Raw genomic sequence first — 40,940 nt, 5'->3', positions numbered from 1 at the left:
TCGGTGTCGTCGGTATCGCCGGAACCGTCTTGCTCGCCGCCCGAACCCGGATCCGTCTGGGCGTTCTGTTCTTCGGCGGACTCGAGCTCGTCCAGCCGTCGAGCCGCGGCGGTGAACGCCGCGTCGATCTCCTCCTCACTCATCCCGGTGGAGTCGAAGGGATCCGTGCGCCGGCGGTGCGGGAGGACGAAACTGGCGACGGCGCGCACGTCGGCCTCGGTGACCTCGTCGCGGCCCTCGAGCACGGCGTGGGCCTTCGCGGCCCGGGCGCTCACGACGTCCGCGCGCAGGCCCTGAACCTCTGTCTCGAGGCACACGAAGGCGATACGGCGGAGCTCGCGGAGCGGGATCCTGGCGCCGTCGAGCGCCGCCCGGGCGCGGGCGATCCGCGCGGCACCGGCGCGCTCGGCATCGGCGAATCCCGCGGCGAATCCGCCCGGATCGGAATCGAAGGCGAGCCTGCGAGTGATTACCTCGACGCGCTCGCCGGCATCGCCCGGCGCCGATACCTCGACCGAGAGGCCGAACCTGTCGAGAAGTTGAGGGCGGAGCTCGCCTTCTTCGGGGTTCATGGTGCCGACGAGAGCGAAGCGGGACTGAGTCGAGGCGGAGATTCCGTCGCGCTCGACGGTCACCCGGCCGGTCGCTGCGGCGTCGAGAAGGACGTCGACGAGGTTGTCGGCGAGGAGGTTGACCTCGTCCACATAGAGGACGCCGCCGTCGGCAGCGGAGACGAGCCCGGGGCGCAGGCTGGCAGCCCCGTCGGCCACGAGGGAGTGCACGTCGATCGAGCCGACGACGCGGTCCTCGGTGGCGCTGAGCGGAAGTTCGACGAACGCGCCGTGCGCGTCGGTGTCGCCGTCGTCGCCCGTCCCTGGCAGTAGCGCGGCGAGACCGCGCACCGCGGTGGTCTTCGCGGTGCCCTTTTCGCCCTGGATCAGGACGCCGCCGAGGCGAGGGTCGACGGCGAGGAGGAGCAGCGCGAGCCGCAGGGACTCCTGGCCGACGATCGCCGAGAACGGGTAGGCGTGGCGTTCGTCGTCACCGGTCCCCGACTCCGTCTGCTGCTGCGCGTGATGCGCTCCCATGCGCTCCTCCTCGATCCGTATCCCTCACCCGCGGCAGGCCCCCGCCGCTCGGCGGGGGCATTGCCGGAGATGTCCCGCGCCGTCGGGCGCCGGATCAGGACTGCAGCTTGAGCGACTTCTCCGAGCGTTCGAACTGCTCGGTGAACAGTGCGGTCTCGTCGCCGAGCTTGCGACCGAAGGACGGCACCATCTCCTTGAGCGAGGAGTCCCACGCCGCCATGCGGTCCGGGAAACAGCGGCCGAGCACGTCGATCATCGCGTCGACGGCGGTCGAGGCGCCGGGCGAGGCGCCGAGCAGGCCGGCGATCGAGCCGTCGGAGGAATTGATCACGGCGGTGCCGAACTCGAGTGTGCCGCCCTTCTTCTTGTTCGGCTTGATCACCTGCACGCGCTGGCCGGCGACGACCTTCTCCCAGTCGCCGCTCTGCGCGGTGGGCATGAACTCGCGGAGGGACTCCACTCGCGCCTCGTGTCCCTTGGCCAGCTCCGTCACGAGGTACTTGACGAGGCCGAGCTCGGAGACCCCGACCCCCGCCATCGACAGGAGGTTGTTCGGGCGGATGGACAGCGGCAGGTCGGTGAACTTGCCCCGCTTGAGGAACTTCGGAGTCCAACCGGCGAACGGGCCGAAGAGCAGGGCGCGCTTGCCGTCGATCACGCGAGTATCGAGGTGCGGAACGGACATCGGCGGGGCGCCGACGGCGGCCTGGCCGTAGACCTTCGCCTGGTGCTGCTCGATGATCTCCTCATTGGTGCAGCGGAGCCATTGCCCGCCGACCGGGAAGCCGCCGATGCCGCGGATCTCGGGGATCCCGGATTTCTGCAGCAGGTGGAGCGCGCCGCCGCCGGCGCCGACGAACACGAACTTCGCGTTGATCGTGTATTCCTCCTCGAGGGCGCGGTTGACGTATCGCACCTTCCAGGAGCCGTCGGTATTGCGCTCGAGGTTGCGCACCTCGGCCTGGTAGCGGACGTCCGTTCCCGTGCGCGCGAGGTAGCCGAGGAGCTGGCGGGTGAGCGCTCCGAAGTTGACGTCGGTGCCCGCCTCGGCGTAGCTCAGGGCGAGTTTCTCGTCCTCGCCGCGGCCCTTGCCGACGAGCGGCACGAGCTTGGTGATCTCCTCGAGATCCTCGGTGTACTGCATGCCGGGGAACAGCGGGTGCTCCGAGAGCTTCTCGTAGCGCTTACGGAGGTACTTCTGGCCCTCGGTACCCGTCACGAAGCTCATGTGCGGGACGGGGCGGATCCACTCGGTCGGGTCGCCGAGCAGGTTGTTCTCGACGGCGAAGGACCAGAACTGGCGGGAGATCTGGAACTTCTCGTTGACGCCGACGGCCTTCGTGATGTCGACGTCGCCGTCCGCGGTCTTCGGGGAGTAGTTGAGCTCGCACAGTGCGGAGTGGCCGGTGCCGGCGTTGTTCCAGGCATCGGATGACTCCTGCGCAGGGCCATTGAGGCGCTCGAGGATCTCGATGGACCAGTCGGGCTGCAGGCGGCGGAGTAGCGCGCCGAGAGTCGCGCTCATCACCCCCGCGCCGATGAGAACAACGTCCGTGCTCGTCTGATTACTGCCCTGTGGGACTGTCACTGCCAGCCATCCTCTTGTCGTGTCCGGGATTCTTTCCGCAAATGCGTCGCGTACCGCGCGTGTACGTCTCGTGCTCTCGCGCCCCCAGGCCGGACAGCGCCGGCGGCGGCGCACACGACTCATAGACTACTCACCGTCTTTACTCGCCGGTACCGTGGTGGCGTGCACATTGCCGAACTGTCCTCCGCCGACGCCCGGAGCAGCGCGCCCGTCGGGCCGTGGCTCCCCGACCGCCTCGGAATGGGCTTCTCTTACGCGAGCATCGAGCTCGGCGAGGATCCGGACGGAGAGGGACGGATCACGGCGACCCTCGTGCGCCACGACGAGTCGGTCCGCGGCGCGGATTCTCCGCCCCGCGCCGCAATCCTCTGGGTCCACGGGTTCTCCGACTATTTCTTCCAGCGCCACCTCGCCGAGCGCCTCGCCGCCGAGGGGATCGCCTTCTACGCCCTCGACCTCCGAAAATCGGGGCGCTCGCTGCGACCGGGGCTCACGCCGCACTACTCCACCGACCTCTCCCAGTACGACGAGGAAATGGACGCCGCGCTCGGGGTCGTCGCGGCGGAGACCGGGAGCAGCCAGACGAGAGCGGAGAGCGCGGGGACCACACCCACCTCCGGTGCCCCGATCATCGTCGCAGGGCACTCGACGGGCGGCCTCGTCGTCTGCGCGTGGCTCGCGCGGCGCGGGGACCGTGGGGCGTCGCCCGAACGGGTGCGGGGCGTCCTCCTCGATGGCCCATGGCTCGGATTCGACGCGCATGCCTACCTCGGGACGCACTCCCGAATCGCCGCGAAGGCACTCGACGGCCTCATCGCCGCCCTCGCCCGGATTGCGCCGAAATGGGTGCTTCCGGCTCCTGCGAACGAGCTCTACGGAAGCTCGCTTGCCGCGGACCGGGGCGGCGAGTTCGAATACGAGCGCGCGCTCAAGCCGCTCGGCGGGGTGGGGATCCGGCCCGGTTGGCTCGCCGCGGTCCGCCGCGAGCAACGCCGCATCGAGCGCGGCCCGGGCTTCGGGCTCTCCATCCCCGTGCTCCTCATCCGTTCCTCTCGCTCCAGCCGCACGGACGTCGACATGGATCTCATCCTCGACGTGCGGACGATGGCCAGGCTCGCCCCGAAGATCTCCTCCAACGTCCGGGACCGGCCACTCGACGGCGCACGGCACGACGCGTTCGTCTCCGCCCCGGCCGTGCGCGAGCAGGTGATGGCGGAGGTACTCGAATGGATGGCGGACAAAGGCATCGTGGCCTCCGTATCGCCGGACTCCTCACCGCCTGGACCCCAGCCGTCACAGCCGCAGTAGCCGGGCCGGGCCGGGGAATACTCGCTTACCCGGAGCCGTTCCACCCACGCACGCGATAGCCACAAGCCACGACCCTCTACAGGAGTCTCTACATATGTCGCAACCGCAGGTCGACGAGCACTTCGACATCATCATCATCGGAACCGGCTCGGGAAACTCCCTGCCGGGAGACGAAATCGACGACAAGAAAATCGCCATCTGTGAGGAGTGGACCTTCGGCGGGACCTGCCTCAACCGCGGCTGCATCCCCACCAAGATGTTCGTTTTCGCCGCCGATCAGGCGGAGAACGCGGCCACCAACGCGCGCCTCGGTATCGACACGAGCTACCAGGGAGTGCGCTGGTCGGACATCGTTTCGCGCGTCTTTGACGACCGCGTCGACCTCATCGCCGCCGGCGGGGAGGCCTACCGGCGCAACGAGTGCGAGAACATCACGGTCTTCGACGGCCACGCACGCTTCGTCGGCCCCCGCACGATAGACACCGGCACGGGCAAGATCATCTCCGCCGACCAGATCCTCCTCGCGGCCGGCGCCCGCGCGTCTGTCCCCGACGCCGTCCGCGAATCGGGTGTGCCGTTCCACACGAGCGACGACATCATGCGGATCGCCGAACCTCCGGAATCGATCGTCATCCTCGGCTCGGGCTACATCGCCACCGAGTTCGCCCACATCTTCTCCGCCTTCGGCACGCGCGTGACCGTCATCGGCCGCTCCCCCGTCCTGCTCAAGCACCTCGACAGCACCATCTCCGAGGCATTCACCGACGCCGCACGGGAGAAGTGGGACGTGCGGCTCGGCCAGGCGACGACAGGCTTCTCCTCATCTGACGACGGACGCCACATCCACGTGGACTTCGCCGACGGAAGCACCGCAGACGGGGACATGCTGCTCGTGGCCACGGGCCGCGTCCCCAACGGCGACCTCATGGACCTCGGCGAAGGGGGCATCGAGATCGACTCGACGACCGGGTCCGTGCGCACCGACGAGTACGGCCGGACCTCGGCGGAGGGCGTGTGGGCGATTGGCGACATCTCCTCGCCGTACCAGCTCAAGCACGTCGCGAACCACGAGCTCCGGGTCGTGCGCCACAACATGCTCCACCCGGAGGACCTCGCCGCGTTCAACCATGGAGTCGTGCCCTACGCCGTGTTCTCCTCGCCGCAGGTGGCGGCGGCCGGGCTCACCGAGGACGAGGCACTCGAGGCGGGGTACGACGTCACCGTCAAGGTCCAGGAGTACGGCGATGTCGCCTACGGCTGGGCGATGGTCGATCCGGTCGGCGTGGTCAAGCTCGTCGCCGACAAGGACTCGGGGCGCCTCCTCGGCGCGCACATCGTCGGCCACGAGGCGTCGATCATCATCCAGCCGCTCGTCCAGGCCATGACCTTCGGCCTCGGCGTCCAGGAGATGGCGCGCGGCCAGTACTGGATCCACCCGGCGCTCACGGAGGTCGTCGAGAACGCGCTCCTCGGCCTCGGTTTCCCCGACCGGGGTTTCTAAACCGAGGGTTCTATCCCGGCGAGGCGCGGGCCGGGGCCGAAATCCGGGACGCGCCCTGCGAGCTCGAGCAGTGCATCGAGGTCGAGCGCCGATTCGACTGCGTCGGCGAGCACGTCGAGCATGCGGGCCCGTTCCGCTGCCACGACGGTGTCCTCCGAGGGAGCGAAGCCCGGAACGGACTGCGCCAACTCGGCTAGAAAAGCCCGCCGCGCCTCGTCCTCGGCGAACAGCCCGTGTAGGTGGGTGCCGTACACCCGTCCCGCGCGGGCGCCCTCGCCCGCTTCGTGCGGACCGCCGGGCCCTCCGATCTCGAGGAACGGGTCCCCGTATCGCCTCGCGACCCGGCCGTGGTGGATCTCGTACCCCGACACCGCCGCCGGCCGTCCGGCGACCGAGCCGAGCCCCGACACCTCGCGGACGATCTTCGCCGCCCCGAACTCGATGTCCACCGGGAGCAGCCCGAGCCCGGGGACGCGGCCGCCAGGCGGTGGGGCTTCTACGTCGTCATCGATCGATTCGGCGAGCATCTGGAATCCGCCACAGATCCCGAGCACGCTCGCCCCGCGCGCCTCAGCCTCGCGGACGGCGTCGTCGAGGCCGCGCTCGCGCATCCAGCCTAGGTCGGCGACCGTGGATTTCGATCCGGGCAGCAGCACGAGTTCGGCCTCGGCGAGCTCGGCCGGCTCTGTTACCCAGCGGACGCGCACCCCGGGCTCGAGGGAGAGGGCGTCGACGTCCGTGGAGTTGGACACGCGCGGAAAGCGGATCGCGGCCACGGAGATGCCGCGTTCGCCGAGCGGTGGGCGCGGCGAGCCGACGAGACCGCCGGCGACGACCCCGAGCCCGTCCTCGGTATCGATCCACAAGTCAGGAAGGAATGGCACGACCCCGAAAACCGGGCGCCCCGTGGTCTCGGCGACCCAGTCGAGGCCGGGCCGGAGCAGGCCCTGGTCTCCCCGGAATTTGTTGACGACGAACCCCGCGATCCGTCGCCTGTCCGCCTCGTCGAGAGCGGCGATCGTGCCGAGGAAATGGGCGAGCACCCCGCCCCTGTCGATGTCCCCGACCACAATGGTCGGGAGCTCGGCGAGCTCGGCGAGACCCATGTTCGCGATATCACCGGCGCGGAGGTTGACCTCGGCCGCCGAGCCCGCGCCTTCGCACACGACGAGATCGAACTTGGCGCGAAGCCTGCCCAGCGAGTCCCCGACTACTCCGCGTAGAGCCTCGCGGCGGCCCACGTAGTCCGCGGCACCGATGTGCCCGTCGGCGCGGCCGCGAACGATGACCTGCGAGCGGCGGTCCGAACCCGGCTTGAGCAGGACCGGATTGAAATCGGTTCGAGGGCGCAGCCCGCAGGCCTCGGCCTGCAGCGCCTGCGCCCGGCCGATCTCCCCGCCGTCGACCGCGACCGCCGAATTGTTCGACATGTTCTGCGCCTTGAACGGCGCGACCCGGATACCGCGGCGCGCGTAGGCGCGGCACAGCCCGGCGACGATCAATGATTTGCCGGCATCGGACGTGGTGCCTGCGACGAGCAACGCGGGAGCCGGTGCCGGGGATGGAGGCGGGGTAGGGATCCGCGCCGTCTCAGGAGCTGCAGCCGGCCGATCCGCGGTGCCCGGCACGCTCAGAGCTTCGGGCCGAAGGCCTCGATGCCGGCCGAGGGCACGGTGAGGATCTCGTACCCGGAATCGGTGACCACGACGGTGTGCTCGAACTGCGCGGTCCACTTTTTGTCGTGCGTGGACACCGTCCAGTCGTCCTCCCATACGTCGTACTCGAGGCCGCCGAGGTTGATCATGGGCTCGACCGTGAGGGTCATCCCCGGCTCGAGCACGGTGTGGTTGTCGGTGGTGTCGTAGTGCAGCACGATGAGCCCGTTGTGGAACGTCGGCCCGACCCCGTGCCCTGTGAAGTCGCGCACTACCGAGTAGCCGAAGCGCTTCGCGTACGACTCGATGACCCGTCCGATGACGTTGACCTCGCGCCCCGGGCGGATCACCTTGATCCCGCGCATCGTGGCCTCGAGGGTCCGCGCGACGAGGTCGCGGTGCTCCTGGCTCACGTCCCCGGCGAAGAACGTGGCATTGGTATCGCCATGCACGCCGTTTTTGAACGCGGTGACATCGACGTTGACGATGTCCCCGTCCTCGATCACGGTCGTGTCCGGGATGCCGTGGCAGATGATCTCGTTGAGCGAGACGCAGCACGACTTGGGGAACTCGCGGTAGCCGAGCGTCGACGGGTAGGCGCCGTGGTCGAGAAGGTACTCGTGGACGACCGCGTCGATTTCGTCGGTGGTCGCGCCCGGGCGGACGGCCTCCCCCGCGGCGACCAGTGCATCAGCGGCGATGGTGCTCGCCTCGCGCATCTGCTCGATGACCTCGTCCGACTGCACCCACGGCTCGCCGATGCCCTCCTGGACGGCGTCCTTCCAGGCGTATTCCGGCCGCTCTATCGACGCGGGTACATCGCGGATTGGGGTCGGGCGCCCGGGTACGAGCGGGGATCGGGTGGCGGAAGTGCTGTTCTCACTCATGGCTTCCATCGTATCCCCGCCGGGCTAGAACATGATCGTCGCGTAATCCCCGCACGGGACGAAGCCGGCCCGCGCGTAGACGCGGCGCGCGGAGAGGTTGTACGAGTTGACGACGAGGCTCGGGATCGACCCGCCCTCGAGAAGCTGCCCAGCCAGGGCTGACATCGCGTGGCCGGCGATCCCGCGTCCGCGGAAACGGGGCGCGGTCCACACCCCCTGGATCGTTGCCGAGCCATACTCTCGGCCTACGACATCGGCTTTGAACGCGATCTCGCCCGTGTCCGCCGCCGTACACACCCACGTCTGTCCGTTCTCGAGGTAGCGGTAGACGCGTCGCTGGTACGCAGCGGCGTACGGCGCGGCCATGGGATCGGCGCCGAGTTCCTCGGTGTACATCGCCGCGGCCGCGGGGAGCACGCGTGCGAACTCCGCGGGGCGGGCGAGCCGCAACGGGGAGATACCGGGCAGCGGCGGGTTCACGCCCACGGGCTGCGCCTCGAGGCATTCGAGGAGCAGCTGGTCCGGGCGCTCGTCCTTCGCCGGGCCCCATGCGGGCCGCAGCGCGTCCCAGAGTTCGAGCACGAAATGCGCGGCGCCGTGGATCGAGGCCTTCGTGTATCGGCCCTCGACGAGCATCGCGGCAAAGGGCTCGGCGTCCCCCACCTCCATGCGGAGCGGAACGATCCCGGAGCCCACATAGAGGAGGCTGAGCTCGGGTGCGCTGCACGTGTGGAAGCACGCGAGAGCGCTGCGGACGCCACGGCGCTCGTCGCGCATCGCCGAGACGATCGGGGCCGCCACGGGCGCCTCCGCGGCGAGCACGGGGAACAGCTCGGACTGCTCGACCGGCATGAGGCGCCGCGCCGTGCGCGGCTGCGCGTGGGTGGTCATCTCCCCTAGCCCTCCCTCCCGTTGCGTCCGAACTTGTGGAACCGGCCCGCTTTTCGCGGCCCCGTTCCGCCGGGTCCTCGAATGTTTTCCCAGTCTATTCCCGACGGCAGAGGCCGGAATCGCCTATTCGGCCGGATTGCCGCCTGTTCGTTACCGCGCCCCGACCGGTGGGCGCCCACCGCCCGCGTCGGCTGCTGCCGGTACCGCCACCGCTACATCGGCAGCATCATCGGGTTGACGATATCCGCTGCGATCACGATGAGCGAGACGCACATCAACAACGCGAAGACCGCGATCGTTACGGGCATGAGCTTCTCGTAGTCGGCAGGCCCCGCGGGTGCGAGGCCGCGGAGCCGGCGCAACGCATCGCGGATCTTTTCGTAGATCACGACCGCGATGTGGCCGCCGTCGAACGGCACGATGGGGATGAGGTTGAACCCGCCGAGGAAGAAGTTGAGCGCGCCGAGGAGCAGGAAGAACGTGGCCCACATGCCGTGCTGGACCACCTGCCCGCCGATGTGGCTCGCCCCGACGATGGAGACCGGGCTGTCCTCCTGGCGCTCGGCACCGAAGATCGACTCCGCCACGGCCGGGATCTTCGACGGGAATGTCGCGATGCCCTTGACCGTCTCGATGACGATGCGGCCCGTATAGGTGAACGTCCCGCCGATCGCGGACAGCGGATCGTCGAAGGTGTTGATGGCCTGGTGCGCGGGATCGTCGCGGACGGACTGCGGGATCGCCGACTGGTCGAGGGTGATGCCGAGGATGCCGCGCGAACTGCCGTCGGAGGCCTGGGCGGAGGCGATCTCCGCCGTCATCTCGACGGCCTGTCCCCCACGTTCGACGGTGATGGGCACGCTCTCGCCGCCGAGGCCCGAGACGATCTCGGAGACGTCGCCCCAGTGGGAGACCGGCTTCCCGGCGATCGACTCGATGCGGTCGCCCGGCTCGATGCCGGCATCGCCGGCCGGGCCCTTGCCGGTGCATCCGTCCTGCACGCACTGGGTCTGCCCGACCACGGCGGGAACTTGCGAGGCGTCGACCGGCTGGTAGTTCATGTTCGGCAGGCCCGAGACGAGGGCCACGCCGAAGAAGAGCGCGATGCCGAGCACGAAGTTCATGAACGGCCCGCCGAGGAGCACGACGATGCGCTGCCACGCCGGCTTCGCCCACATCGCGCGCGAGCGGTCCTCGGACGCGAGCTCGTCGGAGGCGGCCATGCCCGCGATATCGCAGAAACCGCCGATGGGGAACGCGGCGACGCCGTATTCCGTCTCGCCGCGGCGCACAGCGAAGACCTTAGGCCCCATGCCGACGTAGAAGCGCCGGACCTTCATCCCGAAGGACCGGGCCGTCGCGAAATGCCCCAATTCGTGCCACATGACCGAGAGCAGGATCCCGATCGCGAACAGCACGATCCCGAAAACAAGCACTGTGTCGAACGTCCTCTTCCTCCGCGCCCGGTTCCGGGCGCGTATTCCTTATTCGATTGTCCACGACCGGAGCCCATTCGTCCGCATCCCGAGCGCGTTTTCGGGGGGTCGAATCCCGTGCGCGCCCACTTCCTATGGGATACTCAGAGTCATCACACGTGCATGAGCCGTAGTGTTCGGCCAGATCATTCGGCCGAATAGTTCGGCCGAGTCATTTGATCGGCATGCACGCGCACGAACCCCTAGAACTTCGGCGGTAGGAGACCACAGCGATGAGTTCCAGCGATTCCGGTCACGGCAAGGAGATCGTCATCAAGGGCGTCAGCTCGCTCGACGAGCCGTCGGTCAAGTGGGGCTGGCACGGCTTTAACCGCAAGACGGCCTCGATCGTGGGCATCGGCTTCGCGGCATTCCTGCTGCTCATGAACATCGGCAACCACATCGGCCACATCGAGGACATCTACCTCACGGCCATTGCCATCGCCATCCTCCTCACCATCGCGCTCACGGCCCGCAAGGCGCCGGCCCGCGATTCGAAGAAGCGCAACACGGTCTTCGAGATCCAGGATCCGATGCACTACGCGTACAAGAACTAGCCGCTAGCCCCGAGGCCACGGAAAGGCCCCTCGCACAAGGGGCCCTCTTCTCTATTTATGACGGCGGAGGCCCGTGTCCCCGGGCAGCCGGAGGCTAGCCCGCGTCGGCCGCGAGCTGGCCGCACGCGGCCGCGATGTCCTGGCCGCGCGTGTCGCGGACCGTGCACGAGACTCCCTGGCGCGCGACGGCATCGACGAACGCGTCCTGCTGTGCCTTGGGGCTCGCGTCCCACTTGCTCCCCGGGGTCGGGTTGAGCGGGATGACGTTGACGTGCGCCATGGGACCGAGGGCATCCCGGAGTTTCTTGCCGAGGAGCTCCCCGCGCCACACGTGGTCGTTGATGTCGCGGATCAGCGCGTACTCGATGGAGACGCGGCGGCCGGAGGTGTCCGCGTAGTACCGCGCCGCATCGAGCACCTCGGACACCGACCACCGGTTGTTCACGGGGACGAGCGTGTCCCGGAGCTCGTCGTCCGGGGTGTGGAGGGACACCGCGAGGGTCACGTGCAGGCCCTCGTCCGCGAGTTTCCGGATAGCGGGAGCGAGGCCGACCGTCGACACCGTCACGTTGCGCTGAGACAGGCCGAAGCCCTCGGGCTCCGGCGCCGTCATCCTGCGAACGGCCGCCACCACGCGCTTGTAGTTGGCGAGAGGCTCGCCCATGCCCATGAACACGACGTTGGAGAGGCGGCCGGGTCCGCCGGGGATCTCGCCGTCGCGCATCGCGGCGGCCGCGATGCGGAACTGCTCGAGGATCTCGGCCGTCGAGAGGTTCCGCTGGAGTCCGCCCTGGCCGGTGGCGCAAAACGGACACGCCATACCGCAACCGGCCTGGCTCGACACGCACAGCGTGGCGCGGTCGGGGTAGCGCATGAGCACGGACTCGACGAGTGAACCGTCGTGGAGCTTCCACAGCGTCTTGCGCGTCGCGCCGCCGTCCGCCTGCTGATCGCGGATGTCGGTGAAAAGCGTGGGGAACAGCGCCTCCCCGACTTCGGCGCGGGAACCCGCGGGAAGGTCGGTCATCGCCTCGGTATCGGCGGAGAGACGGGAGAAATAGTGGTTGGCGACCTGCTTGGAACGGAACGCCGGCAGCCCGAGATCTTTGATGGCCGAGGTGCGCTCCGCATCGCTGAGGTCCGCGAGATGCTTCGGCGGCATGCCCATCCTGGGCTTTGGCGCGTCGAATACGAGGGGCAGTTCTGTGGTCACGTCAGGTGATTGTTCCGCTTTTGGCCGCGAAATGCACACCACCGCCCGCAATGCCGCCCCTGTTCGTAATAGATTCGTGTGCATGAATCCTCGTTCCGACAAGCACACAGAGCCCACCGACGCGACGTCCGCCACGGGCGGGCTTACCGGCGCCGACGATCTCGCCGCGCAGAATCCCGACGCCGAGCTCGCCGTCAACGAGAAGTCGCCCTCGGACCCGGCCTACTCGGTCCCCGAAGGGGCCAAGGTCGATGTCTCCGGCGGCGGCCTCGGCTCCATCTGGGCGCTCGTGGCGCTCGGCGCGGTCCTGCTCATCCTCCTACTCGTGTTCGTCCTCCAGAACCAGGACAACGTCGAGATCGAATTCCTCCCGTGGAGCTTCTCCATGCCCTCGGGCGTGATCATCCTTCTCGCCGCGATCGTCGGCGCACTCGTCATGGCGCTCGCCGCGGCGTTCCGCATCTTCCAGCTCCGCCACCGCGCGCGGCGCTCCGCGAAGGCGCTGCGCATGGGCGGTCGCTCGAAGCGCTGATCTCCGAAGCCCCGGACGGCATCGAAAATGCGCCGGACCCGCGATGCGGGCGCCGGGGCGTTTTCTCGTGCGTGGCCGAAGCGTGGCCGGTGAGAGATCGGTGGCTCAGAGCAGGTTGGGGGCTCAGAGCCAGAAAGTGACGAACAACCAGGCGATGACGGCGACGGGTAGGACCGAGTCGAGCCGGTCCATGAGCCCGCCGTGCCCTGGCAGGAGCGTCCCCATGTCCTTGATGCCGAGGTCGCGCTTGACCTGCGATTCGACGAGGTCGCCCAGGCTCGCCGCGACGACCGCGACCACGCCGAGCGCGATCCCGAGGAACACGTTCTTGTCGAGGAGGAAGAGGAAGATGATCGCGCCACCGACGATCCCGAAGACGATCGAACCGGCGAAGCCCTCCCAGGATTTCTTCGGGCTGATCGCGGGCGCCATGGGGTGCTTACCGAACAGCACTCCGGCGATGTAGCCGCCGACATCGGAACACACGACTAGCGCGATGAGCGTGATGACGTACTTGCCGCCGTTCTCGCCGTTGACGAGCATCGCGCCGCAGGCTCCGGGGATGGCGATCCACGCGAGAGCGAAGATCGACACGGACGTGTCCCGGAGGAAATTGGCCGGCGGCTTGTCGAGCCCGTCGAGGAACAGTCGCCAAATGAACAGCACGACGACGGACACGGCGAACGCCGCGAAGGCACCCCGCGCCCCGAACGGCCACGACAGCCAGACGATCGCCTGCCCGGCGATCGACAGACCGAGGAAGGGCAGCCGGAAATTCGACTGCCGGAAGCGCTTGAACACCTCCCACAGCCCGAGCCCTACCGCCGCGGCGGCCACGACGTACCAGAGGCGGGAATTCCAGGCGACGGACACCGCGACCACGGCCCCGAGGAACACGCCCACGGGGATCGCGCGTGAGAGGTCACGCCCGGCTCGGGACTTCTTCTGTGGTGCACCGGGAGGCCCTTGGGGGGCTTGATCCACAGTGATCACTCTCCGATCCATCGAGGGACGGCCCCGGCGGGGCGCTCGCCGAGAAAGGTACTAGACCTCCAGCAGTTCGTCTTCCTTCTTCTTGACGATCTCGTCGACCTCGCCCACGTACTTTGACGTGGTGGAATCGAGCTCCTTCTCAGCCGTGGTGCCCTCGTCCTCTCCGGCCTCGCCGTCCTTGACGATCCGCTTGAATTCCTCCATGCCCTTGCGGCGCACGTTGCGGATGGCGATGCGGGCGTCCTCGGCCTTGGTCTTGGCCTGTTTGACGAGGTCCCGGCGACGCTCCTCCGTGAGCTGGGGGACGGTGACGCGAAGAACCTGGCCGTCATTCGTGGGGTTGACGCCGAGGTCCGAGTTGCGGATGGCCTGCTCGATGACACCGATCTGGCCGAGCTCGTAGGGCTTGATAAGCAGCATGCGCGGCTCGGGCACCGAGATCGTCGCCATCTGGGTGATGGGCGTGGGCACACCGTAGTACTCGGCTTGCACGCGGTTGAACATGCCCGGGTTCGCGCGGCCCGTGCGGATGGCCGCGAGCTCATCGCGGAGGTGGCCCACGGCCTTCTCCATCTTCTCTTCGGCCTCGAGCATCGCTTCGTCAAACATCGGGAAGTCCTTAATCGATTCGGTATCGGTGGGTCTCGGCGGGTCCGCCCACCGATCCTAGTCGGTGCGGCGGGCCGCCCAGCGCCTAAGAGGCGACGAGCGTGCCGATCGGCTCGCCGGCGACCGCGGCCGCGACGTTGCCCTCTATGAGGAGGTTGAAGAAGTGGATGGGCATGTTGTTGTCCATGCACAGCGCGAACGCGGTGGCGTCGGCGACCTTGAGCTCCTTCTCGATGACCTCGCGGTGCGTGATCCGGTCGTACATCTCCGCGTCCGGGTTGGTCCGCGGATCGTCGGAGTACACGCCGTCGACGGCCTTGGCCATGAGGAGGACCTCGGCCTTGACCTCGAGGGCGCGCTGGGCCGCCGTGGTGTCCGTGGAGAAGTAGGGCATGCCCATGCCGGCGCCGAAGATCACGACTCTCCCCTTCTCCATGTGGCGGATGGCGCGAAGCGGAATGTAGGGCTCGGCGACCTGGCCCATGGTGATCGCCGTCTGCACGCGGGTGTCGACACCCTCCTGCTCGAGGAAGTCCTGTAGCGCGAGGCAGTTCATCACCGTGCCGAGCATGCCCATGTAGTCCGAACGGGCGCGATCGAGCCCACGCTGCTGCAGCTGGGCGCCGCGGAAGAAGTTCCCGCCACCGATGACGATGCAGATCTGCGTGCCGGTCTTGGAGACCTCCGCGATCTGGCGGGCGACGGAGGCGACCACGTCCGGGTCGATACCGACGGCACCACCGCCGAACATCTCTCCGCCGAGCTTGAGCATTACCCGCCCGTAGCCCTTCTTGCCGGTCTCTTCGTGGCCCATTTCGCCCATTTCGATCCTCGCCCCTGGTCCGCCGACCGTCGCTGTCCTTCGTCCATCTTGCCCTACGGGCGCACCCGCTGCGGGCGCCGCCTCGGCACATGGCTCAGGCACCTGACCGGGTGACCGGAGGCAGGTGCCTGAGCATTGGGTGGCTTGCCCGCCACCTGCGGGTTACTAGTCCTGGCCGACCTCGAAACGGGAGAACGCGATGACCTTGACGCCCGCCTCCTCGAGGATGGCGCCGACGGTCTTTTTGTTGTCCGTGACCGAGGGCTGGTCGACGAGGCAGACGTCCTTGAAGAAGCCGTTGAGGCGACCCTCGACGATCTTCGGCAGAGCCTGCTCCGGCTTCCCCTCTTCCTTCGCGGTGGCCTCGGCGATCTCGCGCTCCTTGGCGACGACGTCCTCCGGGACGTCCTCGCGGGAGACGAACTTCGCCTTGAGGGCGGCGACCTGCATCGCGGCGCCGCGCGCGGCCTCGGCAGCAGCATCGCCCTCGCCCGAGTAGGAGACCATGACGCCGACGGCCGGCGGCAGGTCGGAGGAGCGCTTGTGCAGGTACGTGGCGACCGGGCCCTCGTACGAAGCGACGCGGCGGAGCACGAGCTTCTCACCGGTCTTGGCGGAGAAGGCGGTGATGGCATCGGAGACCGGCTGGCCGTCGAGATCGGCGGACTCGAGCGCGCCGAGGTCGGCGACCTTGTTCTCCGCGGCGACCTTGACGATCTTGTCGGCGAGCTCGATGAACTCGGCGGACTTCGCGACGAAGTCGGTCTCCGAGTTGAGCTCGATCATGTAGCCGCCGGAGACGGTTACGAGACCCTCGGCGGTGGAGCGGCCGGCGCGCTTGCCGACGTCCTTCGCGCCCTTGATGCGGAGCACCTCGACGGCCTTGTCGAAGTCGCCGTCGGACTCGGCGAGAGCGTTCTTGCAGTCCATCATTCCCGAGCCGGTGAGCTCGCGGAGACGCTTGACATCGGCAGCGGTGTAGTTCGCCATGGTGGGGCGACCCTCCTTGTATGAGATTCGTCGTTCGTAAGCGGTTATGGCGCCCGAATCGTCTCGCTCGGATCCGTTGCGCGTGCTGTGCAACCCACACCAGGTTAGGGCAAGAGCGCGCACGGAGTGCGAGCAGGCGCGTCGGAACGCGGAATCGGCCGCGCCAGAGGCGACCTCGCGGATCTTTCCGGGGCCCGCGCACACACCGCGGGCCCGGCTCCGGAACACATCCGGTGCCGGGCCCGCCGGTGAGAGTTACCCGAGTGCCTTGGCGGCGGAGGGAACTACTTCTCGCCCTCGGCGGTGCCGGCGGCCTCGGCCGGAGCGTCCGCACCGGTCGCGACACCCTCGGCAGCGGCCTCGGCGGAAGCGGTGACGGCGTCGAGCTGCTCCGTCTCCCACTCGGCGAGCGGCTCGGCAGCCGCGGCGGTCTCCGCCTCGCCTTCCTTGGCGCCCGAGCGGGCCTTGAGGCCCTCTGCAACGGCGGACGCGACGACGCGCGTGAGCACATCGACCGAGCGGATCGCGTCGTCGTTCGCCGGGATCGGGAAGTCGACCAGGTCCGGGTCGCAGTTGGTGTCGAGTATCGCGACGACCGGGATGCCCAGCTTGCGCGCCTCGTCGACCGCGATGTGCTCCTTGTTGGTGTCGACGATCCACACCGCGGAAGGAACCTTGGTCATGTCACGCATGCCGCCGAGCGTGCGCTCGAGCTTGTTCTTCTCACGCGTGAGCATGAGAACTTCCTTCTTGGTGCGACCCTCGAAGCCACCGGTCTGCTCCATGGACTCGAGCTCCTTGAGGCGCAGAAGGCGCTGGTGCACGGTCTGGAAGTTGGTGAGCATGCCACCGAGCCAGCGCTGGTTGACATACGGCATGCCGACCTTCTTGGCCTCCTCGGCGATGGCCTCCTGGGCCTGCTTCTTCGTGCCGACGAAGAGCACCGTGCCACCGTGGGCGACGGTCTCCTTGACGAACTCGTACGCCTGATCGATGTAGGTCAGGGTCTGCTGCAGGTCGATGATGTAGATGCCGTTGCGGTCGGTGAAGATGAAACGACGCATCTTCGGGTTCCAGCGACGGGTCTGGTGGCCAAAGTGGGCACCTGCATCGAGCAGCTGCTTCATGGATACGACTGCCATGTGCTGTTGAGGGTCGAAACGTTGCGCTCGGAAACGGGCGAAACGTCTTGGAGGCCCCTCCTCCTCCTTTTCGTGTGTGTTCGTGGATCTTTTCGGGTTATGTGCCTGGCACCTGCCGCGGGACCATCCGTTCCGCGTGTGAGCCGGACGGACACCTCGGACCCGCGAGCAAAGCAGCAAGGGCGCTCCCCCGGATTCCTTCGAACGGGACTACATGCGGTCGAGCCGCCGTCGAGTCCCGCAGGAGCGGGGACGAACGAGCACCGTTGCCAGGTGCGCGAAGTCAGAACCGTGCACCCAGAGGGCACACGAGACTGCCCGCCCAGAATAACCCGCCTGCGAAAATGCACCAACTCCCCCGCGGGGTTCTCTCCTATCCGCTCCCCCTCTCGTCCGCCCGTGCCCCTACGGCCTTTGCAGCAACGCTCTCGCCACGATCCGGGTCAGGTGTTACTACCGAAGTAGAGGCGCACCCCGCAGCGGTGCCGGGCGGGTCATGCTCCCGGTGTGCCCTCGACGATCGAACCAACTCCGCACACCCAGCACACCCGACAGATCCAGCCCACTCCGCACGTCCAGTCGCCGCGCCGGGCGACGACGCCGTTCGTCCGCGGCCATTCGACCGTGCCGTCCCACCCTGCCGCCGAGCTCGCCCGATTCCAGGAGGTCGGTGCGCCGGTCCCTTCCGCCTCCCGCTTCCGCCCCATTCTCTGGATGACGGCGCTCGTCCTCTTAGCCCTCGCCGCCGGGCCTGCTGCGATCTGCTATTCCCAGCCCCCCGCATTGCTGCGCGAGACGGCGGACCCGCAGGGCGCGGTGGCGGTCGCACGCGCCGAGTATGGGTTCCCCGTCGTTCCGGGCCGGGTGTCGCGCACGTTCGATGGGCCGGCACAACCGTGGCTACCCGGGCACCGGGGCGTCGATCTCGCGGCCTCTACAGGGCAATCGGTGCTCGCCGCGGCGGCGGGTCGGGTCGTTTTCTCCGGGATGGTCGCCGGGAGGCCGGTCGTCTCGATCGAACACCTCGACGGGATCAGGACTACGTACGAGCCTGTGGCCTCCGCCGTCAGAGAGGGGCAGGAAGTCGGCGCGGGCGCCTCGATCGGCCGGGTGTCCGGGATCCACGAGGGCTGCGCGGCGCCGGCCTGCGTGCACTGGGGCGCCCGGGTGGGAGGTGAGGAGGATGCGTACATCGATCCCCTGTCGCTGCTCGGGGCGAGGTTTCGGGCTGTCGTACTCAAGCCGCTGTAGCGATCGACCCAACCGAGGCGACTTGGTTGGGCTTGGGCTTGTGCCCGGCCGTGCCCGCCCGGGCTCAGGCGCGCGGGTGGGCGATGGAATACGCCGAGGCGATCCGCTCGGTGCTGACGTGCGTGTAGAGCTGCGTGGTCGAGAGCGACGAATGGCCGAGTATCTCCTGGACGTGACGCAGGTCGGCCCCGCCTTCTAGGAGATGTGTGGCGGCGCTGTGCCGGAGGCCGTGCGGCGAGAGGGTGGGAACGCCGTCGGCGGCGGAGGTCAGCTCGTTGACCGCCCGGCGGGCCGCACGCACGTCGAGGCGCCCGCCGCGCGCGCCGAGAAGCAGCGCAGCCCCACTCTTCGCCGTGGCGAGGGCGGGGCGCCCGTCGCGCAGCCAAGCATCGAGTGCGCGATCGGCGGGAAGGCCAAAGGGCACTACTCGCTCTTTGTCGCCCTTGCCGAGCACTCGAAGCGAGCGCCGCTCGCGGTCGACAGAGCGCAGGTCCAGCCCGCAGAGTTCCGAGACTCGAATTCCTGTGGAATAGAGCAGCTCGACAACGAGCCGGTCGCGCACGGCCACGGGATGGGTTGCATTCCCGTCCTCCGCGACATCCGCGGATGGCATCTCGGCCGATGCCCGCCTCTCGGCGAGACTCAGGGCGCCTTCGGCCTGAGCCCGGTCGAGCACCTTGGGTAGGCTCCGCTGGGACCGCGGAGCTTCGAGTCGCAGGCCGGGATCGACATCGAGGAGCCCGGCCTTTGTGGCCCAGGCGGTGAATGCGCGGGCGGAAGCCACGCGGCGCGCGACAGTCGACCGCGCTACGCCCGCTCCGACCATCTCGGCGAGCCAGGCGCGGAGCGCCGAGAGATCGATGAGCTCGACGGGAGAGCCCTCGGTGTCCCGTCGGCCGACGAAATCGAGGAGACGGCGAGCGTCGGAGGAGTACGACCGCACCGTGGCCGCCGAGCGCCCACGCGCCCGAAGGTCCGCTGCGAATTCCTCGAGCACGGCGGAGCCACGGTCCCCCGCTCTCCCGGTTCCTGCGCCATCCTCGTTCCGCATGGGTCCACTGTGGTCCTTGTTGCCTGCAGTGGCAAGCGCGACGAGCTCAGAACGTCAGCGACGTCTGCACGGCAGTGGGCTTGGTCCTGCACCTCCTCCACATCCCCTCGCGTCGTTCGACGAGCCCCTCGGCGAACAGCCCGCCGAGCACGGAACGGATGCTGCGAAGTGGCATGCCGCTGTCCGCGACGAGCTCCTCCGGCCTCCGCCACCTCGAGCCCGACATCGCCTCGAAGACCCGGCGCTGGGAATCGTCGAGCCCGTCGAACGGTGTCGGCTGACCAGAACCGGAATACGCGGAGTCCGCCCTGGATACCGGTGCGTCTCGGGTTTCGTGGGGATAGGGCCCGCGATGCGCCGGGATCAGCCCGGTGACCTCCGCGGCGCTGGTGATGGCAATGGCTCTGTGATCGCGGATCAGGGCGTTGCAACCCACCGAGCCACGGGAGTGAATCGACCCAGGCACGGCCGCGATCGGACGCTCCAGTGCGCCCGCCCAGCGCGCGGTGCTCAACGCGCCGCTGCGGGCTGCTGCCTCGACGACGACGGTCGCGCCGGACAGTGCGGCGATGAGCCGATTGCGGTCGAGGAAGCGGTAGCGGGTCACCCCCGTGCCCGGCGGGTATTCGGAGAGCACTCCTGCCGATTCCGCCGCCCGGGAGAGGGTTCCGGCGTTTGCAGAAGGATAGAACTGGTCCACACCGCGCGCGAGAACGGCCGCGGTCTCGCCGCCGGCCGCGAGCGCCGCATTGTGGGCGGCCACGTCGATCCCGAGCGCGCCGCCAGAGAGCACTATCGCATCGACGCCGACCGCTGCCGCCGCGAGTTCCCCCGCGACGCTCCGCCCGTACTGGCTTGCGCTTCTGGTACCGACGATCGCGAGGACCGGCGCCGAGACGAGGGCGAGCTCCGCGGGCCCGCCGCGCACCCAGAGCCCAGTGGGGATAAGGGAGAGCGTCGCGAGCTCGGCGGCGACCTTCTTTCGGCGTCCATTGTCGTCGGAGCCTTCCGAACCGAGGCGGTCGCGGAGGACCCGGGGCCTGTCGAGTGCGGAAAGCGCGTATTCGGGCCAGTCGGGGCGGCCTGGGTGGATGAACCGGGCGCCCGCTTCCGCTGCTCTGTGCAGGAGTTCGCCCGGATCGATGGTCTCGGCGCGCGCTTCCGTCTGTCGATCCAGCACCGGATCGGAGCGGAGGTTGCGGGTGCGGATGCGCTCGACCGCCTCCACCGGTCCATAGGTGTCGATGGCGTCCCACATCGCTGCCGACGGCCGCTCGGCCACGGCATTGAGATACACCCAGGCTCGCTCGAGTACCGCCGGGTCCACGCCGTCGCGCGTCTTTCCGCGCTGTGTCACATGGGTCCCGGTGCGTCGGTCCCACGTCATTCGTCACCCCGCAGGACCATCGCCTCGTGGACATGCTCGACGCCCGGCACGTCCGCCCCGGCAAGGTCGGCGATCGTCCACGCGAGCCGTGTGCAGCGCCGAGCCGAACGCGCGGAGATGCGTCCCGCGGCGAGGGCGCGCTGCAGCGGCTTCGTAGCAGTCCGGGGCAGTTCTACAGTGATGTCGACTCCCGGTCGGCCGTCTCCGCACCTGCTGCCCATGTCGCTGGATTCGCTTGATCCGCGAGTCCCGGCGCATCTCCGCAGGAGCTGCCGCGCATCGCGCTTCTCGCGCGCTGAGAGCACGCGGGCGCGGACATCCTCGGTCCGCTCCGGGTCGTCCTCCGAGAGGAGTCGCAGCCCGACAGGCGCGGTGCGGACGACGATGTCGATGCGGTCGCGCAGAGGGCCCGACAGCCGTGCCATGTACCTGCGGCGGGAGTCCGCGGGGCACTCGCATCGCGCGGCATCGGGCGCACCACATGGGCATTCGTTGGCGGCCATGACGAGCTGGAAGTGCGCGGGGAATTTCGCGATCCCGTCGCGTCGGGCGATGCGCACCACGCCGTCCTCGAGCGGTGTACGCAGGGCGTCGAGCGTCCGGGCGGAGAATTCCGTGGCCTCGTCGAGAAAAAGGACGCCGTTGTGTGCCTGCGAGATCGCCCCGGGCCTGGCCAGGCCGTGCCCACCGCCCACGAGGGCGGACATCGAGGCGGTGTGGTGCGGAGCCACGAACGGAGGGCGCGAGACCAGCGGCGATTGCCCGGGAACGAGCAGGCCGGACACCGAGTGGACGGCGGTCGTGGCGAGTGCCTCGTCTTCGGAGAGATCCGGGAGTAGCCCTGGCAGACGTTGGGCGAGCATGGTCTTTCCCGTCCCGGGTGGGCCAAGGAGCAGGATGTTATGTCTGCCCGCCGCTGCGACCTCGATGGCGCGGCGCGCCTCCTCCTGGCCGCGGACCTCGTCGAGATCGAGGCGGTTGGAATGCGCGCCAGAAGCCCCGGTAGCGGGGACCCCAATCGCTTCGCCGGCTGGCGGCACCGGGTAGTCCGGTAGTTCCTGGCCGAGGCAGAAAGCGTGGAGGTCGGTGAGAGAGTGGAGCCCTACGACCTCGATTCCCGAGACCAGCGTCGCCTCGGCGCGATTCGCGGCGGCCACGATAATGATCTGCAGCCCGGCGGCGCGCGCCGCGAGCGTTGCGGGCAGGATCCCGCGGACGGGGCGGACTCGGCCATCGAGGGCGAGCTCGCCGACGAGCGCCGCTCCCGCGAGACGTGCCGGCGGCAGGGTTCCCCGCGCGGAGAGGGTGGCCGCCGCTATGGCGAGGTCGAAGCCGCTGCCCGTCTTGCGAAGTGATGCAGGGGACAACGAGATGACCGTCTTCCCCGGCGGGTACTCGAAGCCCGAGTTCGCGATGGCCGAGCGCACCCGGTCGCGAGCCTCGTGCAGCGCCGCGTCCCCCGCACCGACGATGTGGGTTGCGGGGAGACCGTGGCGGGCATCGACCTCTACGTCGACCACATGCCCGCCCACCCCGACGAGCGAAACGGCCCGGGCGTATCCGAGTCCCACCTAGACCGCCTCCCAGATCCACGTGATCGAGGCGGCGTCCGGGCCGCTCCTACGCACTGAGACCACGTCGAAGCACAGGCGGCCGTAGAAATTCGGGGGTTGGCCAATCGCAGGGACCTCGGCAGGCGTCGAAGAATGCACCGTTTCCGGAATGCCCGCGCCGCGCACCCGTTCCGCGAGCCACGCGGACGCCAGCCGCCGCAGCCGCGCCGCCTTGGAGCGAGTCACCGATTCCGCCGGACTCCCGAATTCGTCCCCGGAGCGGGTGCGGACCTCGACGAACCGCAGTGTCCCCTCGGGGCCGGCGGCGACCAGGTCGAGTTCGCCGAAGGAACAGCGCCAGTTCCGCGATAGGACCTTGAGCCCGAGATCCTCGGCGAGCCCCGCCGCGAGCTCCTCCCCGAAGCGTCCGACGTCCCCGCGGGACTCGGGCCATGGACTCCCCGACCACGACGAGATATCCACCATCTCGATCTCCAGCGGCTCGGGGCCGAAAGCATGGTCCAGTACCTGTCGCCACGGTGGTGGCGCAGCCGACGATGACGAGATCGACGGGACCTCTTCGGCCGGCAGCGAGCCTCTGCGGGCGCGGGCATCTGACATGGCGGGGACCTCGGGCGGCATGGGACTCCTCGTGTGCGGCCTGTGCCCGCCGCGAATCTCCGCGGCGGTGCGTCGGGACCGAGAATGGCCGCGAAGGACCGGACCTCCGCCGTCATTCCGACAACAACAGCACACCTGTGGACGCACCCACGACCCCTGTGCATTAGCCCATCTACAGCCTCTACCTGTACAAACGCCGCCGCCCGCGCATTGGATGCGCGGGCGGCGGCGAAGAAAAGCGAGTGTCTGGGGACGACCCGAGATCTACTCCGGCAGCGAGAGATCCGGCTGCTCGAGCTCCTCGATATTGACGTCCTTGAACGAGAGCACGCGCACGTACTTCACGAAGCGCGCCGGGCGGTACATGTCCCACACCCAGGCATCGGACATGCGGACATCGAAGTAGACCTCGCCGTCTGCGGAGCGGGGAATGAGCTCGACGGCGTTGGCGAGGTAGAAGCGGCGCTCCGTCTCGACTACGTACGTGAACTGACCGACGACGTCGCGGTACTCCTTGTAGAGAGACAGCTCCATCTCGGTCTCGTAGTTCTCAAGATCCTCGGCGCTCATCGGCTCTCCTTCGGCTCGCGCAGCCGATGGGCCTCGGCGGCGCGCTGGACGTTCGCGTACGACATGCGGTGCTGCGGGCTCGGCCCGAGACGGGCGATCGCCTCCTGGTGGGCCGCGGTGCCGTACCCCTTGTGACCGGCGAAACCATAGCCCGTGCAACGCGTGTCGAGGTCCACCATAAACCGATCGCGCGCGACCTTTGCGAGGACACTCGCGGCGGCGATCGATGGCACCGAGGCATCCCCGCCGACCTCCCCGAGGGAGGGTGCGGCGAAGCCAGGCACCTCGTATCCGTCGGTGAGCACGTACCCCGCTTCGACGCCCAAGCCCGCGACCGCACGGCGCATGCCGTCGATGTTGTGGTGGTGCACGCCCTCAGCGTCGATGTCCGACACCTCGACGAACACGATATTCCAGGCAAGAGCCTCGTACTGGATGACGGCGGACAGTGCTTCCCGCACCGCCGGTCGCAGCTTCTTCGAATCGTCGAGTTTCGCGAGATCGGGCGATACCTCGGGACCGAGGATCACTGACGCCACGACGAGGGGCCCTGCGCAAGCTCCACGGCCGGCCTCGTCGACGCCCGCGACGGGCCCGTGGCCGGAGCGATACAGCTCGGCCTCGAGGTCTGGTGCGAGGTTCTTCCGCCCGATCCGAGCCCGGGCGGGCGCAGCGATAGCCGTGGTGTCGTCGGGCATTTCCGGCACGCGGCTACTTCGGGATCTCGATGCCGGTGCGCGCGTCGAGGTCCGGGGAGTCGACGGAGCCGATGCGGCTCACGGGGAGGATGACCCACCGGACCTTGCCGACGATGTTGTCCACCGGGACAGTGCCCTGGAACTCGTCGCCCATGTGGAACCGCGAGTCGGCCGAGTTTGATCGGTTGTCGCCCATGACCCAGACATTGCCCTCGGGCACGGTGACGGGGCCGAAATTGCAGTTCATCGGGTTGGCTCGGCTCTGATCCGGAGTATTGATGAGGTCGCGATCCTCGATGGGCTTGCCGTCGACCATGACCTCGCCCTCGGGGCCACAGCCACCGACGGTCTGCCCACCGACGGCGATGACCCGTTTGACCAGCGTATTTTCATCGGGCGGCACCACGCCCACGATCGAACCGGCGTTCTGCAGAGTGCGAAGCACTGGATTTTCCGAGCGGATCGAGGAGTAGCCCTCGTTCCACGACTCCGGTCCCTTGAACACGACGACGTCGCCGGGCTTGGGGTCGTTGAACCGGTAGACGATCTTGTCGACGATGATCCGGTCGCCATTGCAGCCTGCGCAGCCGATGAGTGTCGGCTCCATGGACTCGCTGGGAATCCGATAGACGCGCCCGATAAAGGTCTGCACGAGGAAGCTGATGAGCAGCGCGATGATAATGAGCAGCGGGATCTCGATGTACCAGGGCCGCGAACCGTCCGCGTTGCGGAAAACGCTCGACCCGCGAGAGTCGCCGTTGCTCCCGCCGCCCGATTCGTGTCGGCCGGAGTCGAGGTTCTTCGGCATCGAGTGTCGCGGGCCTTCGCCGCGGCCGCTGCCGTCATTCGAATTCGCATGCGTCACTCGGGCGAGCTTACGCGACGAACGGCGCCGATCCTCCAAGGACGACGAGTGTTCGACCAGGTTGGTGGACGGAAGTCGGGAAACTGCCGTAGAAGTAGTCGGGACCGGACGGTGTCTCCGGCGTTCTGGCGGTCGGCTCGGGGAGGTAGGGCGATGGCGTCGAGGCGATTCTTGATCTCTGTCGTGGTTCTGGTGGCGACACTCCTCACGTGCTCGGCGATCATCATTTGGGGGCAGTCCGCAACAGAGGACTCGACGGTAGCCACGACCATCGCGATGCTCGTCCATGCCGCGCTTTCCTTCGTCGCCACCGCGCTACTGTTGCGCTCGTAGAGCCCGAGGTCGGTTCCGCTCGCACGTCTCGTCACCGCGCTCGCAATGCACACCGTCTGCGCCATCGCTCTCGCCGTGGTCGGTGCTCTCGCCATCCGCCTGTGGCCTTCCACGATGTCGACGTACGTCGCAGGCCGCGACAGGCTGTGGACCCAGGAACACCCGGTCTGGAATCCACAAGGCACGGACGCATCCAGCCCACCAACGCTCGCGACGTTTGCCGTCCTCTTCTCCGTGGCGTGGATGGCCGGGATGCTCGGAGTGGCGTTCTCAGCCGTACTTCGCCGGACCGGTCCGACCGGGCTTGCCGGCAGTGTCGCTGCGTCTGTCGGGTGTGCGTACCTGGTGACCGCCGGTATCGATTACCTCGGGATCACTCCCGCTGCACCAGTCCCGGGTGTCTTCTACATCTGTCTGCCCATCGCGATTCTCGCCGCGGCGGTAATGGCGCCCACGGCGACGTCGCGCGGAGACGGGAACCGCCCGAAATGAGAAACGCCCCGCCGGACCTCTCGGTCCCGGCGGGGAGCTGCTGCCGCCAACGGATCGCGGCGGAAGCTCTTAGCGCTTCTCCTTGATGCGGGCGGCCTTGCCGCGGAGCGCACGGAGGTAGTAGAGCTTCGCGCGGCGAACATCGCCGCGGGTGAGCACGTCGATCTTGTCGATGTTCGGGGAGTGCACCGGGAAGGTACGCTCGACGCCGACGCCGAACGAGATCTTACGGACTGTGAACGTCTCGCGGATGCCGCCGCCCTGGCGACGGATGACGACGCCCTTGAAGACCTGGACACGCTCCTTGGTGCCCTCGATGACCTTGACGTGGACCTCGAGGGTGTCACCGGCGCGGAACTCGGGAATGTCCGAGCGGAGCGAGGCCTTGTCGATAAAATCCAGAGTGTTCATGTGATGTGTCCTTGCACGTCAGGGACAGAGGAACCTAGCGGCGTCCGCCGCGGTGGCGGCGTGCTCGTCTGGTTCGTGCCCGGAAATTAGGAGCGCTTCCACCCGGCCGTCCTGCGCCCGCGCACACGCGAGCCGACCTCCCGGGGAGAGGCAACCCTGTTAGTCTGCCAGTCTCGCTGGTCCAGTACCAAATCCTGGACCGGAATCCTCGCCGAAACCTGCCTCGCGGAGAACTGCACGATCGGCCTTGTCCAGCTCGACGCGATCGAGGAGCTCCGGCCTCCGGCGTGCCGTGCGCAGCAGAGACTCGTCACGGCGCCACCGCTCGATCTTGGCGTGGTTACCAGACGTGAGCACCTCCGGCACGCGCCTTCCCTCCCACACCTCGGGGCGCGTGTACGACGGCCCTTCGAGCAGTCCATCCGAGAAGGAGTCCTCCTCGTGGCTGCGCTTGTTGCCGAGAACACCAGGGATCAGCCTGACGGCGGCCTCCGCCATCGCCAGGACTGCCACCTCTCCCCCGATGAGGACATAGTCGCCGATGGACACCTCCGCGACGTCGACGTGCTCGGCCGCAGCGTCGACCACCCGCTGATCGATGCCCTCGTAGCGGCCACACGCGAACACGAGGTGCTCACGGCCCGCGAAGTCGGCTGCCATGGCCTGGGTAAAAGGGGTTCCAGCCGGTGTCGGGACGACGAGGAGGGGCCGGCCTCCGGCGTCAGGGGCGGAGTAGTCCTTCCCGGGCGCTCCCTCGCGATCGCCGGCCTCGACTGCGCCCAGCGTGCTGGTTTCCGTCTCGCCCGGGGGCGGGGGCGTCTCGGGCAGCCCGAGGACCGACGACAGCCCGGCCCACCACACGCCCGGGAGCATGACCATGCCGGGGCCGCCGCCGAAGGGGGTGTCGTCGACGGTGCGGTGGACGTCGTGCGTCCAGTCGCGTAGGTCGTGGACGCCGACGGAGAGGAGGCCCTTGGCCTGGGCGCGGCCGAGGATCGCGGTGTCGAGCGGCGCGAGGTACTCCGGAAAGATCGTGAGGACGTCGAGGCGCACCGCGCTATCCCTCGTCTTCGGCGCGCGCGTCGGTATCGGACTCGCCCTCGGTGTCCAGCTCGAGCAGCCCCGCAGGGGGCGTGATGCGCACGTGGCCGGCGGCTACGTCCACCTCGGGAACGAAGCGCTCAAGGAACGGGACGAGCACGTCTCGCCCTTCGGACGGGCCGTCGTCCTCGGTGGCGATGGAGAGGATCTCCCCTGCCGGCGTGTGGAGCACCTCGGAGACGGTGCCTAGCTCGAACTCCTCGCCATCGCGAGTGGCGAGGACTCGGAGGCCCTCGAGCTCGTGGTCGTAGAACTCATCGTCGGCCTCGAGCGGCTGCAGCGATTCCGAATCCACGACCAGCTCCACACCGCGCAGGGCATCGGCGGCCTCGCGACCCGATACTCCTGCAAAGCGCACGAGAAGCCGCCCGGAATGGTTCCGGGCGGCTTCTACGGTGAGAGTGGGGGCGAGCTGCGCAGGGGCGGCGGCTCCGAAACGAGCCGCGCCCTTGGGGGACTTGCCTGCGGCGTTCGCTGCTGGCGTCCCTGCGGCCTTCGCGGCCGGACGAGCGGCACGCCCCCGGCGACGGGTAGCGAGGACCTCACCCACGGCGAACCGGTCCTCGGGGGAATCGGTGCGGATGTCGACGACGACCTCGCCGCGCACCCCGTGCGACTTGACGATCCTGCCGACGACGAGGTCCATGCCCGCTCCCAGTTCTAGTCGGTGATCTCCACGCGGTAGCCCTTGCCACCGATCGCAGAAACCACGGTGCGCAGCGCAGTGGCGGTGCGCCCACGGCGACCGATGACCCGGCCCTGGTCCGTGGGTGCCACCGACACGCTGACCACGGTGCCGCGGCGGCCGGAGTCAGTGCGCACGGTAACCGCGTCCGGTTCGGACACGATCCCGCGCACCAGATGCTCGACGGCCTCCGCGACATCGTTGCGCATGGGGATTACTCCTCGGTCTTGGTCTCTTCCGCAGCCTCGGCGCCGGCGGCCCCTTCCTCGACCTCGGCCTCGGCGGAAGCAGCCTCGGCGGCAGCCTTCTCCTCGGCCTTCTTGGCCTTGTCGGCCTTGCGCTTGGTGGTGATCGCCTCGGCGGTCGGCTCGTTCGAGGCCTCCTCGAGGGCCTTGTTGAAGAGGTCGAGCTTCGACGGCTTAGGCTCGGCCGTCTTCAGGGTACCCTCGGCGCCCTCGATGCCCTTGAACTTCTGCCAATCGCCGGTGACCTTGAGGATCGCCTCGACGGCCTCGGTCGGCTGGGCGCCCACGCCGAGCCAGTACTGCGCGCGCTCCGAGTCGAGCTCGATGAAGCTCGGGTTCTCCTTCGGCCGATAGAGGCCGAGGGTCTCGATGGCGCGGCCGTCGCGGCGGTTGCGCGCGTCGGCGACGATGATGCGGTACTGCGGGTTACGGATCTTGCCGAGGCGGGTGAGCTTGATCTTGACAGCCATGAAAAAGTCCTTTGCGTTGTAGGCCACGTGGCGATGCAGCGGCGCCCGTCGGTTACGGGGCCCGGTCTCGCCTTTCGGGTGACCGCCGTTCGGCACGAGCACCTGCGCTCCCGGTCCGCTCCCGCGCGTGGCGGGGAAGGTTGTGGGCACGACAGGACTCACCGGTGACGGCGTCCAGCGGTCGAATCTACCGGAGCGGCCCGCGAATCGGTAATCCGACTCACGGGCCGCAGGGCGAGCATGGCACCGGCACGTCGCTTCAGGGCGCGGCGGGCGACTCCCCTACTTCGGGAACGACAGCTTCGAGAGGTCGATGCCCTCGAGGCCCGGGGGAAGCTGGTCGAGCCCGGGCGGGTTCGCCGAGAGATCGGGCGCGCCGGAACCGGCAGACGCCGCCGCGCCGCCGCCCGCTCCCGGCATGTCCATCCCCGGAGGCATCTGCATTCCGGGCGGGAGCTGCATCCCGGGCGGCATGCCCGGCATCTGCATCCTGTTCTTCGGCTGCGTCGGCCCGCGGCCGCCCTTCTTCCCCTTCTTGCCCTTGCCCTTCTTGCGCTTGGTCGCCGACTTGCCGCCGGGCATGCCCATCTGGCCCGCCATGCGGCCCATCATCTTCTTAGCCTCGAAGAAGCGGTCGACGAGCTGGTTGACGTCGGTGACCGTGACACCCGAGCCCGCCGCTATGCGCTTGCGCCGCGAAGCGTTAATGATCTTCGGATTCTCGCGCTCGCCGGGGGTCATGCCGCGGATGATCGCCTGGATCCGGTCGAGGTACTTCTCGTCGATGTCGCCGACGGCCTTCTTCATCTCCTTGCCGCCGGGCAGCATGCCGATGATATTGCCGAGGGGACCCATGCGCCGGATCATGAGCATCTGGTCGAGGAAGTCCTCGAGCGTGAGCTCGCCGCTGCCGATCTTCGCCGCGGCCGCTTCGGCCTGCTTCTGGTCGAAGACCTGCTCTGCCTGCTCGATGAGCGAGAGCACGTCACCCATGCCGAGGATGCGGCTCGCCATCCGATCGGGGTGGAAGACGTCGAAGTCGGAGAGCTTCTCGCCGTTCGAGGCGAACATGATGGGCTGGCCCGTGAGCTCGCGCACCGAGAGCGCGGCACCGCCGCGCGCGTCGCCGTCGAGCTTGGTGAGCACGACGCCGGTGAATCCGACACCGTCGCGGAACGCCTCGGCCGTCGCGACCGCGTCCTGACCGACCATCGCGTCGAGCACGAAGAAGGTCTCGTCCGGCGACACCGCATCGCGGATGCCGCGCGCCTGGGACATCAGCTCTTCGTCGATGCCGAGCCGGCCCGCCGTATCGACGATGACGACGTCGTGCATCTTCGCCCTCGCGTGGGCGATGGCGCGGTTCGCCACGTCGACGGGCTCGGCGACGCCGATGGGGGCGCCGTCCCCGCCCACCGAGGTGCCGGGATGAGGGGCGAACACGGGAACCTCGGCGCGCTCGCCGACGATCTTGAGCTGGTCGACGGCGCCGGGACGCTGGAGGTCGCACGCCACGAGGATCGGGGTGTGCTTCTGGTCCTTGAACCACTTGGCGAGCTTGCCGGCGAGCGTTGTCTTACCCGCGCCCTGGAGGCCGGCGAGCATGATCACCGTCGGTGGCTGCTTGGCGTAGCTGATCGGGCGCGCCTCGCCGCCGAGGATCGCCGTGAGCTCCTCGTTGACGATCTTGACGACCTGCTGCGCGGGGTTGAGAGCCTCGGAGACCTCGGCGCCCTTGGCGCGCTCCTTGATCCGCGATATGAACTCGCGGACGACGGGAAGCGCAACGTCGGCCTCGAGCAGCGCGAGCCGGATCTCGCGTGCCGTGGCGTCGATATCGGCATCCGTGAGCCGGCCCTTGCCGCGCAGGTTTTTCAGCGCACCTGTGAGCCGATCGGAAAGCGATTCGAACACTGTGGGACAACCCCTAACTACAAGCCATGACGACGAACCGCGCCGATCCCGGTCCGGTTCCGTACTGGCCCTCCACCTTAACCGCGAGGGGGCGGCGTTGTCCCCTCGGCCACCTCGGTCGCGTCGGCCGGCCGCCTCGCGTCCTTTACTCCGTCCACCGCGGCAGCGTCCGCCTCGCTGTCCCCGGCGTTGTCCCCGGTGTCGCCCTCGTTCCCGCCTCCCGGCTCACGCGGCGGCGCGGGGAGGATCGCGCGGACGGCCGCTGCGAGCCGATCGCCTGCGCCTTCTCCCCCGGTAAGCCCGTAGACCGCGACCGTGTCGTCGACGATTCCGCCCACCGTTCCCGCGCGCGACCACTCGACGCCTAGGCCTGCGGCCCGGCACGCCGAGATCATTTCCGCGAGGAGGCCGGCGCGGTCCGCGCTGCGCACACGGAGGATCCCCGTTCCTCTCGGACCACCCGGTTCTTCGACGAACCACGCACGGGGCTCGGCGAGCGGGGTGCGCGAATCGCCGGCACGTCGGCGGGCGACGGAGTCGCGCAGGCGCGAGCGGACGCTCGAGCTGCTCAACGCGCGGAGGTCCTGGAGCACCAACGCGGGATCGGCCGGTGGGCCGAAGAGGGTCGAGATATCCGCGCGGACGTGCTGGATCTCCCCCGCCTCGCCGAGGTCCTGGTGTCGGGTCTCGGCGTGGACCACCTCGATGCCGCGGGAGGCGAGCACGAGAAGTATGTCCGCGAGCCCTTCGGTCCCCCCGTCGATGACGGCGTCGAGCACGAACCGCGAGGCGTGCTCGCCCGCGGAGAACGCGATCCGCGAGGTGGTCGGCACCTCGGCGAGCGTCTCGCCCAGGAGCCCGGCGTCGCACCGACCGGCCGCACCTCTCTCGGCTCCGAGAGCGCGCGCCTGCAGGTCGTGGCCATCTCCCCCCGATCCCCGAACCCCTTCGCCCGCCCGCGACTCGAGCTCGGCCCGACACGACTCGACGAGGGTGTCGAGCATCTCGGCCTTCCACGGCGTCCAGACGCCTGGGCCCGTTGCCCGCGAATCGGCCTCGGTGAGCGCGGCGAGCAGCTCGAGGATCTCCCCATCGACCACCCCCGTCGCGCCGGATCCGGCGCCGCCGAGCTCGTCGATCACGCGCCGCGCGGTCTCCGGGCTCCCGGGATCGCTCTTCGCCGCCGTGGCCGCGAGGAGTAGATGATGCCGGACGAGCGTGACGATCGTCGCGGAATCGGCCGGAGCCATCCCCATGCGCTCGCAGATCACCATAGCGAGCTCGGCGCCGAGCTCGCTGTGATCGCGGTCGCGCCCCTTGCCGAGGTCGTGGACAAGGGCGGCGAAGAGGAGCAGGTCGGGCCGGGACACCGCGGTCGTCGCCCGTGCCGCCTCGGCGACGGTCTGCACGAGGTGGCGGTCGACCGTGTAGACGTGCGTTGTCGAGCGGGACGGCAAGTCGCGCACGGCGGACCATTCAGGGAGCACACGGTCCCACAGGCCGGAGCGGTCGAGGGATTCGATCACCGGGATACAGCCCGGGCCGGTGCCGAGCAGCTCGACGAGCGTGTCGAAGAACAGCGTGCCTCGCTCCTGCGAAGCGGCAGGCGAGGACTCGGCGAGGCGCCGCAGCGTGCCTGCGGAGATGGGAACGACGTTCCGCGCCGCCGCCACCGCAATGCGCAACAGGAGCGAGTCATCGCGGTCCGGGCGGGCGCCGCGAGCGAGGACGACCTCTCCGCCCTGCTCGACTACCCCCTCGGCAAGCGGCGTGCGGGCGGGGGCGCGGCGCAGGGCTGCGAGGCCCCGCCGGGGCACCGAGCCCCGCGCGGTGCGGATCCCCAAGTCCGTGGCGAAGGCGATGGTTCGGGAGGCCGCCGAGAGCGCATGGGCGAGCGCGAGCGGGGATCCGTCGTCCCCGAGCCCCAGGGTCGCGGCCACATCGTCCGCGTACTGGGCGTGGAGGATGTCTCGCGCCTTCCCCGCGTGCAGGTGCAGCGCGGTGCGGGCGTTGAGAATCAATTCGCGGGCCTCGGTGACAGAGAGGCCGGGGGCGTTGGGGATGGCCGCGATCGCGTCGTTGGCAACGTGGGCAACGGCGAGAGATCCGAGCACCTGGGCGTCGCGGAGCCCTCCCTCGCCGTATTTGAGGTCGGGCTCGTTGCGGTGCGCGATGGCCCCGGCCCTGCGGCGTCGCGCCTCGATGCTTTCGACGAGCCCGTCGAGCTGCGAGTGGACGGTCTTGCGCCACGTGGACACGGCGCCGTCGCGCACCTTACCGGTGAGTTCGGCGTCCCCGGCGATGTGGCGGATATCGAGGAGCCCGAGGGCGACCTTCGAGTCGTCTGCCGCCAGGCGGAGGGACTGCGCGGGGGTGCGCACGCTGTGGTCGAGCGGGACCCGCGCGTCCCATAGCGGGTACCAGAGCGCATCCGCGACGTCCTGGAGCTCGCCGGCACCTCCGCCGTCATACAGGAGAAGCAGGTCGAGGTCGGAATACGGCAACATCTCGCGGCGGCCGAGACCACCGAAGGCGGCGAGGGCGTATCCGGAACCCGGCGCGACACCGGCATCGTCGGCGAGGCGCAAGAGCAGGAAGTCGTATAGCTCGGTGAACGAGGCGCGCAGCCCCGCCGGCGAGAGTCGGCCGGTGCGGGCGGCGTCGAGGAGGCCCGCCCGGGCGCCGGAGAGTTCGGCCCTCAATTGCCCCGCCGTGTGACCGGTTTCTGGTGCATGGCCCATCGCTGTCCTCAATTCCCCGGCGCCTGCTCCTGAGGCTGCCCCGGAAGAAGCGCGAGGGGTGCGCACGACATCGTGCACACCCCTCTACTTGTGTTGATTTCCTGCAGCGTAACCCACGGGCACGTCCCCTAGACGGCCTCTGCGTCGCGCTCCCCCGTGCGGACTCGGATGACGGAATCGACCGGGGTGACCCAGACCTTCCCGTCGCCGATCTTCCCCGTGCGCGCGGCGTCGACGATCGACTGGACGACCGCCTCGACAACGTCGTCGGAGACCACGGTCTCGATCTTGAGCTTGGGCACGAAGTCGACGCGGTATTCGGAGCCGCGGTAGACCTCGGTGTGCCCCTTCTGGCGTCCGAACCCCTGGACCTCGGAGACGGTGATCCCGTAGACGCCCTGCTGCTCCAGCGCCTCCTTGACCTCGTCGAGGGTGAACGGCTTGATGACGGCGGTGACGAGCTTCATGAGCATTCTTCCTTTCGTCCCTTGTGCGTTGAGGCTAGCCGCGGAGGGCCTGGGCCTGGTTCTCGTAAGCAGTCTCTGCGTGCTCGGCACCATCGATCCCCGCCGACTCGTCGGCCTCGTCGATCCTCCAGCCCAGCGGCTTGAGGATGTAGAAGCAGATGGTGGTCATGATCGCGGTGAACACGAGGGCGCAGGCGCTGATGACGACCTGGACGACGAGCAGCTTCCAGCCCTCGCCGCCGTAGAAGAGGCCCGGCGCGGTGTCAAAGGTGCCGGTCGCGAAGAAGCCGATGGCGATCGTGCCCCAGAGGCCGGCGACGAGGTGGACGCCGACGACGTCGAGGGAATCGTCGAAACCGAAGCGCTGCTTGAGCCCGATGGCGAGGGCACTGAGGCCGCCGGCGACCGCGCCGATGGCGAGCGCGCCGAGTGGGTGCACAGATCCGGCGGCCGGGGTGATGGCAACGAGGCCGGCGACGATTCCCGAGGCCGCGCCGAGCGACGTGGCGTGGCCGTCGCGGATCCGCTCCGTGGCGAGCCAGCCGAGCATCGCCGCTGCGGTCGCGGCAGTGGTGTTGATCCACGCGAGCCCGGCGGAGCCGTTGGCGCCGAAGGCCGAGCCGGCGTTGAAGCCGAACCAGCCGAACCACAGGAGCGCGGCGCCGAGCATGACGAACGGCAGGTTGTGGGGGCGGTAGGCGGTCTTTCCGAAGCCGAGACGCTTGCCGATGAGGATGGCGAGGACGAGTCCGGCCATGCCGGCGTTGATGTGGACGACCGTGCCGCCGGCGAAGTCGACGGGCGCGATGGTGGCCTCGCCGTCGGTGGTGCCGAACAGCGCGGCGGCGATGCTGGACTCGCCGTGGCCGAGCAGGCCGCCGCCCCACACCATGTGGGCGAGCGGGAAGTAGCACAGCGTGACCCAGAGGCCGGTGAACACGAGCCACGTGCCGAAGCGGACGCGCTCGGCGACGGCGCCGGAGATCAGCGCGCAGGTGATGATCGCGAAGGTCACTTGGAATCCGACGTCGATAACCTGCGGGTAGTCGCCCGAGGCGCTTGCGGCCCAGGCACCGGCGTCGCCGATCACGCCCTTGAGGCCGAACATCTCGAAGGGATTGGCGAAGAGCCCGGCGACATCCTGGGAGCCATAGGACATCGACCAGCCCCACAGGACGTACACGACGGTGATGACGCCCATCGCGCCGAACGACATCATCATCATATTGAGCACGGACTTCTGGCGGGACATCCCGCCGTAGAAGAGCGCCAGGCCCGGGGTCATCAGCAACACGAGGGAGGCCGCCATCAGCATCCAGGCGGCATCGCCTGCGCTGAACTCGGGCGCCCCTTGGGCGAGGATCACGGAATTCACGGGAGTTTCCCTTCTCACAACATCGGTTCCGGGCCCGGTCGGCCCGAAAGGATCCGGTGAGTTAAAGAATTCCGGGCGAATGTTTCTCCCGGCCTCCACTTGTGTAACCGGGGTGTGAACGAGGGGGCGGGGCGTGTTACGACTCTGTGTCGTCGCGTCCCGCCATCTACGCGAGAAGCGCGTCGACGAACGCCTCGGGGACGAATGGGGCGAGGTCGTCGGCGCCCTCGCCGAGCCCGACGAGCTTGACCGGCACTCCGAGCTCGTGCTGCACCTGGAAGACGATTCCGCCCTTGGCGGTGCCGTCGAGCTTCGTGAGCACGACGCCCGTGATGTCGACAACTTCGCGGAAGACGCGCGCCTGCTGCAGCCCGTTCTGCCCGGTCGTCGCGTCGATCACAAGGAGGACCTCGTCGACCTTTGCCTTCTTCTCCACGACGCGCTTGACTTTTCCGAGCTGGTCCATGAGCCCGACCTTCGTGTGGAGGCGCCCGGCGGTGTCGACGAGTACCGCGTCGACACCGGCCTCGATTCCGCGGTCGACGGAATCGAAGGCGATCGCGGCGGGGTCGGCCGCTTCCTTGCCGCGCACGGTTTCCGCGCCGACCCGCTCTCCCCAGGTCTGGAGCTGATCGGCGGCCGCAGCGCGGAACGTGTCGGCCGCGCCGAGGAGAATTGTGCGTCCGCTCGCGACGAGCACCCGGGCGAGCTTGCCGGTCGTGGTGGTCTTGCCCGTGCCGTTGACGCCGACGATGAGGATCACCGCGGGCTTCCCCTCCGCCGGCAGCGCGCGCACCGAGCGGTCGAACTCGGGGTGGAGGTTGTCGATGAGCGCCTGGCGCAGGAGCGCGCGCACCTCGGCCTCGGTGCGGACGTGGTTCGTCGCGATGTCCGAGCGCAGGCGCTCGACCACGCGCAGGGTCGTGTCGGTGCCGAGGTCCGCCATGATCAGCGTGTCCTCGATCTCCTCCCACGCCTCTTCGTCGAGGTCGCCTGCGCCGAGCAGGCCGAGGAGACTCTTGCCCACCGTGTTGTTCGAGCGCGAGAGACGTCCGCGCAGGCGGTTCATCCGCCCCTCTGCCGGAGCGATCTCCTCGGTCGGTGCGTCGGGCGCCGGGGCAATGACGGTCTCGCCGGACTCCCCGGCCTGCCCCGACGGCTCGGTGCTCTGTTGTGCCTCGGCCGATTCGGGAGTGACGGCGGACGTACCCTTCTCCCCCGCGGCCGCCTTCTCCTGCGGCCCTTCGTCTGCAGCCCCGGCCGCAGGCTTCCCGCCTTCGGTACCGGGCTTCTCAACGCTCGGCGCCGCGCCGGTGTCCTTCGCGGCCGCGTCGCCCTCGGCCGTTTCCGCCGCGGACGAATCCTCGTCCCCCTTGGGGGCCTTGGAGCCCTTCTCCTCCCCGGCCGCCTTCGCGCCCGCGGCGGCCGCGCCGCCCGCGAGAACGGCACCGCCGGCCGCCGGTGCACCTGCGCCGCGCGGCCTGCCGCTATCCGCCGCCGAGTCCGAACCGGCGGACTTCGCTGCCGTGTCTTTTCCGCCCTGTGCGCCCTCGGGCGGCGTGGATGCGCGGCCTACGCCGCCAGACCCGCCGACCGGCTCGGTCTTCGGTTTCGGCCGCGAGGTGGGCGCCGGGGCCTTTTCGGCGGTGGTGAACGAGAAACCCGCGCCCGCCTGGTAGTTGCCCGAGCGGTCCTGCTGCGTGACCTCCTTGGGCTCCGCCTGCTCCTCTTCCTTGGAGAAGGAAATCGTGTTCTGGGAGCGGCGCCACAGGCCGAACGCGATCGCGATGATCGCGAGGAGGACGATGACGACGACGGCGACAATGATCCAGACGGTGGTATTCACGCCGCCCAGTGTGTCAGATCGTAGAGGTCTCTAGCTGCTCAGGCCGCTCATCTTCTGGGAGATCACCTTCGAGATCCCGTCGCCCTGCATCGAGACGCCGTAGAGCACGTCGGCGACGTCCATCGTGGGCTTCTGGTGCGTGATCACCACGAGCTGGCTGGTCTCGCGGAGGTCCTCGAACAGGCTGATGAGGCGGCGCAGGTTCGTATCGTCGAGCGCGGCCTCGACCTCGTCCATAACGTAGAACGGCGAAGGCCTGGCCTTGAAGATCGCGACGAGCATCGCCACTGCGGTGAGCGACTTCTCTCCACCGGACAGCAGCGAGAGGCGCTTGACCTTCTTCCCTGGTGGGCGCGCCTCGACGTCGATGCCCGTGGCGAGCATGTCGTCGGGATCGGTGAGCACGAGCCGGCCCTCTCCGCCCGGGAAGAGCACCTGGAACACGGACTCGAACTCGCGCTCTACATCTGCATAGGCCTCGGTGAAGATCTGCTCGATACGCACGTCGACGTCGTCGATGACCCCCTCGAGGTCCGAGCGCGCCTTCTTCACGTCGTCGAGCTGGGCGGACAGGAACGAGTGCCGCTCCTCGAGTGCCGAGTACTCCTCAAGCGCGAGCGGGTTGACCTTGCCGAGAGTGGCGAGATCCTTCTCCGCGCGCTTCTTGCGGGCCTCCTGCTCGGCCCGGACGTATGGCGAGCCGGGCGGCCGCTGCACGTCCTCGCCGCGCTCGCGCGCCTCGGAGAACTCGGCGATCTCGTCCGCGGGCGCGGGAATCTCCTGCTCGGGCCCGTACTCGGCGACGAGCGCATCGGGCTCGATGCCCAGGCGCTCGACGACGCTCTCCTCGAGCTCCGAGACCTTGACCTCGAGCTGCGCCCTGGCGATCTCGTCCCTGTGCGCGGAATCGGCCAGCTTGGCGACGGCGGACTCCGCCTCCCCCAGAGCCTTCCGCTTCTCCGAGAGCTGGGCCGCTGCGGCGTCGCGTGCGGCGACGATGGTGTCGCGGAAGCGCGCGGCGTCGGCCGTGACCTGTTCGAGGCGCTCGGCGAGCGCATCGGAGAGCTCGACGACCGTCTCGGCGACCTCGGCGCCCTTGCGGCGGGCGGCCGCTGCCCGCGCGGCCCTGGCGCGATTATCGCGCTCGGCGGCCGCAGCGCGGAGCAGGGACGCCGAGCGACCGCGGCCGGACTGCATGCGCTCTTCCGCGGTGCGCAGGGCGAGGCGCGCCTCGGTCTCCGCGCTGCGCGCCGCACCGACGGCCTCCTGTGCGCGGGCGCGCTCGGCGTCGTTCTCCTCGTTCGCGCCTTCTTCGTCTTCGGGAGAGCTTTCGCGTTCGGCGGCGGAGATCCGCGAGCGGAGATCGTCGCTCTCGGTGTGTGCGGCGTCGAGCTTGTCGCGCGCGCTGCGCCGGGACTGCTCGATGCGCCGTGCTTCGTGCTCCGCCTTGCGCTTGACCACGCCGAGCCGCGCCATCTCCTTGTAGAGGCCCTCGATCCGCTGGTCCGATTCGCTCATCGCCGCGCGGGCGGAATCGAGCGCGGCGGCGGATTCGGCGAGCGAGGACTCGGCCCCGGACAGCGAGGCCCCGGCCTTTTCAGCGAGCGAACTCGCCGCGGCACGTTCCTTCTCCGCCGCCTCGATCGCGGCCGCCACCTCGACGCCGGAGCGACCCGCCTGCCCGCCGCCGACGATCCAGCCGGAGCCGACGAGCTCGCCCGCGCGGGTCACCGCCCGCAGGCGGCGGTCCTCGGCGACCTGGGCGCGCCCCGAGTCGACGTCCTCGACGAGCACGACGTCGGCGAGGAGCGCCGCAAGGACGCCTCGCAGGGCGGGCGGCGCGTCGATCGTGTCGATTGCCCAGCGGGCGCCGCCGACGAGCGTGGACTCGAGGTGCCACACCTCGCCTACGGCAGCCTTTGCCGATTTCTTCCCTGCCCCGCCGTCCTCGCTACCGGCTCCGGCCTCCGAGATGAGCGCGGCGCGGCCGCCCGAGGCCTCGGCGAGTTCGCGCAGCGCGGCTCCCGTGTCGACACCGGCGGGCACCACCCCGGCCTCGGCGAACGCGCCGAGCGCCACGCCGATCGCCTTCTCCGCTCCGGAGTCGATGGTGATGTTCTCGGCGAGCGTGCCCTTCCACGAGTCCCCCAGATGCCCGGCCAGCCAGTCGCTGCCGTCGCCCACGCCGAGAGAAGCACGCAGGGTCTCGATGCGCGAGTCGAGCCCGGCGATGGTCCTGCCGGCCGAGTGCTCGGCCTCGCGGAGCTCGGCGACGCGCTGCGCGGCGGCCTCGTGTCCCCTCTCGGCCTCGTCGAGGGTGCTGTTGAGCGATTCCTCGCCCTCTCCGTGGTCGAGGATCCGCAGTTCCGCAGCCGCCACGTCGTCGTCCGCGGCAGTGACGGCGGCCTCCGCAGCCGCCAACTCGGACGCGTACCCGTCGATCTGTTCGGTGAGACTCTCGATGCGCGCGGCTACCGCCTCGGCCTTGCCGGCCAGGCGCGCGAGGCCCTCGCGCCGGTCGGCAACCGCGCGGACCCTGCGCATGTGCTCGGCCTCGAGCGATTTGGCGTGCTGCTCCTTCTCGGCGAGCGCGGCCGTCGCCGCGGCGAGCGCTGCTCCTGCGGCTTCGACCGCCTCGCCCTGTTCCTTCTCGCGGGCCGCGGCCTTCTCGGCCTGCCGTTCGAGCTCGTCGGGCTCCGGCCCCGTGTGCCGGGGCGCCGCCTCGGCGAGGCTGCGCGCGCGGTCCGCGGCGATCCGCCGCGTCGCCCGGGAGCGCTCCCCCAGCGCCGACAGCGCGAACCAGCGCTGCTGCGCGAGATCGGCGCGCGGAGAGAGCTCGTCGACCCGCCGCGCCGTCGCCTCGACCACGCGGGCGAGCGCGTCGCGGGCGTCGGTCGCCTCGGCGAGCTGGGCGGTGAGGTCCACGCGGGCGCTGTCGATATCGGCGAGCTCGGCGCGGCGCCGCTCGAGGTCGTCGGCGGCGAGGCGGAGCGTGGAATCGCGCAGGTCGGCTTGGACGGTCTGCGCCCGGCGCGCCACCTCGGCCTGCCGGGCGAGCGGGCCGAGCTGGCGCCGGAGCTCCTTGGTGAGGTCCTGGAGCCGGTCGAGGTTGCCCTGCATGCCCGCGAGCTTGCGCTGCGCCTTTTCCTTGCGGCGGCGGTGTTTGAGGATGCCCGCGGCCTCCTCGATGAACGCGCGTCGCTCCTCGGGCCGGGACTCGAGGATCTCCGAGAGCTTGCCCTGTCCGACGATCACGTGCATCTCGCGCCCGATACCCGAGTCCGAGAGCAACTCCTGGACGTCCATGAGCCGCGCGCGGTTGCCGTTGATCTCGTACTCGCCCGCGCCGTCGCGGTACATGCGGCGGGTCACCGAGACCTCGGCGTAGTCGATGGGCAGGGCGCCGTCGGCGTTGTCGATCGTCAGGGTCACCTCGGCGCGGCCGAGCGCGGACCGGCCGGCGGTCCCGGCGAAGATCACGTCCTGCATCTTGCCGCCACGAAGGGTCTTCGCACCCTGCTCGCCCATCACCCACGTGAGGGCATCGACGACATTGGACTTCCCCGAGCCGTTCGGCCCCACCACGGCGCAGATACCCGGCTCGAATCTCAA

At 69.1% G+C, this 40,940-nt stretch carries 37 protein-coding genes; 7 read left to right on the top strand and 30 right to left on the bottom strand.

Going from position 1 to position 40,940, the window contains the following annotated elements; genetic code table 11:
- Positions 1 to 1,088, bottom strand: a 1,088-nt coding sequence (locus V7E05_RS04695; protein ID WP_333618514.1) for an ATP-binding protein, incomplete at its 3' end; no start/stop codon positions are given.
- A gap of 94 nt (positions 1,089 to 1,182) precedes the next feature.
- Positions 1,183 to 2,676, bottom strand: a complete 1,494-nt coding sequence (mqo, locus tag V7E05_RS04690; RefSeq protein WP_333618513.1) for a malate dehydrogenase (quinone) — start codon at positions 2,674 to 2,676, stop codon at positions 1,183 to 1,185.
- A 162-nt stretch (positions 2,677 to 2,838) separates the two neighbouring features.
- Between mqo and V7E05_RS04685 the strand changes: the two genes are divergently transcribed.
- Together V7E05_RS04685 and mtr are read left to right on the top strand one after the other, a co-directional pair.
- The gene (locus tag V7E05_RS04685; protein WP_333618512.1) at positions 2,839 to 3,984 is read left to right on the top strand and encodes an alpha/beta hydrolase; all 1,146 of its coding nucleotides are present in this window, start codon (positions 2,839 to 2,841) and stop codon (positions 3,982 to 3,984) included.
- A 94-nt stretch (positions 3,985 to 4,078) separates the two neighbouring features.
- Positions 4,079 to 5,485, top strand: a complete 1,407-nt coding sequence (mtr, locus tag V7E05_RS04680; protein ID WP_333618511.1) for a mycothione reductase — start codon at positions 4,079 to 4,081, stop codon at positions 5,483 to 5,485.
- On the opposite strand, the gene V7E05_RS04675 is transcribed toward mtr, so the two are convergent.
- The 4 genes from V7E05_RS04675 to V7E05_RS04660 form a co-directional block, all read right to left on the bottom strand.
- Positions 5,482 to 7,026, bottom strand: a complete 1,545-nt coding sequence (locus V7E05_RS04675; RefSeq protein WP_333618510.1) for a cobyric acid synthase — start codon at positions 7,024 to 7,026, stop codon at positions 5,482 to 5,484. The genes mtr and V7E05_RS04675 overlap by 4 nt on opposite strands.
- 89 nt (positions 7,027 to 7,115) lie before the next feature.
- Positions 7,116 to 8,027 carry a type I methionyl aminopeptidase gene (gene map / locus V7E05_RS04670; protein ID WP_333618509.1) on the bottom strand — a complete coding sequence of 304 codons (912 nt, stop codon included), beginning with the start codon at positions 8,025 to 8,027 and terminating at the stop codon, positions 7,116 to 7,118.
- A gap of 24 nt (positions 8,028 to 8,051) precedes the next feature.
- Positions 8,052 to 8,918, bottom strand: coding sequence for a GNAT family N-acetyltransferase (locus V7E05_RS04665; protein ID WP_333618508.1), 867 nt, complete (start codon positions 8,916 to 8,918; stop codon positions 8,052 to 8,054).
- Positions 8,919 to 9,130: 212 nt separating this feature from the next.
- On the bottom strand, positions 9,131 to 10,354 hold the full coding sequence (locus V7E05_RS04660; protein ID WP_333618507.1) for a M50 family metallopeptidase: 1,224 nt from the start codon (positions 10,352 to 10,354) through the stop codon (positions 9,131 to 9,133).
- A 272-nt stretch (positions 10,355 to 10,626) separates the two neighbouring features.
- On the opposite strand from V7E05_RS04660, the gene V7E05_RS04655 reads away from it, so the two are divergent.
- Positions 10,627 to 10,950, top strand: coding sequence for a DUF2631 domain-containing protein (locus V7E05_RS04655; protein ID WP_333618506.1), 324 nt, complete (start codon positions 10,627 to 10,629; stop codon positions 10,948 to 10,950).
- Positions 10,951 to 11,044: 94 nt separating this feature from the next.
- On the opposite strand, the gene rlmN is transcribed toward V7E05_RS04655, so the two are convergent.
- Positions 11,045 to 12,163, bottom strand: a complete 1,119-nt coding sequence (rlmN, locus tag V7E05_RS04650; protein ID WP_333618505.1) for a 23S rRNA (adenine(2503)-C(2))-methyltransferase RlmN — start codon at positions 12,161 to 12,163, stop codon at positions 11,045 to 11,047.
- An 82-nt stretch (positions 12,164 to 12,245) separates the two neighbouring features.
- Here rlmN and V7E05_RS04645 point away from each other — a divergent pair, with 82 nt between their 5' ends.
- A complete protein-coding gene (locus V7E05_RS04645; RefSeq protein ID WP_333618504.1) occupies positions 12,246 to 12,695 on the top strand; it encodes a LapA family protein in 450 nt (149 codons plus the stop codon).
- A 123-nt stretch (positions 12,696 to 12,818) separates the two neighbouring features.
- Here V7E05_RS04645 and V7E05_RS04640 read toward each other — a convergent pair whose 3' ends face one another.
- The 5 genes from V7E05_RS04640 to rpsB form a co-directional block, all read right to left on the bottom strand.
- Positions 12,819 to 13,700 (bottom strand): phosphatidate cytidylyltransferase, encoded by an 882-nt coding sequence (locus V7E05_RS04640; RefSeq protein WP_442891596.1) that lies wholly within the window; start codon positions 13,698 to 13,700, stop codon positions 12,819 to 12,821.
- 39 nt (positions 13,701 to 13,739) lie between these two features.
- A complete protein-coding gene (gene frr / locus V7E05_RS04635) occupies positions 13,740 to 14,297 on the bottom strand; it encodes a ribosome recycling factor (protein WP_333618502.1) in 558 nt (185 codons plus the stop codon).
- Between the two features lie 85 nt (positions 14,298 to 14,382).
- A complete protein-coding gene (pyrH, locus tag V7E05_RS04630; RefSeq protein ID WP_333618501.1) occupies positions 14,383 to 15,120 on the bottom strand; it encodes a UMP kinase in 738 nt (245 codons plus the stop codon).
- 165 nt (positions 15,121 to 15,285) lie between these two features.
- Entirely contained in the window at positions 15,286 to 16,110 is an 825-nt protein-coding gene (gene tsf, locus V7E05_RS04625; protein WP_333618500.1) for a translation elongation factor Ts, read from the bottom strand.
- A 284-nt stretch (positions 16,111 to 16,394) separates the two neighbouring features.
- On the bottom strand, positions 16,395 to 17,252 hold the full coding sequence (rpsB, locus tag V7E05_RS04620) for a 30S ribosomal protein S2 (RefSeq protein ID WP_333618499.1): 858 nt from the start codon (positions 17,250 to 17,252) through the stop codon (positions 16,395 to 16,397).
- Positions 17,253 to 17,759: 507 nt separating this feature from the next.
- Here rpsB and V7E05_RS04615 point away from each other — a divergent pair.
- Positions 17,760 to 18,503, top strand: a complete 744-nt coding sequence (locus tag V7E05_RS04615; protein ID WP_333618498.1) for a M23 family metallopeptidase — start codon at positions 17,760 to 17,762, stop codon at positions 18,501 to 18,503.
- A gap of 64 nt (positions 18,504 to 18,567) precedes the next feature.
- Here V7E05_RS04615 and V7E05_RS04610 read toward each other — a convergent pair whose 3' ends face one another.
- The 7 genes from V7E05_RS04610 to lepB form a co-directional block, all read right to left on the bottom strand.
- Positions 18,568 to 19,554, bottom strand: a complete 987-nt coding sequence (locus V7E05_RS04610; RefSeq protein WP_333618497.1) for a tyrosine recombinase XerC — start codon at positions 19,552 to 19,554, stop codon at positions 18,568 to 18,570.
- 46 nt (positions 19,555 to 19,600) lie between these two features.
- Complete coding sequence (locus tag V7E05_RS04605) at positions 19,601 to 20,911, bottom strand: DNA-processing protein DprA (protein ID WP_333618496.1); 1,311 nt, start codon at positions 20,909 to 20,911, stop codon at positions 19,601 to 19,603.
- 26 nt (positions 20,912 to 20,937) lie between these two features.
- Entirely contained in the window at positions 20,938 to 22,512 is a 1,575-nt protein-coding gene (locus tag V7E05_RS04600; RefSeq protein WP_333618495.1) for a YifB family Mg chelatase-like AAA ATPase, read from the bottom strand.
- Positions 22,513 to 23,136 (bottom strand): YraN family protein, encoded by a 624-nt coding sequence (locus tag V7E05_RS04595; RefSeq protein WP_333618494.1) that lies wholly within the window; start codon positions 23,134 to 23,136, stop codon positions 22,513 to 22,515.
- A gap of 243 nt (positions 23,137 to 23,379) precedes the next feature.
- Positions 23,380 to 23,685 (bottom strand): DUF2469 domain-containing protein, encoded by a 306-nt coding sequence (locus V7E05_RS04590; protein WP_333618493.1) that lies wholly within the window; start codon positions 23,683 to 23,685, stop codon positions 23,380 to 23,382.
- Positions 23,682 to 24,383, bottom strand: a complete 702-nt coding sequence (locus V7E05_RS04585) for a ribonuclease HII (protein WP_333618492.1) — start codon at positions 24,381 to 24,383, stop codon at positions 23,682 to 23,684. Before V7E05_RS04585 ends, V7E05_RS04590 begins: the two co-directional genes overlap by 4 nt.
- A 13-nt stretch (positions 24,384 to 24,396) precedes the next feature.
- Positions 24,397 to 25,191, bottom strand: a complete 795-nt coding sequence (gene lepB, locus V7E05_RS04580) for a signal peptidase I (protein WP_442891597.1) — start codon at positions 25,189 to 25,191, stop codon at positions 24,397 to 24,399.
- A 249-nt stretch (positions 25,192 to 25,440) separates the two neighbouring features.
- Between lepB and V7E05_RS04575 the strand changes: the two genes are divergently transcribed.
- Both V7E05_RS04575 and V7E05_RS04570 read left to right on the top strand, forming a co-directional pair.
- On the top strand, positions 25,441 to 25,581 hold the full coding sequence (locus V7E05_RS04575) for a hypothetical protein (RefSeq protein WP_333618490.1): 141 nt from the start codon (positions 25,441 to 25,443) through the stop codon (positions 25,579 to 25,581).
- A gap of 45 nt (positions 25,582 to 25,626) precedes the next feature.
- Positions 25,627 to 26,073, top strand: coding sequence for a hypothetical protein (locus tag V7E05_RS04570; RefSeq protein ID WP_333618489.1), 447 nt, complete (start codon positions 25,627 to 25,629; stop codon positions 26,071 to 26,073).
- A gap of 69 nt (positions 26,074 to 26,142) precedes the next feature.
- Here V7E05_RS04570 and rplS read toward each other — a convergent pair whose 3' ends face one another.
- The 11 genes from rplS to smc form a co-directional block, all read right to left on the bottom strand.
- Positions 26,143 to 26,484, bottom strand: coding sequence for a 50S ribosomal protein L19 (rplS, locus tag V7E05_RS04565; RefSeq protein ID WP_333618488.1), 342 nt, complete (start codon positions 26,482 to 26,484; stop codon positions 26,143 to 26,145).
- 159 nt (positions 26,485 to 26,643) lie between these two features.
- Positions 26,644 to 27,537 carry a tRNA (guanosine(37)-N1)-methyltransferase TrmD gene (trmD, locus tag V7E05_RS04560; protein ID WP_333618487.1) on the bottom strand — a complete coding sequence of 298 codons (894 nt, stop codon included), beginning with the start codon at positions 27,535 to 27,537 and terminating at the stop codon, positions 26,644 to 26,646.
- A 4-nt stretch (positions 27,538 to 27,541) separates the two neighbouring features.
- On the bottom strand, positions 27,542 to 28,231 hold the full coding sequence (rimM, locus tag V7E05_RS04555; protein ID WP_333618486.1) for a ribosome maturation factor RimM: 690 nt from the start codon (positions 28,229 to 28,231) through the stop codon (positions 27,542 to 27,544).
- A 14-nt stretch (positions 28,232 to 28,245) separates the two neighbouring features.
- On the bottom strand, positions 28,246 to 28,479 hold the full coding sequence (locus tag V7E05_RS04550) for a KH domain-containing protein (protein WP_333618485.1): 234 nt from the start codon (positions 28,477 to 28,479) through the stop codon (positions 28,246 to 28,248).
- A gap of 5 nt (positions 28,480 to 28,484) precedes the next feature.
- Entirely contained in the window at positions 28,485 to 28,985 is a 501-nt protein-coding gene (gene rpsP, locus V7E05_RS04545) for a 30S ribosomal protein S16 (protein WP_333618484.1), read from the bottom strand.
- 282 nt (positions 28,986 to 29,267) lie between these two features.
- Positions 29,268 to 30,899, bottom strand: a complete 1,632-nt coding sequence (gene ffh / locus V7E05_RS04540) for a signal recognition particle protein (protein WP_333618483.1) — start codon at positions 30,897 to 30,899, stop codon at positions 29,268 to 29,270.
- A gap of 77 nt (positions 30,900 to 30,976) precedes the next feature.
- The gene (locus V7E05_RS04535) at positions 30,977 to 33,640 is read right to left on the bottom strand and encodes a [protein-PII] uridylyltransferase (RefSeq protein WP_333618482.1); all 2,664 of its coding nucleotides are present in this window, start codon (positions 33,638 to 33,640) and stop codon (positions 30,977 to 30,979) included.
- A 128-nt stretch (positions 33,641 to 33,768) separates the two neighbouring features.
- The gene (locus tag V7E05_RS04530; protein ID WP_333618516.1) at positions 33,769 to 34,107 is read right to left on the bottom strand and encodes a P-II family nitrogen regulator; all 339 of its coding nucleotides are present in this window, start codon (positions 34,105 to 34,107) and stop codon (positions 33,769 to 33,771) included.
- Between the two features lie 34 nt (positions 34,108 to 34,141).
- Complete coding sequence (locus V7E05_RS04525; protein ID WP_333618515.1) at positions 34,142 to 35,422, bottom strand: ammonium transporter; 1,281 nt, start codon at positions 35,420 to 35,422, stop codon at positions 34,142 to 34,144.
- 226 nt (positions 35,423 to 35,648) lie between these two features.
- Positions 35,649 to 37,328, bottom strand: coding sequence for a signal recognition particle-docking protein FtsY (gene ftsY, locus V7E05_RS04520; RefSeq protein WP_333618481.1), 1,680 nt, complete (start codon positions 37,326 to 37,328; stop codon positions 35,649 to 35,651).
- A 30-nt stretch (positions 37,329 to 37,358) separates the two neighbouring features.
- Positions 37,359 to 40,940: chromosome segregation protein SMC (smc, locus tag V7E05_RS04515; protein WP_333618480.1), on the bottom strand; the 3,582-nt coding region annotated here is incomplete at its 5' end.

Source organism: Dietzia sp. (genome assembly GCF_036741115.1).
Taxonomy (GTDB): Bacteria; Actinomycetota; Actinomycetes; order Mycobacteriales; family Mycobacteriaceae; genus Dietzia.
The sequence above is the reverse complement of the archived record's forward strand: the minus strand, read 5'-3'. Positions and strand labels throughout refer to the sequence as shown.

Coding starts and splice junctions, on each gene's coding strand:
- mtr (WP_333618511.1), top strand. CDS start 4,079: ATGTCGCAACCGCAGGTCGACGAGCACTTCGACATCATCATCATCGGA.
- map (WP_333618509.1), bottom strand. CDS start 8,027: ATGAGTGAGAACAGCACTTCCGCCACCCGATCCCCGCTCGTACCCGGG.
- V7E05_RS04665 (WP_333618508.1), bottom strand. CDS start 8,918: ATGACCACCCACGCGCAGCCGCGCACGGCGCGGCGCCTCATGCCGGTC.
- V7E05_RS04655 (WP_333618506.1), top strand. CDS start 10,627: ATGAGTTCCAGCGATTCCGGTCACGGCAAGGAGATCGTCATCAAGGGC.
- V7E05_RS04645 (WP_333618504.1), top strand. CDS start 12,246: ATGAATCCTCGTTCCGACAAGCACACAGAGCCCACCGACGCGACGTCC.
- V7E05_RS04640 (WP_442891596.1), bottom strand. CDS start 13,700: ATGGATCGGAGAGTGATCACTGTGGATCAAGCCCCCCAAGGGCCTCCC.
- frr (WP_333618502.1), bottom strand. CDS start 14,297: ATGTTTGACGAAGCGATGCTCGAGGCCGAAGAGAAGATGGAGAAGGCC.
- pyrH (WP_333618501.1), bottom strand. CDS start 15,120: ATGGGCGAAATGGGCCACGAAGAGACCGGCAAGAAGGGCTACGGGCGG.
- tsf (WP_333618500.1), bottom strand. CDS start 16,110: ATGGCGAACTACACCGCTGCCGATGTCAAGCGTCTCCGCGAGCTCACC.
- rpsB (WP_333618499.1), bottom strand. CDS start 17,252: ATGGCAGTCGTATCCATGAAGCAGCTGCTCGATGCAGGTGCCCACTTT.
- V7E05_RS04610 (WP_333618497.1), bottom strand. CDS start 19,554: ATGCGGAACGAGGATGGCGCAGGAACCGGGAGAGCGGGGGACCGTGGC.
- V7E05_RS04595 (WP_333618494.1), bottom strand. CDS start 23,136: ATGCCGCCCGAGGTCCCCGCCATGTCAGATGCCCGCGCCCGCAGAGGC.
- V7E05_RS04590 (WP_333618493.1), bottom strand. CDS start 23,685: ATGAGCGCCGAGGATCTTGAGAACTACGAGACCGAGATGGAGCTGTCT.
- V7E05_RS04585 (WP_333618492.1), bottom strand. CDS start 24,383: ATGCCCGACGACACCACGGCTATCGCTGCGCCCGCCCGGGCTCGGATC.
- lepB (WP_442891597.1), bottom strand. CDS start 25,191: ATGCCGAAGAACCTCGACTCCGGCCGACACGAATCGGGCGGCGGGAGC.
- V7E05_RS04570 (WP_333618489.1), top strand. CDS start 25,627: ATGCACACCGTCTGCGCCATCGCTCTCGCCGTGGTCGGTGCTCTCGCC.
- rplS (WP_333618488.1), bottom strand. CDS start 26,484: ATGAACACTCTGGATTTTATCGACAAGGCCTCGCTCCGCTCGGACATT.
- rimM (WP_333618486.1), bottom strand. CDS start 28,231: ATGGACCTCGTCGTCGGCAGGATCGTCAAGTCGCACGGGGTGCGCGGC.
- V7E05_RS04550 (WP_333618485.1), bottom strand. CDS start 28,479: ATGCGCAACGATGTCGCGGAGGCCGTCGAGCATCTGGTGCGCGGGATC.
- rpsP (WP_333618484.1), bottom strand. CDS start 28,985: ATGGCTGTCAAGATCAAGCTCACCCGCCTCGGCAAGATCCGTAACCCG.
- V7E05_RS04535 (WP_333618482.1), bottom strand. CDS start 33,640: ATGGGCCATGCACCAGAAACCGGTCACACGGCGGGGCAATTGAGGGCC.
- V7E05_RS04530 (WP_333618516.1), bottom strand. CDS start 34,107: ATGAAGCTCGTCACCGCCGTCATCAAGCCGTTCACCCTCGACGAGGTC.
- V7E05_RS04525 (WP_333618515.1), bottom strand. CDS start 35,422: ATGCTGATGGCGGCCTCCCTCGTGTTGCTGATGACCCCGGGCCTGGCG.